Origin of the sequence: Paenibacillus sp. VTT E-133280 (genome assembly GCF_002264385.1) — a bacterium.
GTDB classification, from domain to species: Bacteria; Bacillota; Bacilli; order Paenibacillales; family Paenibacillaceae; genus Paenibacillus_AQ; species Paenibacillus_AQ nitricinens.
In genome coordinates, this window is sequence record NZ_NFUX01000064.1 from 1 (window position 1) to 43,080 (window position 43,080).

The window sequence follows — 43,080 nt, forward strand, 5'->3', positions numbered from 1 at the left end:
GTTCGCCTGAAAGCTTTCCGAAGGAAAGCTAGCATCGTAAGCATACACTGTTGATTGATTTCAACCGCTGATGCGGTTCAAATAATAGAAATTAATCAACAACAGCGACCGAAAGCCCAATATTTCTCGGAAATGACGGTATAATCAACGCACCCTCCCCACAGAAAGGCAGGCGACAAAAGGTTTGATCGTTATAGGCGGAAAAGGCTACGAACTAATGTTAGATCATAAGGATGGTTGGAATCCGGAGGCGTTTCGCGGAAGATATAGCGAAGTGCTGGAAAGATACGACTACATTATTGGTGACTGGGGTTACAGTCAGCTGCGTTTGAAAGGCTTTTATCGGGACAACCACCCAAAGGTGAATCGGGATACAGCGATTTCTGGTATGGTCGATTATATTAATGAATATTGCAATTTTGGCTGCGCATATTTTGTGTTGCATAAGTTAAAAGAGGTACCACAAGAAGGTTTGTTCAAGGATATTCTGATCAAAGAAATACCAGAGCCGAGTGAGGAAGAAGATTCGGAGCTAGAAGCTGAAGATAATGATGGAGCGGCTATAGATAAGGAGCTTTCCTCTAAAGAACCATCATCTAAGCAAGGCTCGAATTCATCTGCTGCATTTAAAGAAATGACTTCTGCTAAGGAACGACCTTTGAGAGAACATCAAAGCCGAAATCACCGGGGGAAAGATTCGCAAGGGAAGAAATCCAAAAAGGAATTTCAAAGCAGACCACCCCAAGGTCAATCCCAAAAGCCCCAACATACACAAAAGCCTCAAAATAATCAGAACACACAGAACACAGAAAACACACAAAACACACAAAACACACAAAACACACAAAACATAGAAAATCCACAATCTTAATGATTAAAGCTGACCATAAGTAGAGTCCTTCTACGAATGAGACAGCTTTTTTCTTTTGAATAGACAGGTACAAAAAAGGCAGCAAACCTCCATCTCCGGAGAATTGTTGCCTTTTCTTATGGATTATTTTATAGATAATTTCAATTGCTTCTGTGTAGCATTGTAACTCCATACGAGTGCCGGAAACTTCTTCTTAAAGGCATTTAATTCAATGTAGGTCTCACCATTCTGAGATAGCGCCTCTTTGGAGGAAAGCGTAAAGCCGGTGGACGCGCCTGTTCCGCTCTTTACGATGACCTTCTTGTTCTTGGCATCCCAGGTGATTTCGCCCTCGACAAGTGCAGCCAGCACAAGCGATGAAGCATAAGTTTTATCACCCTGTTTCACAAGACCAACATTACCAGCAAAAGGAACGCCATTGATATTTAAGATATGATGATCTCCGGTGACTTCTAAAGTCTTCATTCCAGCAATCTGCAGGGCGGTAATCAGCTGTGCAGTTTTTCCCTTTACCTCAATATCCGGTGCGAGACCGATGTGATTAAAGTCTTCTTTTTTAGGTGTTAGATATTTCTGCGTGGTCAATTTCAGCATGTCGCCATTAGACACTGGAAGTAGGCTTTGAATACGCGCTTTGCCGTAAGAACGAGTGCCTACAACAGTAGCCAGCTTGTTGTCGCGCAGGGCCCCCGTAAGAGCTTCCGACGCACTTGCAGTGTATTCGTTGGTTATAATTACGACGGGCACACCAATTTTGCTGCCACTAGTAATCGTAACAGGAGTTAACGCGCCACTTTGATCAGAGGTATACATCATGATGCCTTTATCCATAAAACTAGAGGCAATGTTGTATGCCGAATCCATGTAGCCACCCAAGTTATCACGTAAATCAAGCACCATGGATTTCATGCCCGCTGCACGCATCTTCTTCAGCATAGCGGCGAATTCTTCATCAGAATTCTGTGTGAAACCACTTAGTGAAATATAGGCAATCTTCGGACCAATGAGGGTTCCAAAAACGGAAGTCGAGTTCAATTCATTTCGGGTGACAATATAAGATTTTGTGACCCCATTTCTGAGGATCAGCAGGGTGACCTTAGTGCCCGCGGCTCCACTCAGTTCCGAATCATCCGTTTCGTCAACAGGTATTCCGTTGATTTTGAGAATCGTATCGCCGCGTTTCAAGCCTGCCTTTTCAGCAGGAGAACCTGGAGAGATTTCTTCGATGTAGAGCTCTATCGGCGTATATTGAAGTTTAACACCGATTCCAACGTATTCGAGATCAACCGCATGTTCAAATTGCGCCGCTTCCTCGGAATTGAAGTATTGGCTGTATGGATCATCCAATGTGTTCACCATGCCGTCAATTGCTCCGCGAATCAAAATATCTTTATCTACATCTGAAAGGTTATAGTTCTCCAATAGCTTCATTACTTCATTAATAAGATCACTGTTGTCTGTGGAAGCTTTAGCGGCATCTGCGGCGGAAGCCAGTGGAGCAAATGTAATAGATAAAGCTAGACAGCTGGTTAACAGTGCACTTATTATTTTTTTTGATTTCATGGAATCAAACACCCTTTTTATTAGGATTTCACAAGTTTATTGTAGACGTTATATGTGTCATCGATGGTCCATATACCGGCATCCGACTTGGATAGAATATAGATAAGGCCTTGCTCATAAGTCTCTTCTTCACTAGCTTCCTTGTCTTTGCTTTCTACATATATAGCAGCTTCTTTGGCACTGTAATAATAAATATTTGAAATGCCTGGAGTATAGGTAATATCATACGAAGCAAAGAAATCGTCCAAATCTGCCTTAAGAGAGGAATCATATTCTTCTCCATAGGAAGTCATCGTGGAAAGAACTGCTGTAGGATTCTGTTCGTTCATTGCTTGATAATACTTCTTAACAGTACCTTTGATGGCATCCGCATCGTTTTGAGGGATGTTGGCTGCTGGTTTTATACCTTGTTCATGCGTAAGGAGAATGGTCGAACTTTGGGATTCCACGGATGAGATCTTCCAGCTTCCGTTCTTGCGGACCAGGGTATATACGTATTCATTCTCTGTATCAGGAGTATAAGCCCCACCTATTCTGCGAGAACTTTCAAGTGTATACACAGTGGCTTCGTCAGCCTTTATGTCGAGGATTTCCAAGCTATCAATCGTATTCTTTATGTCGAAAGCTTTAAAAGATTCCTTGAGCTCGGCCACTGATGCTGCGTCAGAGGATTCCTCCATAAGGGAATAGAAGCTAGTCGCATTTTCTTCATTGAAATATTTATTAGCCAAACGAACTAATGCTGTAATGGCTGCTTCGTCCTTATCTTTGGAGACAGGAGTAGTAATCTGTACACTTCTATTGGTGGAATTCCAGACGGCCGTACCCCCGGTTGCCTCAGCAATAAAACGCAAAGGGATGTATGTAGTGCCAGCAGAGGAAACTGGTGCAGTGGTTAGTTTTTTAACGGTTCCATTAACAGTAGCACGGTTACTGCCAATTTTGAGGATAATCGCAAGATTTGAGCCTTTACCTGTTACTGTTCCAGTCTTAGCATCCCAGAGCACTTGAAGTCCAAGCTTCTCAAAGACAACCCGGAAAGGTACAAGTACAGAATTGTTCGCTAAGTATGGGGATCCAGCGGTGAAGGAAACCTTACTTCCGTTAATATAAACATCAATGGGTTTCGAAGCTGCAAAAGCCGGGACTGCAAGTATAAGGGCCAGTAGACTTATGCTAATGAGGGATAAAAATTTTTTCAACAGTACTCTCTCCTTTTATGTAACTCTTTGTAAAATAGCCTCATTATACCATTTGGCTTCTCTCTCAGTCTATCAGTTGGTGTTAGTTTTGTCACACAAAAAAGCCGGAGAAATGGATATCTCCAGCCACTGAAAATCGTTGGATCGAAGGTTAATCTTAAACCAAAAAAGCTTCACGTACACGGTTCCAGAACGGAAAAGGACGGTACCGGGCGAAACTGACCTTCTTGTCCGATACTTGGCAGCGTACTGAAATCAGATCATCTACCGGGATATTATTATGATCTATCGTGAGTAGTAAGCGCTGATCCTTACATGAAAGAATATCGCAATGGTGATGCTTCGGCAGTAGTAATGGCGACCCCATTGTTCGAAATACACGGTTGTTAATGGAGGCGATTTCGGCAATCTGCAGCGCTTCTATAGATGGGTGAACCATGGCTCCCCCAAGGCTTTTGTTATAGGCCGTGCTACCAGAAGGAGTAGAAATACAAAGTCCATCACCCCGGAACATTTCGAAGGTAACATCATTGATGTCAACTTGAATCATTATAGTTCCATCTACCCCTTTAAGGGTGAATTCATTTAGGGCAATGTGGGACGAAGAACCGGATTTCTTGTGAATTTCCAGCTCAAGTAACGGATATTTCACGATACGAGGTTTCTGAGGCTCAGAATCTTCGGTTCCGCACATGTAGTCGATTAACGTGGGAAGCTCTTCGGCTTGCCAGTCCGCATAGAAGCCTAAGTGTCCTGTGTGCACACCTACGAAGGCTAGATTGGGAATTTGATCGATAAAGGTATGAAAAGCGTGCAGCATTGTGCCGTCTCCGCCAATAGAGATGACGATTTCGGGAGACTCGGCATCCAGTTGCAGGTCCCGCTCCGCCGCCAGCTTGTGGAACTGCTCGGCAAGTTTGATTGATAGTTCATCACCGCGGTCCAGAACATAATATCTCAAGATGTACAGGCTCCTTTTGTATAATTCAGTCATACACCGATCATAATCAATCTTGACCCGGAACACAATATGTTAATCAACTTCGCCGTATCCATCGAATCATTGTAATGAATACAGGGATAAGCAGTGAGACTAGAATTGCAGCTGTTAATAATAGGCTCACCAGGGCGAGGCTTGCCGTGATCCCTGAGGCAGAAGGAGTAAAGGCCGTAGAGGCTGGTAATGATATCCATGCGGTAGACAGTCCTGTGTTCATCACAGGCTTCCAGAGCAGCAAGACCAATCCTGATGCGAGTATGGCGTGAATTAGCCGTGCAGTCAAAAATGGCAGATACCGAAGTCCCGTACCGTTCAGAATACTTGCCACCTGGGCATGTACAGATAATCCGCCCCAGGAGAGGATGAAGGCAGCAGCAGCTACCTTAAACTGAAGCGGGATGGAAGCTGCGGCTTCACCTGCTGAACGGGCACCGATCGTCACCTCAAAGAATCCGCTAATGAGAGCCTGAGCTAGTTCTGGAGGACCACCTACAAGGGACACAAGATGTCCTGTCATGTTAAAGAGGGAGGATAGGATACCGGCACGGGCCAGCAGTTCCATTAGCACATTGAAGAATACAACTAAACCGCCTACGACAATAATAAGCTTTAGCGAGGACTGGATTGCTCCCTTTAAGAGCTCCCCAAAGCTCCGTCCATCTTTACGCCGAGCCTCCTCCATGGCAAGAAGTGCTGCATGGATTCTTCCAAAACCTTTTTTGGCTGGAACAGAGGGGGCAGTAGAACTAGTTATGGATGGGTCTTGGGAGGGGGATCTCTGTTCTTTGCGTCCATGGAACGACATTAGCAAGCCAACAATCAAACCGCTCCCATAGTGAGCAAGGGCTAGGATGAGCCCCAACGATGCGTCTCGAAAAAAGCCTACAGACACTGCGCCTAACAGAAAGATTGGATCAGAGGAGGTTGTGAAAGCGACTAATCGTTCTCCCTCTACTCTGCTAATCAGATTCTGTTCCCGCAGCTTAGCGGTTAATTTAGCGCCAACAGGATATCCTGATACATATCCCATCGCAGCGACAAACCCGCCGCTTCCCGGTATACCAAAAAGAGGGCGCATCAATGGATCTAGCAGTGCACCGAAGAGATGAACGATCCCTAGGCCTAGCATGATTTCGGATATGACGAAGAATGGAAATAGGGAGGGGAATAACACATCCCACCAGATGGCCAGGCCTCGTAAGGCTGCGCCAAGGGATGCCTCCGGATGAAGCAACATCAGCAGCATACAGCCCGCCAATATTAATCCCAGCAGTGGGCCGCCAATCTTTTTAAAAGTCATAATTAACGCCTCCTGATCTATGGTTAGATGTATGCGAAAAGAAGGACAAACAGCACAAAAAAAATAAAGGAAGCGGTTACATAAATCGGTGCTTTTTCGCTCGAAATATGATATTATGTAAATAAGAAATGCACCCTCTGTTACAAGAATAAATGGGATGGAGTGATGGCGATGAGCGTTGTAGCCGGAGTTCTCGTTTGTGCTTTTGTATATGTGATCCGGGTCTCTCTCGTCCCTGCAGGTGATGAAGAATTTCGGACCTACTGACAATAACCTCCAGGCGCTAAACTATAGTTTAGCGTCTTTTTTCTGCCGTTTAGGGGCACTTTCGACGGATATCCGAGCCGTGCTTTTTTTTGGTATAATAAAATAAGAAACGTTTCATTAATATGGAAGAGAGCTGGTTACCTCAATGAATCCAAATGAGAGTATATATGAGAACTTAGGAGGAGCTGAAGCGCTACATCGATTGGTGGAAGTGTTCTATGCCAAAGTGCAGCTTCATCCGCAGCTGGGTCCGTTATTTCCTGAAGACATTTCTCCTGTTCTGGAGAAGCAGTATCAATTCCTGACACAGTTTTTTGGCGGTGGCCCATTGTATTCAGAACTGCATGGACATCCCATGATGAGAGCAAGGCATATGCATATTCCCATTACTCCAGAACGTGCTGAAGAATGGTTGCAGTGTATGAAAGAGGCGCTTGTGGAGACCGGCGTAGAAGAGCCGCTACGTTCCTTCGTGCTTAGCCGCCTTGCAGGCCCCGCACATCATTTTGTTAACATGCCCCAGGAATAATAAGGGACAGGTTGATCCTGAAAGGAATGAGAGTACTTGCCAGACTTAATACCCCTATATTCTATTAAGGTCAAATGTTGCAATTGTGAACATGAATTTTCAACCTCTCGCGTACGCCCTAGTCTAAAAAAGGCTATTCGCCGCGATGCTGATTTTTGTGCATATTACAAAAACGAGAATCCGGATTATTATGTTGTACGTGTCTGCCCAAGTTGTGGGTTTGCCTCTACAGAAAATTCAGCGGACAAGCTGACGGATCTGCAGCGAAAAGCATTTAATGAACAGGTAGGAAAACGATGGAAGAGCCGTGACTTTGGGGATAAACGAAGCTGGGAAACTGCACTCGAGACCTATAAACTGGCGCTTTTATGTGCTCAAAGTATTAACGATAAGGATCGAATTATTGCAAGTCTGCTTCATCACATTGCCTGGTTGTACCGGTATCAAGGGAATACGGAACAGGAACAACGCTTTTTGCGCTATTCATTAGCTGAATATGTGAAGGTATACGAAAAAGACGGAATAGCTGGCAATGATGCCCGGCTCATGTATCTTATCGGCGAACTTAACCGGCGCATCGGAGAGTTCTCTGTGGCTGTAATGTGGTTCTCCCGCCTGATTAATGATCAGAAGATTATGGATGCTGCGATGATTCGAGCTGCCAGGGAGCAGTGGGTTGTGCTAAGAGAGCAAATGCGCGGCGAAGCTGTAGATATGGATGCCGATGGATTGCCTTCAGGTTCTTAAAGCTTTACAAACAACAAAAAGCGCAGAAGAGAGTAATGCTCTCGTCTGCGCTTTATAAAAATGGTAAGATTGGGATTTAGATGAACTTCTCTTTATCGAACTGCCCGATCGAATAGGAGGTAATCTCCGTCGTTATCTACAACTGTAGGGCTGGCGCTGCAACATGGGAAGACAAGTAGTTTTTTCTTGCCGTCACGAACGATTTGCAATTCTTTTGGCTTCATAGGGAGAAGAACATTCTCCGAGTTGCAGAAAGGGCAATACTGCACATACATATCGCCTAAAATAATGTCATAAGGCCAGGTATGACTAAAAGGAATCATTGTGAATCCTTTCCAGAAGGAGACTCTTCATTTCCATCCTCAGCTTGCGGTGAATTCTGCTTTTTGGATAGCTCAGCTATTTTTTGCAGTAAAATATGTTGGGGCATATGCATCAAGTGTTCCAGTGGAACGCCTAGTTGCTTGGATAACGTTATGGCTGTTTCCGGTGAAATTTGTAGTGGCTTCATATGGATGCCCTCCTAAAGTTTATCGGCTATGAATGTTCCGGTATCGTTATTCACTTTACCATGGTGTTAAGTCAATTACAAAGAAAACCAAATGAGAGCAAAGGAATGGTGAGAAGACATGAAACAACCATTATCACTGACTTGGGAACTTGATTCCATATTTGCTGGAGGATCGTCCTCTACTGAGTTAGAAAGCTTTTTAAAGAATCTTGAACAAGATATTGCAGCCTTACAGGGTCTGGTGAAGAATGCCGTAGCTCCAACGGATGTTGAGTCTACAAAGGCGCTGGACAAGGTTATAGAACTGCTTCAGAGCTGTTCAGGAAGACTTGTGGAGGTCTCTTCCTTCGCAGACTGTCTGGGCGCTCAGAATCAAATGGACAAAGGTGCGGTAAGACTGGCGGCTCGAGTGACAAGTATGCGTGCCGGATTCGAAGGCATTAACTCACAATTCAGTAACGTGCTTCGTCAGACTACGGACAAGGTATGGGCAGAGTGGATGTCACGTTCTGAGATTGCTCCATTAACGTTCGTGCTGAGCGAGAGCCGTGACTTGGCCCGTGAGAAGATGAGTCCAGAGTTAGAAAGCTTAGCGCTTGAACTAGCCGTTGACGGATATCATGGATGGAGCGGGCACTATGATACGATTGTAAGCTCGATTAAGATCCCATTTGAGGATGAAGAAGGAACAAAGCTGCTCTCCGCAGGTCAAGCTTTTAACAAGCTGGATGATCCAGATCCGAAAGTACGTCAATCCATGTTCCATAAATGGGAAGAAGCATGGACCGAAGCAGCAGATAACTGTGCGGATACCTTGAATCACTTAGCCGGCTTCCGTCTGAAGCTCTATAAAGGAAGAGGTTGGGAAGATATTCTGAAAGATCCGCTGAGCATCAATCGCATGTCACAAGATACTTTGAATGCGATGTGGGACGTGATTACGAATAGCAAGCCTGCACTCGTGACCTATCTTCAACGTAAAGCCAAGCTGCTTGGACTGGATGCTCTTTCCTGGGTAGATGTCGAAGCGCCAGTGGGTAAATCTTCAGGTAAAATCCCATATGATCAGGCTGCTAAAGATATCGTTACCCAGTTCCGCAAATTTAGTCCGAAGATGGCGGAGTTTGCAGAGCGTGCTTTTGATCATAACTGGATTGAGGTGGAGGATCGTCCGGGGAAACGTCCTGGAGGATTCTGTACTTCCTTCCCTGAGAGTAAGGAATCGCGGATTTTCATGACTTATAGCGGTACAACTTCCAATGTTTCAACCTTGGCGCATGAGCTGGGACATGCTTATCATTCTTATTTACTGGATGATCAACCTGTATTTAATCAGAACTACGCTATGAATGTTGCAGAGACTGCTTCAACCTTCGCAGAGGTCATTGTGTCTGACGCTCAGGTTAAAGCCGCTAGCAACGCTGAAGAGAAACTGGCGCTGCTTGAAACGAAAATTCAAAATAGCGTAGCCTTCTTTATGAACATTCACGCCCGATTCTTATTCGAGACTCGTTTTTATGAAAAACGTAAGGAAGGCCTTGTAAATGCTGAGGAGCTGTCTGAATTGATGGTGGAAGCACAGAAGGAAGCCTTCTGTGGGGTGCTTTCGGAATACCATCCCCATTTCTGGGCTTCTAAACTGCATTTTTATATCACCGATGTTCCGTTCTATAACTTCCCTTACACCGTTGGCTACATGTTCAGCACAGGCTTGTATCGACTGGCTCTGCAAGAAGGAGCGTCCTTTGCAGACAAATACGATAGCTTGTTGCAAGATACTGGTGTGATGACTTTAGAGGATTTGGTACTTAAGCATCTGGGTGTGGATCTTACGAAGCCGGACTTCTGGCAAGGTGCTACAGATCTGATTGTAGCTGACATTAATGAGTTCTTGGAGATGACGGAGCAATTAGTTTGAAAAAGTCTAAACTAAGACAAATTTAACGGTAGAAAAAACAATAATTTTTCAGCGTGAACACGCAAAAGCCCCTGAAACAGGGGCTTTTTTTAATGATAAAATGTCGAAAAATCACGATTTATAAAAAGAAATATGCGATTAATCTATGGATTTTGCGCATACATAGGGATAATAACCCAATTTTGCCGAATAATGTTGTTTGCCATTTGTCAGTAACCTATAATGAGTCTTAAGACTTATATAAGGCGCGCTAGAATACCACTTGGCTAAGCTCACAAAACTAAGCAAGCGCTTACGAAGTCAGTTCTGCGAAGTGAATTTGAATGAAGCTATGCTCACAAAACGAAGTAAATGCTTTCGAAGCAAGTTTTGTACGAAGTGAATTCGAATGAAGCTATGCTCACAAAACTTTTAGGAGGAAAAGTAATGCTTAAGACGGAACAACTATCATTAGCGAGACAGATGGACATGGTGTTTAAGGAGCTACAGGAAGAATTATCGGGATTAACTTCTGGTACGGTTTTTGTGCAAATACGAAATAACATGATTGGAAAATTCGGGATACGACATAATCCTCTTTCTGGGCGAAGTGGGGGATTCACTGATGCAAAAGAAGGGATGACAGATGGACAGCAGTCTTCTTTTCGACTAATGGCGCTGGAAAGCCTGAAATACAAGCGGCGTTGGACGCATGGCGAGATTTCTTATGAATTCGCCATTAGACAGGGAATGGTGATTGTAGATGCTACATTGGAGTCCAATTATAATATGGCAAATCTAATGATTCGATCGCCTCGTAATGCCTATGCTGAAAGCTCTGAACAATTTTTCGGTTAAGCGTTGTTTACATAAAATTTCAATATATTGTGAAAATCAAAAACCCTCCCACAGCTTCAGAAAGAAGTGTGAGAGGGCTCAAAAGCTACTCGGCTTTAGGCTTTATACCTAGCCGGATAAAACACTTAAGATAACGTTGTTACTGACGACCAGACAGTTGTTGTTCTGCCAGTTGTACTAGACGTTTAGTGATGTAACCGCCCAGAGAACCAGTTTCGCGAGAAGTGTAGTTCCCGTAATAACCGTCAGCTGGGATCGTTACTCCAAGCTCCTGTGCTGCTTCATATTTCAACTGTTGCAATGCTGCAGTTGCTTGAGGAACGACCAGGTTATTGGAACGGCTGCTACGACCTTGACCTGCTTGACCCATGTGTGTCACCTCCTTCGCCCGTTGTGAAGATAGTATGAGCGCTAAGAGGTTAATTCATGCATCACTTCGAAAGGTTTTAAGGATGGTAATTATTAGTGAAATAAAAGTGAGGATAGGAATCCTTTATTGCTAGGGATTATACAAAAAAATCGGTCTTCCCTTACGTAATCGCAAGGCAAGACCGATATAGTGTATATGTGCTTTAAATCTCAGGATAGATCATTTCCAGCACGGTGGATAGATTCTGACTCTGACCAGGTTCTATCGTTAAAAGACCTGTGAAGGAAGCATCCTCGGATACATTCGGTGCATTCGCGAGCCAAGTATAGGGCTCAATGCACAGAAATTGTTCGGCGGGTCCTTTGGTATATAGCACCCAGTGACGGAATAGATTCTCGTCAGCAGTATAACGAAGGCCATAACCATCATCGCGTAATAATAAGGCTTCTACAGGTTGTTTTTCTCCAATACGTAGAGCAGTATCAAAATTAGTTCCCTGCATGTTCATTCCGGTGTTCAAGGCTTCCAGATCACCAAGTGGAATTAGATTGCCGCTAGGGAGCAATTCATCATTCAGTTCATAAATACTATTTACCGGGAGCTTAAGATTCCAGCGCTCAGGTTCTCCATCAATCATAAACCAGGTGTGATAACCGATTCCAAAAGGAATTCGGTGATCTCCAAGATTTGTAACCTTTAAAGTTTGGGTAAATCGGGCTTCCTGAAGCCTAAACGTCATTTCGAATTTAAGCGGGATAGGGAATTGCTCCATCCAGTGGGGATCATCTTCTGTTAGAAATTCAGTAGTGACCGCGCAACCATCCTCATCTTCTTCAATATCGCTGACACACCAGGCCTGAGTTCGGTGTAGACCATGAATATGATTGTCATTAGCGGTGTTCTGGTCAAATTGATAACTTGTACCCTCGAACTGAAATTGGCCCTTACGAATTCTTCCGGGTGGAATTAATAGCGGCATGCCAAAATGGTAAGGTTTTTGCATAAAGAAAGCTTGATCGCTTTCATCAGGGCGCCGTAGAATTTCCCGTTGTTTCTTTACATCAAACAATGAAATCACGTTATTTCCTAGTCGCGGCAAAAGCGTGACTTCCAGTTCACGGCTGTGCAAAATATAAGTATCATAACCGCCCCACTGCCCTTTGGTCACCTGTTTCATGAGATATGCTCCTTTATCGTAACTGTAATCGAATAGAACATGGATAACCTTATCATAACAGATTTATACGGTAGTGGTTAAGTGATTTGACAACTTCTCTTTATGGTTCTATGATGAAGGCATTAATTCATGATGATAATGTGATGACGGGGACAAGTAGGCAGGCATTGCACCTTCAGAAAGCCGGTGGTTGATGCGAACCGGTAGGACAAACCTGATGAATGGACCCCTGAGCGCCGAGTTTGAACGGGAGCTAGATGCCCTAGTAGACCGGCCGGATCTTCCCCGTTAACGGAAGACTAAGGCTGTTTTTTTCTTGTCCAAACAAGATTAAGCAGCGAATAAGGGTGGCACCACGGTCTCACGTCCCTTGCGGATGAGGCTTTTTTTGCGTTCTCGGAAACTTAGAAACGAAATCAAACGGAGGTCTATATTATGAAAAAAGTAATGTCAGGTATTCAGCCGAGCGGTTCACTTACACTGGGAAACTACATTGGAGCACTGAAAAATTTTGTGAAGCTGCAAGAGGATCATCAATGTTTCTTTATGGTAGTCGATATGCATGCAATCACTGTAGCACAAGATCCTGCGGCACTGCGTGAACAGTCAGAGTCCGTAGCGGCCCTCTTTATTGCAGCAGGAATTGATCCTGCACGTTCTAATGTCTATATGCAGTCTCATGTGCCACAACACGCTGAACTGGGCTGGATCATGACGACACTTACAGCAATGGGCGAGCTGGAGCGTATGACCCAGTTTAAAGATAAATCATCAGGTAAAGATTCTGTTGGCGCTGGTTTATTCGTCTATCCTTCCTTGATGGCAGCAGATATTCTTGTTTATAATGCGGATCTTGTACCAGTTGGAGAAGATCAGAAACAACATTTGGAACTGACTCGTGATTTAGCTGGCCGCTTTAATAATCGTTTTGGCGAATTCTTTACCATTCCGGAGCCGTACATTCCAGAGGTGGGTGCACGTATAATGTCTCTGGATGATGGCACCAAAAAAATGAGCAAGAGCAGTCCTAACGCAGGCAGCTACATTGCTCTGTTAGATTCACCGGACATAATCCGTAAAAAAATCAGCCGTGCAACGACTGATTCAGGACGTGAAGTGATTTTTGATCCGGCTAATAAACCAGAGATCAGTAATTTGATGAGTATTTATTCCGAATGTTCTGGAATGACACTGGGGCAAATCGCTGATCGTTATGAAGGGCAAATGTATGGCGGCTTTAAGAAGGATCTTGCTGAAGTGGTTGTAGCTACGCTTGAGCCTATACAACAACGATATAATGAAATTCGTAGCTCGGGTGCGATCACAGATATTCTTGCAGAAGGTGCTGGTCGTGCGCGCATTGTTGCCACAGAGACGCTGAATGGAGTTAAAGAGCGGATGGGATTTCTGCCAGCCCGTTAATCTAATCAGCGCTTAGGCTTTCCTGCTTGCGTCTGATCTTGGCCTTAAGAATAAATCCCCAGCCGATATTCATGACACAGAGAAATCCGAGCAGAAGTGCCAACCAAAAGCTATAACTGATCGCGATTGAAGCGGCAGTAAGAATAAGAATAGAAGAACAAGCGAACCAAAGTGAAAGTCCTTTACCCATTAAGAGAGCCTTCCTTTCTATGTCTGCTAAAATGAATCCCGGAGTATGATAATAATACTCCGGGATTTTTTGTGATTATAGAATAGATCTCTGCGTAAGTCTACAGTTTCATCGTAAAGATCCAGGGTCAATGGAAAATCGTTTGTCGAGCTTCTCGCTGCTAAGCCAACCTACATAAGTATTTAAAGGTCGATATTGATTGTCCATCACTAATACAGCCACAAATGGGTATTGTTTACGATGTAAATAACGTACGTCCCCCCAGCGCACCATATATCCTGAAGGAAGTTCTTCGACTTCGGCTACTGCATAAGAGGTGAAGTATAGAAAGGACTGAATATCAGGGTGCGACTTGGATATTTCCACAGCGGGATGATTCGAGCATACAGCATGTTTGAACCATTCCAATCGATGATTGACTAACTGCCCAACATCATAGCTACCATCTTTTTTCACTTTTACTACGTTCCAGCGCTTTAGAGAAATTGTAGGGATTACAATATAACGTTCGCCGGCATTATGATGTAAATCCTTGAGTTTGATATTACGCGTAAGGCGTGCGTGAACGACGGTTCTCCAAATATAATAAAGAATTGTACAGGCATACAGCGTAATAAATAAAGGTTGCGGCGGAACGATACCGGTGATCCAGAGAAGGATGGCTGCGATATGGCTACCAAATATAAACGGGTCAAAAATGTGGATGATGTTCCAGGCAATCCATTTCTCTGTGAATGGACGTGCAGCCTGAGTGCCATAGGTATTAAATAGATCAGAAAATACGTGAACACCTACGCCAATGAAGCTCCAGAGTGCGATGTGGCTTAGGGCTTGTAAATCAGTAAAGCCAAATAAAGGCCCCAACACGAAGGAAATCAGGGCGGGCCACAGAATTAGAAAGGGTAGGGAATGTGTGATTCCTCGGTGATTACGAATATACAACGCATTATCCTTCAGTCGTAGCGCAGTATCGGCATCAGGAGCCTGAGAGGCGAGCACTGTTGCCAGCATAACAGCCCCGGCCAGTTTCGGATCAGAAGCAACGATGGGATCAACGAAGGAAAGCCCGGCTAAGCCTAGGCCCATAACTAAATGTGTAGCAGTATCCATTGGTCAGTTCTCCTTTGTTGTTCGGAAGTTCTCTATTAATAATTACCCAAATACAGCTCTGGTTATTAGGGGGATTGAAAGAAAAATTAAATAAATATTGTCACGTAATTGTCAAATTCATGAACTTACTGCCCCATGACTGTCAAAGTCTTCACGGGTTTGTTATGATAAAGTTAACAGCGAAGTAGTGAATACTTCGGTTAGAACGTTAGATTTTCGTTTAGAAGGAGGATCATTAGGTGTGGACAATCATATAACATTTCAAGCTTCTTCCGATTCTGCAGCCATGTCTGCAAAATCTCCACCGGAAGGTGCTAGCTGGCGTGATTTCATTGCTGTAACAAAACCCGGTATTATCCGATCTAACCTTATTGCGGCGTTTGCGGGATATTGGTTGGCCTCGGGTTGGGATGTTCATTACGGCAGATTAGTTCTGACTCTGCTCGGTACAATGCTGGTTATGGCTTCGGCCTGTGTTTTTAATAACTATTTCGACCGGGATCTGGACATGAAGATGGAAAGAACCCGTGAACGGGGGCTTCCTACAGGACGACTGAAACCAAACACTGTATTATTATACGCCATTGGGCTTGGTATTGCAGGTTTGATCGTACTGTTTGCTTTTTCAGGTATGCTTGCTGGTTTGTTTGGAATTGTTGGCATGTTCGTTTACGTAGTAGTCTACACGCTTTGGTTGAAGCGGACATCCACATGGAGCACCTCTGTAGGTGCGATTTCTGGAGCAATGCCCCCGGTAATTGGTTATGTTGCGGTTTCAGGAACGGTTGATCTAGGCGCTTGGCTGATCTTTGCCATGTTGTTTCTATGGCAACCCCCTCACTTCTGGGCGTTGGGCATTAGACGTAAAGAAGAATATAGAGCGGCAGGATTTCCATTACTACCTGTAGTAAAAGGAACACGACGTACGAAATTTCAGATGATTCCTTATGTAGCCCTTTTGCTGCCTATTCCAGTGTTAATGTACGCCTACGATTACGCAGGCATATTTTTTCTAATCATTTCATCAGCGTTGTCCTTGGCTTGGTTAATATTGACCTTGATGGGTTTTAAGGCAAAGGATGATGAAGTTTGGGCGAAGAAGAACTTCCTCTTCTCCATTAACTACCTGACGGTTAGTTTGATCGTACTTGTATTAAATACGATTCACGGTTAAGAAGAGGGAGGGTATACGTGTCCGTGCAGACCTTTAAGCGTTATAAATGGACTTGGCTTCTGCTAATACTTGCTTTGATTATGGCTGGTTATCTGGCAATTAACGCTTTAAATTTAGGAAAAGAAAAATTCCCAGTAATCGGAGAAGTACAGGACTTTTCTCTTGAAAATGTGAATGGAGACCAGGTTACTCTGGCTGATACACAAGGTAAAGCACGGCTGGTATACTTCTTTTTTACACAGTGTCCGGATGTATGTCCCATAACTACGTTTTTGTTATCTCAGACACAGAAGATTCTGGTCGAGGATGGCAGTTTTGGTAAAGATACGGAGTTTGTTTCTATCTCTTTTGATCCGAAGAATGATACTCGGGAAGCTATTAAGACTTTTGCAGACCGTTTTCAGGCGAATTATGATGGATGGTATTTCTTGCGGGGGGATCAGGAAGAAGTTCGTAAGTTAGCAACGGATTCTTTTAAAGTATTAATCGCAGGGAATTCCAAAGAAAATTTCGTACATGCCAACCGTATAGCGCTAGTTGACCGAGATAATCGACTTCGTGCATTGTATGACGCAGGAGATACGGAGAATGTAACGCCTGAATTTCTTGCCGACCAGCTGAAGGAATTGGCTCGGGAATAGAACATCAAATCTTAAAAACGCCTTTTTCGAATCCCTTTTTATTGGGGGATAACGAAAAAGGCGTTTTTTTTATATACGATAGTATAAGTTTCCTGCTATACATTATCCTTATACTTGCTTCAGCTAAAATGGAAGTGGTTCAGGGTATATGATAAAATCTTCCAATCCAGCTTTTTCGAGCTGAGTGATGTTGTATTCATCAGGCGTACCTTCCACACCTGCATATCCGCGGCGAGTATAAATATGATCGGCATCTGGGAAGGCATCCCGGAGCACACTGCGTATTTTTTTGCCAGAGCTGTCGTTATCCAAATAAAGGTATACTTCTCCATCTCCTACTTGTTGCCGGAGGGATTCTAATTTTAGTGTATTTAATGTACCAAAGGTACATAGGATTTCTACTTCCGGTACCAGCACGCGTCGTAATCTGCTGCGGTCGTTCTTACCTTCGACAATAATCGTTATGGACATTAGCTGACAATCACCTCCGGGAATGGGTCCAAGCATCAGGCTCATTATAGTTTACCGAAGGATCGTCATTTTTAACAACTGTTTCGGCAGGAAAGTCTTCATTCCCCGGGAAATGTCGTAAAAGCCAAGAATCATGCGGCTCGCCCTTTCCATTTGGAAGTAAGGTTCGATAGTTTCCCTGTGTTTTTAGGTGGAAGAAGAAGCAATGCTACCATTAGAACTAGAAAGGCTATGAAGTAAGGAGAAACAAAGGACCTTAGCTGTCCGGCAGCCACGGGACCAGCGAATGCACCAAGTGACATGGCTATCGATTGCATGGAGAAAGTCCGACCCATTCGCCCAGGTCCACCTAGACTAATGAAGAGTGAGGCCATTGCAGGAAATAGCACTCCTTTGGCTGCACCGAGCACAAAAAGAATCGCAGCAGTCGGGATACTGTGGAATGAGGCGAGTCCAAAGAAGCAGATAGCCATTCCCAGTAATGCCGCTGCTATTCTTCCTCCTGGTGATAGACGGTTCAGAAAGAGCATGCTAAGCGTTACCAAAGCACCTAAACTGAGGAGTGACAGGAGTATACCTGTGGAAAGGATACTATTACTCCCTGTTTGAGATAGTGGGAGCTCGAAAAAGAGAACGCCTTGTGAACAGGAAACGAAAAAAGGTAAAAGGTAATACCGTTTGGATACCTGATCGTCATCTTTCGCTGGAATAGAAGGTTTATCTGGAACTTTTAATGAGGATTGCGCTGAGCTTAGCGGCTTTAAGATATGTCTCGAAGGTGCAGGTACACTAAAAAAAGCCATGATTCCTGTTGCGATAAGGAGCCATCCAAGTGTGGTGAAGGTACCAGAGTAGCCGGCTTTTGCTACGATAAAAGCTCCCGCAGCAGGCGATACAACGGAAGCTAACGTATGAACGATACCATGTCCTGACATATATTTACCCTGCTCTGTGGCATCCGATGATAAAGAAGCTAGTAACGTCATACAGGCTGGAGAGAGAAAAGCGAGCACGAATCCACTTGCTGCTCTTAGCATTAGCAGATGCCATGGAAGCTGTACATGAGCTTGCAGCAGTAGGATAGCTCCCGCTGCGACAAGGCTGAAGACGATGTAGCGGCGGGAGCCATTACGATCGACGAGTACGCCTGCAAGCAGATTGCCGGGAAGGTGGGTCAACGAGTACATGCCCATCATCCAGCCAATAAAGGTGGGTCCCGCGCCAAGAGAGATGGCAAAGGGCGTAAGGACGGGATACTGAGCATGTAAATCGAAGAACGCCAAAAAGAGAAATAAGTATAGCCACAGCGCAGTTTTCACAGGGGGAACACCTCCGAGAGCCACCTACAGCACAAGTGAATGCAGGACGGCGTAATAATGAAGAACCAATTCTTAAGCACTACTTGTACTTTACGTGGGACAGAGAAGGCTTATACCGCTTTTTTAATTCCACTCGTAGGTATACCTTTTACGGAGGGTGGAACCATGAATTATGATGGGTATTCATGTATAATAATTAATATTGGCGTTATGTCTATGGGAAGAGAGAATCCTTGGGACGAAACTAGGCGATAGGGGTGTTGTGAGATTGATGGATCCAGAGGTATGGTCACAGTTTATAAGGGAAAATTGGCTAGTTATTGTAATTGCGCTTGTCCTGCTGTTTGCGGTTGTTAATTTGGTTAAAACCGTTCTGAAATGGGCGATTGTCATTGTGATCGTTGTAGGTTTGTTCATCTATAGTGGTGTTACAATGGACCAAATTGGTAACGCTGTGAATAAGGTGGCAGATGGAACGGTAAGCACGCTAAAGAAGGAAGCGCAAGAGGTTATGCTTAAAGAAGCGCAGGATGCGAAGTACACTTCAAATGGAGACGGGACCTTTACGATTACAACGCCGAATATTGAAGTGAAGGGCGCAGCGGGTGAAGATAAAGTAGAGGTTACTTTCCGTGGTGTTAGTCTTGGGAAGTGGAGTGTTACTGATACGACAAAAACATTTATCGAGGAAGCCCGCAAACATCAATAACAGGCTTGGGCTCAAAAATATAACAAGCGAGCAAGCGCGCGACTGAAAGGAGAGAGCGAATATGATAAACGGATGGATGACTAGTGTGAGTGATGCTAATATCATCTCGATCGCCCTCCTGCTGGTTGTAGTCTTCTCTCTATTGCAAGGCTGGAGCAGAGGTTTCTCAAGTGCTACCGGAAGATTATTTGGGCTGCTGGGAACAGGATTATTTACTATAGCATCTTTGGTATTAGCTATCCCAGCTGCAGCCTACCTCAATCCCTATGTAGAGACTTGGGCGTCGGGGATTAGTCTTCCTGACACGAAGCTTACACAGTGGCAGCAAATTTATTATACGGCGGTGTCTGTGTTATCAGAATCACCGCTAGTTAGATTTCTGTTATTACTCCTGATTTCTTATCTGTTAATTCGTATGCTCTTAGGGTTGTTATCCATGTTGCTTCCTTTTCCACAATTGCGGCGTGCTAAGAAGTTTAAAGACAGAAAGATTACGCAGGTTAGCCGTATGGGAGGAGCAATCGTTGGATTAATTATCGGTTTAATGCGTAGTCTGGTAATTGTTCTCGCTCTTTTCATCTGTGTTGGATTAAATCCGGAGAGTGGATTTAGCCGTTATGTGGAGTCCTCTCCAATCTATAGTCAGAGCGCTGCAGCTGTATTTGAACCTATTGTTGGTGAGACTGTGCAGAAGAAACTCCCTATTCTGACGAAGACCGTTGCAGCAGAGATGAATGATATCCTTCGCAGGAAATATGAGGTTATCGATCATGAAATTCCTCAGGATATTATAGGAGCAGCAGAAGACATTGTTGGACAAGCGCAAGATGAAGAGAAAAAAGCGAGACTTCTCTATGATTGGGTAGGTACACGCGTGACTTATGATTATGCTAAAGCTGATAATTATTTGCAAAACAGGGTCTGGCATGAACAAACACCACAGGATACATTCGACACTAGGCAAGGGGTATGTATAGACTATGCCCGACTGTACGCTGTGATGGCTCGTTCACAGGGCTTGCAGGTTCGGGTTGTAACAGGTCAGGGTTATGATGGGCGTGGCGGGTATGGTGCACATGCTTGGAATGAAGTATATATAAGTGATCGGCAAGCTTGGATCCCGCTGGATCCGACTTGGGCTAGCAGCGGAGATTGGTTCAATCCGAAGGATTTTGATGAAACGCATATTAGGGAGAACGCCCTCTGAGTGAGGGCGCTGAACTCCTGGGGTGTGGTACAATAAACTCAAGTAACGTCAGTTCTAACTTAAATGCGAGGGCATGCTCACAATAAGCAGCTAAGAACTCACCTTCATCATAAGAGTAATGTCACAGGCAAAGGGATGTCAGACATTTTCAAATATAAGAAAGTATAAGCACTATACTTTATGTCTTATATTTCTCGCATAAACACTTACCGTCCTTATAAGGACAGTCAAGGCGTTTATGCTTGTAGAAGGGGAGAAAGCTGGTGAGTTTGTTTGGTAAGCAGCCCCCGCCTAAGGACGGGATATCTTCAAGAAATTCTGTAGGTCTGAGACTGAATGTTTTTTTCTTTGGCACTTTTTTTATTTTTTGTATTATTATCGTACGTCTTGCAGGTTTACAGTTTACTGAGGGAGCTCTGTTGAGTGAAGAAGAAACGAGCCGGGAAACGAAAATTGTTCCGCTCGCAGCGATGCGTGGGATTATTTTTGCTGCCGAAGGAGAGCAGATTGCCTATTCAACACCTACGGAGTCGCTTTACCTTACATTAACTAAAGATTACACAGCTAGAACGACAGATAAAGTAACAGGTGAGACCTCACTTACGGAGAAGGCGAAGTACAACTCCGATATGCTTGCAGTAAGGCTTGCAGCTGATTTTGCTAAATATGGAGATCCGAATGCACCGAAGCTGACGCAGCAAGATATCTTGGATTCATTAGATTTAGATTTCAAAAAGTATTTAGGTTATGTGCCGCGACGGATCAAGACTGGATTAATTCCAAAGGAAATAGCCTATTTCATGGAGCATAAAGACAATTATCCGGGGCTAACGATCGTGGAGGAGAGCGTTCGTCACTACGATAAAGATACGGTAGCGGTGCAGACAGTCGGCTTTGGAAAGCCATTTAAATCGACTGAAGATATAGCGATGTATAAGAATGTCCGTAGTGAAATGAAAAAAGATTCTCCCCCTGGACTTATGTATAATGCAGAAGAATATGTGGGGTTTGATGGTCTGGAAATGCAGTATCAACGAGAGCTACGAGGAGAAAATGGTTATCAGGTCATTTCGGTGACTCCTCAGAATATGGCTGAGAAGGTTGAACAGAACGTTGCTCCTGTAAAGGGGAATAATATTTGGATGACCCTTAATAAGAAGATTCAGATGAAGACAGAACAGGCCATATTGGATCAGATTAAATGGCTGCATACCAATGCTGTTCAAGGTGAGACGCATCCAGATGCTTTAACAGGATATGCCGTAGCCATGGAAGTGGAGACTGGAAATATTGTCGCCATGGCAAGCATGCCGGATTACGATTCAAATGTATGGACCAAAGACTCCTTACCGACACCTGTCTGGAATAAAATTATGAATAATCATCTAAATGGTACGATTACTTCGAATTCATCTGGTAGATCAGGTCATGATTTTAGTTCACTTGTGTTTATGGGATCTACGATCAAACCATTAAGTGTGTTAATTGGTTTAAATGAAGGTTTTTTTAATACCTCAACAACCTATTCAGATGTGGGCATTACTTATTTCGGTAAGGATAATAAATCATCCGTACGAAATTCATCGGGTCACGTATATGGTCCACTAGATCCAGCTAAAGCTATTAGAGACTCTTCTAACGTATTTATGATTGATATGGTGGGTAAGCAGCTTTACAAGAAATATCCGGGGGATAAAGGCATAGAGGTCTGGGACAGATATATGAAAGAATTCGGGCTGGGAGTATCAACGAAAAGTGGTCTCCCAGGCGAATCACCGGGCCAGATTAACTATACTGATCTTAAGGCCGCAGGCAGCTCGCAGGCCGCACTTATCTATGCTTCTTTTGGCCAACAGGGCAGTTATACTACATTGCAGCTTGCCCAGTATGCTTCTACGCTTGCTAATGAAGGGGTGCGTATTAAGCCTCAACTTGTTAGTAAGATCACGGATGCACAAGGGAAGTTGGTTAAGGAATTTAAACGAGAAGTGCTTAATACAGTAACATTTGACAAATCCTACTGGAAAGAGATCAAACAGGGGATGAGCAGTAAAGTTAGTGCTTTTGATGATTTTCCTTATGATTTTGCACGTAAGACAGGTACCTCTGAAAAAACAGATAGAAAAAATATTAACCGCGATAATGGGGTATTTATTGCTTTTGCTCCGCGAGATAATCCGAAGCTGGCCGTAGCGGTTGTTATACCAGAAGGGGGCTTTGGCTCCAACAGCGCTGCTCCGGTGGCTCGTAAAATTTTTGACGCCTATGATTGGGAGTACGGGCTCGATGGTGTGCCGAAAAAGAATGTTGCTCCTGCGTCAGGCCCCGTTCAAGAATAATTAGAGAAAAAGGAGAGAAATAAACTGTGAGTTTTTTCCGTAAGCAGGCCTCGCCTCCAGATGAGACCAACAGTAAAAGTTCCATAGGCCTGCGACTCAACGTGTTTTTCTTTAGCACGTTTGTTATATTTTGCGTAATTATTATACGCCTGGCTGTGTTGCAATTCGTGGAAGGACCCACTTTAACTGAAGTGGAGACAAGCAGAGATACCAAAAATGTACCGCTAGCTTCCATGAGAGGTGTAATTTATGCTGCTGAAGGTGAGAAGTTAGCGTACTCTACGCCGGTTCAATCGCTGTATATTACGCTTAATAAGGAGTTTACCGCCAAGCAAACAGATAAAATTTCCGGTAAAACTACTCTGACCCCTGAAGCGAAAGCTAAGTCAGATGCATTGGCGGCTAAGCTGGTAGCTGATTTCAATAAATACGGTGATCCAAAAGCTGAGAAAATGACAGAAAAAGATGTTATTGAGGCACTGGATTTATATTTCAGGAAATCACTAGGCTTTATGGCACGGCGAATTAAGGCTGATCTAACGACTCAGGAAGTAGCCTATTTCATGGAACATAAGGATGAATACCCAGGCCTTGAGATTGTCGAGGAAAGCATTCGTCATTACGACAAAGATACGGTTGCCGTACAGACGGTAGGTTATATCAAGCCTTTTAAATCAGCAAACAGCCTTAATATTTATAAGAATATCTTAAATGCAATGAAGAACAATCCGGAGCCAGGACTAACTTATAAAGACGACGAATTTGTCGGATTTGATGGCCTGGAGCTGCAGTATCAGAGAGAGCTTCGGGGACAAAACGGCTATCAGGAAATCTCCGTCAATCCACAGAACATGGCAGAAAAAGTCGAACGTGTAGTTCCTCCTGTAAAAGGCAATGACGTCTGGACAACCATTAATAAGAGCATTCAGATGAAGACAGAGCAGGCGATTATGGATCAGATTAAGTGGCTGCATTCCAATCCTGTACAGGGAAAAACGCATCCTAATGCTTTAACTGGTTATGCTGTAGCGATGGAAGTTGATACGGGGAATATCGTCAGTATGGCAAGTATGCCGGACTACGATACGAATATTTGGACATCAGGCTCCTTATCAACAGATGTCTGGAACAGTATTATGAATAACTACCAGAACGGAACCATTAATCCGATTTCTTCAGGAACTTCAGGGAATGGGCTTAGGTCTGTATTGCTATTAGGTTCAACGATTAAACCTTTAAGCGTTCTCGTCGGTCTGAATGAAGGCCTCTTTACACCTTCAACTTACTATTCAGATAGAGGTTTCGCGACTTTTGGTAAAGCTGGTCATGAAACCAAGGTAAGAAACTCTGGAGGACATGTGTACGGTTCTATGGACCCTGCAAGAGCGATTGAGAAATCGTCGAATGCGTTCATGGTTGATATGATCGGTAAACGATTGTATGACAAATACAAAAGCAAAGGCGTAGATATCTGGGATAGGTATATGAAAGAGTTTGGTCTTGGTGTATCCACGGGAAGTGGTCTGCCCAATGAATTCTTAGGACAGATTAACTATACCAATATAGAGGCGGCAGGTAGTGCCCAAGCGGCACTTGTATATGCTTCTTTCGGGCAACAAGGTAGTTATACAGTGTTGCAGCTTGCGCAATACGTAGCTACACTTGCTAATGAAGGACAGCGGATCAAACCTCAGCTAGTTAGCAAGATTACAGATGCTGACGGAAAAGTAATTAAGGAGTTCGGTCGTGAAGTGCTAGATGAGGTAACCGCCTTCGATAAATCCTATTGGAAAGAAATCCAACAGGGTATGCGAAGTGAAGTGAGTGCTTTTTCTAATTTCCCTTATGATTTTGCTCGTAAGACCGGAACATCCCAACAAGTGGCAAAGGGTCAAATTCGCGATAACGGTGTATTTATTGCCTATGCCCCACGAAATAATCCTAAGCTGGCCGTAGCCGTAGTTATTCCAGAAGGGGGCTTTGGTTCCCAGAGTGCTGCGCCGGTCGCACGCAAAATTTTTGATGCTTATGATTGGGAATATGGACTTGATGGCGTTCCGAAGAAGAGTCTACAGTCAGGTAATAATACGAATGATCCCGCGAATGAAGGAACGACTACAGGTACTCAGTAACTTCGACTCTAAGGTGAATAATGATTAAAAAATAAACAGCTGCTCTATTGAGAGCATAAAAGAATGGAGGGGTGGCAATGACTGCCAAATACCGCCTGCTTGCTTTGGATATGGATGGAACCCTACTGAATGATGAACAGATTATTACACCTACAACGGTGAAATGGCTTCAAAAGGCGGTCGACGCAGGCGTTCATGTCTGTCTATCGACAGGCCGGGCTTTTACAAGTGCATTTCCATATGCTGAGCAGCTTGGACTAGAAACACCTATGATTACTGTGAACGGTAGTGAGGTATGGCGAGCACCGCACGAAATTTATCGGCGATCCTTGATGGACCCTATGCTGGTACAACAAATGTATGAACTTGCTAAAGAAGATGACATCTGGTTCTGGGCCTATTCTACGGAAAAGGTCCACAAACAGGATAACTGGGATGGGGATGTAACGGGCAGAGAATGGCTTAAATTCGGTTATCACACCGAAGATGATGAGCTTCGTCATAAGCTGCTGCTTCGTCTTCAAGATATGGGTGGGCTGGAGATTACGAACTCCTCTCCGCATAACCTGGAGATTAACCCTCTTGGAGTGAATAAAGCAGCCGGAATCATGGAAGTCTGTAAGCTCCTAGGACTAGACATGTCCCAAGTTATAGCGGTTGGTGATAGTCTCAACGACCTTGCAGCGATTCAGCAGTCAGGGCTTGGGGTTGCCATGGGCAACGCTCAGGAGACGGTTAAAGAAGAGGCTGACGCTGTGGTGGCTTCTAATAATAATGATGGAATTGCAGAAGTCATTCAAAAATATATTTTTAATGAAGCTATTGCGAAGTGAATCCATAGAGCATATTTGCTATTAGGAGGTTAAGTATTGACGATCCTGGGTTGGATTCTTATTATTGCTTTATTTGCCGTAGGGCTAGCCGGGGCAGTGTATCCTATACTGCCGGGTGCACTTGCGATTTATCTTGCTTTTTTCGTATATGGCTGGTTCTTTTCTTTCGAGCCTTTTGGTGTTTGGTTCTGGATCATTCAAACGCTGATCGTTGTAGTTCTATTTATTGCTGATTACGTTGTAGGGGCGTGGGGCGTTAAGAAATTTGGCGGCTCACGTTCATCGATTATCGGGAGTACGATTGGGCTAATCATTGGTCCTTTTGTAATCCCAGCCTTTGGACTTATTATTGGTCCGTTTCTGGGTGCCTTTATAGGAGAATTGATCGTGGGTTCTTCACCAGCTAAAGCTGCCAAAGTAAGTGTAGGATCCATACTTGGGTTGTTTAGTAGTACTGTTGTCAAAATTGTGCTACAAATTATTATGGTCGTCCTCTTTTTTATATGGGTCGTCCGGTTTTAATTTTAACAGTGAAGAAGGGGAAATGGTTTGTCCAAGAAAGAGTCTTTCGTAAAAGGCACGCTTATCCTTGCTGCTGCAGCTTTGGTGGCAAGGGTACTCGGGCTTGTTCAGCGGGTGCCGCTGGATCATATTTTTGATGATGTGGGGAGAGCATCATTTGGGGTATCGAACAATATCTATTTAATGCTGCTCACCGTGGCTACAGCAGGTATTCCAAGTACGCTCAGTAAAATGGTCTCCGAGCGGTACGCTCTGAATCGTCCTGAAGAAGCGAGACAAGTATATCATGCAGCATTGATATTTTCAGTAGCAGCAGGGGTAATCATGACTGCCTTGCTGTACTTCGGCGCTCCGTTCTATGCGACACATATTGCTGACGTACCTGAGTCAGCGATGGCAGTTAGGGCTATTGCACCTGCACTTTTACTTTTTCCGGCAATTGCCATGATGCGCGGTTATTTTCAAGGGCGCAACAATATGATGGCCGGTGGTATTTCACAGATTGTAGAGCAGTTTGCTCGCGTACTAGTCGCTATTTTATTAGCTTATATTCTATTACAGCAGGGATATAACAATACAACTATAGCAGCAGGAGCATCCTTCGGTAGCGTAATTGGTAGTATTGCAGCATTTGGTGTCATGATTTATTTTGCAATCAAGCTGCGCCGAGAGGATAAACAGCAAGGATTAAATTACAATACCACTCAAAAATTGCCGATTTGGGGAATTTACAAGGATATTTTCACACTATCAATTCCGATCGTGCTCTCTTCACTTACGATTCCCGTAGTGAATGTGATTGATACTTCTTTGGCTGTTCCACTGCTTATCGATCAGATGGGGAGAGAGAGTGCAACAGCAGCTTTGGGTATACTAACCACGCGTGCACAAAGTGTGGCCGGAATTCCACCGGTACTAGCCATTGCGCTAGGTACCTCGCTGATTCCGATCATATCAGCTGCCTATGCCCGTCGTGATGAGGGACACTTGAAGAAGCAAATTACACTTGCTTTGCGGATTTCTATCCTGACAGGGATGCCAATTGTATTGGCGCTTGTGGCAGCGGCTTATTCTGTGAATGGGTTACTGTTCAGCAGCTTGGACGGAAGCGGAATTGTGGCGATGCTTACGATTGGAACGATCTTTCAGATCACCATGATGACAACGAACTCCATCTTGCTCGGTATGGGCAAATCACGTATTTCAATGTATTATGTGCTAGTGGGTATTATTGTTAAATTAGCCGCGAGCTTCTTACTAAGTAAGGTATTTGGGATCTACGGGATTATCGGCGCAACAGCACTTTGTTTCGTAGTCATTACTATTCTTAACTTACGGATGCTGAAATCCATTGTACCTTTCGAAATTATGGGTAAACGGTGGGGCGGCTTCGCAATTGCAGTTCTGGTGTCCGGTGGTATTGGTTTTGGTTTGAACCAAGCTGGAATTCTGTTAACAGATCTAATGCCTGCACGTCTGGCGTTTCTGATCACTTGTCTTGTTGTAGGGGCAGCAGTTGTTATTATTTATCTGGTCATGCTAATTGTACTGGGTGTGCTTACTAAACAGGAAATCTCCAGTTATCCGCGTGCATTGCAAAAATTGTTGAATCCGCTGATGAAATTACAGCCTGCGCGTGTTCGTATGCGAGAATAAGTTTGACTTCTGCATGACATTTTGCTTCACTTAAAGAATAGAAATTTGACAGATATGGAAGAAAGGACTGAATTAACAATGGACAAAATTAGTTCTCCTGGTGAATTTCAAGTAGCCATTCAATCTCCTCGATTAACTGTAGCCATCTTCAAGGCGGACTGGTGCTCGGATTGTAAATTTATCGATCCCTTTATTCCTGAGGTAGAGCAAGCCTATGCAGATCGTCTAACGCTGGTTGAGGTTGACGTTGATGCTGTAGGTGACGTTAGTCAGGAACAAAATATTATGGGTATTCCAAGCTTTGTAGCGTATTCCGATGGACGTGAATTGGTTAGATTCGTTAATAAATTACGTAAATCCCGCGAGGAAATTGAGAATTTCCTGGATAAAGCGGTTCAAGTGCATCAAAGCCTTCAACAGTAATTCCGGAAAACCACCGCTTTCGCCTGTTTGAGCAAAAGCGGTGGTTTTTTAAGATGCTTCTTCATTCCTAAAAACTGCGGGTGATATTTTTTGACGACAAATCAGTTGAAATGGCTTAGTTATCTTACTTGCCTTATCATGTTCCTCGCTGTACTAGGGGGAGCGGTAGTAACGAAGACTGGATCGGGATTGGAATGCGGAAATGAATGGCCGCTCTGTCATGGGAAATTAATTCCGGCTTATACTGTAGGTTCGATGATTGAATACACCCATCGCTTGTTTAGCGGCTTGGCTGGGTTATTGTCACTTGCCTCGATGTTTGCTTTTTGGCGTTATGCCCGAAATCGGAAGGATTTGTTAGCATATGCATTCATGACTTTACTGTTTGTAATTGTTCAAGGTGGTATGGGAGCGCTTGCAGTAATTAAATCCCAATCAGCTGCTGTGATGGCACTGCATATGGGCTTCTCCTTAATCGCTTTTTCAAGTTCTCTGATGCTGGCTCTCGGAGCTAAAAGGAGACATGAAGCAGGTGAGTACGATCCTAAGGTGGAGCTACAGAAGAAACCCGTCAGCAAGGCTTTCCGCAATTTAACCTGCTTAACGGCCTTATATTCCTATGTTGTTGTTTATATTGGAGCCTTTGTTAGTCATACGGATTCGCGCGGTGGATGTTCTGGCTGGCCGCTCTGTAACGGTGAATGGGTTCCCGAGCTTTCCGGGGGAGTAGGTATTGTTTTTACACACCGGATTGCGGCTTTGATCTTATTTATACTTACTGCGGTGCTCGGTCATTTAGCCTTTTGGAAGCATAAGGATTACCCAGAGCTAAGAGCTCTTGGCGTAGCTGCTGTTCTGCTATGCTTGATGCAGGTGTTTAGTGGAGCTGCTGTTGTTTACACGCTTGATAATGAAAGATTGTACATATTTGCCGCCTTGGCTCATATTTTGTTGATTGCCTGTTTGTTTGGTGTTCTATGTTATATGAGTGTAAGAGCCTGGCAGCTGAATCGCGCGAGAAATGTTGTTGTTGAAAAAAATAGAGCAAATCCAATGACACCGTTGTAACGCCCTTAGTAGAAAGTTCCCACCGTGGATAGAGTCGCTTTACCTGCGGAATAATAAGGTGGAAATCGGTATATCGTGGTGCTGGATAAAACTTTAGGAGGACTGGGATATGCTGCGGGTTATACTTGGAGAGCCGCCTCGAAAGAACAGTGGTGTATTGGCTGACGCGATGGAGAACATGGCCACATTTGCAGCCTTACTGCGCAAGGAAATGAACGCTCATGAGGATAATGACCATGAATACCGCAAGCTGGAGATTTGGACACGTGGACTGATCTCGTCACTGGATGAATTGGAGCAAAGCTGGTTCGCGGCCGCCTTTTACCGGAAATCGGTAATCGCTGGTTATATGGACGATATGTCACCAGTGGAACAAGGCGATTATGCGCGTTATGTTTATTTTTATAAAGATGGATTTATTCGTGTATTCTCTCTTCTGGACAAGCTTGGAACGGTGCTGAATCATTTTTATGACCTCAAAACCTCCAAATTAAAAACGCATTTTTCTTATTTTACAGTGCTGCGTCAACTTCAGTTATTGAATGTGCATCCTGCGTTAGCGGATCAACTGGAACAGATCAAGAACTCTTATCGTGATCCACTGGAGAATCTACGCAAGCGCAGAAATGCTGAAATTCATTATATGAATTCCGAAATGCAGGATGATTTATGGCAGCGACATCAAGGCTTGCATGACAAAATTCAGCTTGAGGATTTAGATAGCCATCTTGAGGATTTAAAGCAGTCCCTTGAAATGAACTGTAAAACATTAATCGCGGCATTCAGCTACAGCAATGAACAACTGCGTAAGGAAATCAGCAAGGCAAAGAGCATACAATCCTAAGCGTTCAAGATATTTCCTTTTGACAAAAAACAAGAAACTTACTATACTTATGCTTGCATTAAAGTCTGTACGAATTCAAACATAAAAATTTCATACTCTATATCTTATCGAGAGTGGCGGAGGGATAGGCCCGATGAAGCCCGGCAACCGATTTGTATACAGCGCGATTAGCGTTATATACAAATGTCATGGTGCTAATTCCTACAATGACGCAAGGTTTGTGGTCGTTGGCAGATGAGAAGGCATTGTCTAAATAAACACACAGAGCCTCTTGCGATCTGCATCGATCGTCGGAGGTTTTTTTGTATGGAATAAGTGAAATATAAAGGGGGCGACGAGCGTTGATTAATCTAAAAGGAATAACAAAGGTATTTGGAAAAGGCAGCCATGCGGCTACAGCACTTTCCGGATTGAATCTGTCTATCGAAAAAGGTGAAATATTCGGAGTCATTGGCCATTCTGGCGCGGGGAAAAGTACATTGATCCGATGCATTAATCTGTTGGAACGTCCGACAGAAGGAGAGGTTTGGGTTGATGGTGTAGAGCTAACCAGTCTTAGCCAAGCTCAGCTGCAGGAACAGCGGCGCAAAATTGGGATGATTTTTCAACATTTCAATCTGCTATCTTCAGCGACGGTGTACGATAATATTGCTTTTCCTCTGCGACTCACAGGCGTTTCGAGAACAGGTATTGATGCAAAAGTAAAAGACTTGCTTGCCCTAGTGGGGCTTGAAGATCACAAGGATAAGTATCCCTCTCAATTATCAGGAGGGCAAAAGCAACGGGTCGGCATCGCACGGGCACTTGCCAGCGACCCTGATGTGCTGCTGTGTGACGAGGCAACCTCTGCGCTTGACCCACAAACGACAGACTCTATTCTTAAGCTATTGCTCGATATTAATAAACGATTCCATCTGACCATTGTGCTGATCACTCACGAAATGCACGTGATTCAGAGCATCTGTGACCGTGTTGCGGTCATTCATGGTGGTGGTATCGTTGAGCAGGGTAAAGTGACGGAGGTATTCCTGAAGCCGCAGCATGAGGTCACCCGCGATTTCATTCGCAGTGAATCACAGAATGAGGGCCCCCTTCGTACGGCGCTTGACGCTGCTGCTGGGGAAAACTCTCAGGCCGTCAAAATTACCTTTTTCGGAGAGAAGACCTACGGCTCTGCCCTTTCCAATGTAGTACGTGAGACAGGTGTTAGCTTTGCCATTCTGCATGGTACCATCTCAACGATTAAAGACGTACCTTATGGGCAAATGATTGTTCGGTTCGAAGGACCCGCTGAAGCGATTGCTGTGACGATAGCTGAACTAACCGCTCAAGGGCTTGAAGTGGAGGTGATTTCGTAATGAATTTCGCAGATTTAAACTGGCAAGAAATGATGGATGCTACCGTTGCTACTTTGGAAATGTTACTATTTTCCGGAATATTCACAATTATTCTTGGTTTACCACTCGGAATTCTATTGTATTTATGGGGAAGATCGAATAGTATAGTAATCAGAGTAACTTACTCGGTCTTATCGTTCATTGTAAACATTCTACGATCCGTACCATTTATCATTTTGATGGTGGCATTGATTCCTTTTAGTAAAGCCGTTGTTGGTACCGCCATTGGTGTACTGGGCACGATTCCACCGCTTGTGATTGGTGCTGCTCCGTTTTTTGCCCGTCTGGTAGAGACGGCACTAAGAGAGGTAGACCGCGGAGTGATCGAAGCGGCACAAGGTATGGGGGCATCGACGAATCAAATCGTTATGCGTGTTCTTTTGCCAGAGGCTCGTCCAGGTCTGCTCGCCGGGGTTACGATCACACTGGTTACACTGGTCTCTTATACGGCCATGTCCGGGATGGTAGGCGGCGGCGGTCTAGGTGATCTAGCGATCCGTTATGGATATTACCGTTATGAGAAGGAAGTTATGATTATCGCTGTAGTCTTGATGGTCATACTGGTGCAACTGCTACAGATGGCCGGTGATCGACTAGTAAGACATTTTACACGGAAATAAGGTACGTCTATATATAGCCTTATTCATACAAATACCAAGGATAAGAGGGGGATTTAAAATGAAAAAATTACTACTTACTTTTTTTAGTCTGACATTGGTTGTGGTGCTAGCTGCTTGCGGCAATAACAATAATGCTTCTAACTCGGCTGCCACTAATGCACCTGAAAACGGTGCTGCAACTACAGAACCAGTGAAATTGGTGGTTGGTGCTTCACCTGTTCCACACGCTGAGATTTTAAAAGCTATTAAGCCATTGCTTGAAGCGCAAGGAATTACATTGGAAATCAAAGAATTCACTGACTATGTTCAACCAAACGTTCAGCTTTCAGAGAAGAATCTGGATGCTAACTTCTTCCAACATCAGCCTTACCTGGATGACCAGAATCAAAAGAACGGTTCGGATCTAGTTTCGGTTACAGCTGTTCATGTTGAACCTTTTGGTGCATATTCCAAGAAAATCAAATCCATCGACGAGCTGGCTGATGGTGCGAAAGTAGCCATCCCTAATGATGCTACAAACGGTGGTCGTGCACTGATCCTGCTTGCCAAAAATGGACTGATTAAATTAAAAGATGATACCAACATCACAGCTACTCAAGCGGATATTACTGAAAATAAGAAAAACCTTAAAATTATCGAGCTAGATGCAGCAATGTTAGGCCGTCAATTAGATGAAGTGGATCTTGCCTTGATTAACACTAACTATGCGCTGGAAGCTGACCTAGTGCCAACTAAAGATGCTTTGTTCATCGAAGGTACGGATTCCCCCTATGCTAACATCCTGGTAGCTCGTCCTGACAATAAAGATTCTGATGCAATCAAAAAGCTGGTCGCTGCTCTGAATTCTCCAGAAGCGAAGGCATTCATTGAAGAGCAGTATAAAGGCTCGATCATTCCAGCATTTTAAGACAGAAAGATAACTTATTCTCTATACAGCATAAAACCCGCTGCCTAATGGCATGCGGGTTTTATGCTGTATGTTGTAGGGAAAGTGTAAATCCTCTATAATAAGAAAATCCCGATCTCCTGAAGAGGAGGATCGGGAATGATATTGAATGGGATTAGAATACTTGCATAACTTCTTGTACGCCTTCTACTTCTTCAAGAAGGGCGCGTTCAATCCCGGCTTTCAAGGTGATCGTGGAGCTTGGGCAGCTGCCGCAGGCACCCATAAGTTTCAACTTCACAATGCCGTCTTCTACATCGACTAGTTCAACGTCACCGCCATCGCGCTGTAGGAACGGACGAAGTTTATCAAGCACTTCCAATACTTCATCATACATTTCGGTGCTTTGTACATTCTCACTCATTTCTCAATCACTCCTTTCGTAAGTTCATTATAGTACAAAAAGTTAAAAAATAAAATGGTTAGGCGGAATAGGGAGATCATCATGAGACCAATTATTGAATTTTGTGCCAGTAACATGGGTCACGGAACAGACAAGCTAATGCAAAAGCTGGAAGGAAATCCAGATTACGATGTGATCGAATACGGATGCCTGAACAATTGTGGGGAATGTTATTTAACTCCATTTGCAATGGTTGAAGGAGACATCGTTGCAGCAGATACGGTTGCTGAGCTCGAAGAGAAAATTGATGCTAAAATCAAAGAGCTAGAGGCTTGGTTCAATATGGACCTTGATTAAATGTTTTTTGTGGAAAATAAAGGGCTGCTCTTTTTCGTATTTATAACGGAAAAGAGCAGCCCTTAGGTTTATCCTAAAGTGCGTTTTGACATCCAGAGCACCCCGCTCTTAAGGATACGGGGAACCCGTCCTTTGACGGAGCGTTGGCCCATCAGACCAAATCCAGCTTTCTTGCCTAGTGAACCTAAGGTACCCTTTAGACGAATAGGATGAAGCTTAGGGGTCTCGCCGCGCCACATGGCTTGAATAACCTGAGCAACCTGCTCACCCTGCGCTCCTGCGGCTTGTGCGCTTGGAGCGAATGGCAGGCTGGCACAGTCGCCAATTACATACACTTCTGGATAATCAGGTACACGATAATATTCATCCAAAATGATCCGTCCTCCGCGATCCTTCGGGACTGTTAATTCCTGAACAACCTTCACCGGTTGAATCCCTGCGGTCCATACCGTAACATCTGAAAGAATTTCCTCTGTACCGTTAAAAAGCGCATCTTTCTCTACATGGGATACTGAGACACGTCCAAGTGTCTGTACTTGGTGGTGGTGAAACCATTCCTCCACGTACTGTGACAGCTTCGCAGGGAAGGCAGATAAGACACGTTCACCACGATCCAGAATAGCAATATTAAGATCTGGCCGGCTCTCCCGAAGCTCTGCCGCCAATTCCACTCCACTTAGTCCACCGCCTACAATGTTAATTGTTCCATAAGGCTTCACATCGTTTAAACGTTGGTAAGTTTCGCGTGTTCCTGCAAAGGTCTGGATACTGCAAGTATATTGATCAGCTCCAGGGATGTTATGGTAATTGTCGGTACAACCTAGTGCAATGGCAAGTATGTCATAAGACACAGTCTCATCAGGCTCCATTGTAATGATTCTACTCTCCAAATCAATGGAACTCACCTCACCGTAACGGATAGTGAGACGGGGATGAACCGGAAACTGGATCCGCAAGTGATAGTCAGTTACTGTACCCGCGGCAAGCGCATAATATTCCGTTTTGATTCCTTGATAAGGCATTCGGTCAATTAAGATAATTTCAATATCCTGAGGAAGGTGATTATTGAGCAATTCTTGAATTAGGGCCAAGCCGCCATAGCCGCCGCCCAGAACGAGTAGTGTTCTCATGCTGACCGAACTTCCTTTCCAATATAGGGTAACGGATCTAGGTAGTCTTTTATTCGTATACCTTTATCGCATTGTAGAACGTGTCACGTTCTACTGGAATTCGTCCAGCACCTTTTACTAACCAGATCAATTCATCGCGAGTGAGGCCTTCAGGTGTTAAGGCACCAGCCGCATGGCTAATGCGTTCTTTAAGAATAGTACCATGTACGTCAGAAGCACCGAAGTTCAGTGCAACTTGAGTAAGCTGAGGACCGATATTAATAAAGTACGCTTTGATGTGATCGAAATTATCCAGCATCAATCTGCTGATCGCAATCGTCTTCAGATCCTCATAAGCGGAGTTGCGGCGCATAATCCCTGCATTCTTGTTCTTAGGCTGCATAGATAATGGAATGAATACCATAAAGCCATTGGTTTCATCCTGTAGATCGCGGATCTGCATCATGTGCCGGATACGATCTTCATGAGATTCAATCGAGCCGTAGAGCATAGTTGTATGTGTCTTCATGCCAAGCTGATGTGCTGTCCGGTGAACTTCCAGATATTCTTCCACATTAGCCTTATCTACACGCATTTTTTTACGGTATTGATCAGATAATATTTCTGCGCCACCACCAGTAAGCGTCTTAAGTCCTGCTGCACGCAGCTGCTCCAGTACTTCACGAATACTCAATCCGCTAATTCGGGTGAAAAAATCGATTTCGGCTGCAGTGTATGCTTTTAAGGTTACCTCAGGGAAACGTTCATTCAGGGCTTTTAAAGAATCCACGTAATACTGGAAAGGAACCTTGTCATTATGACCGCCTACAATATGGAATTCGCGCACACCTGGATGAATATGCTGTTCGACATATTGCACCATTTCCTGACCAGAAAGGGTATATGCACCCTCTTCTCCATCATCTTTGCGGAAATTGCAGAATGCACAGTGAGATTCGCAAACATTGGTGAAATATAGACTCATGTTTTCGATAAAATATACCCTGTTGTTGTTCTTTGCGACATTGACTTCATTTGCTAACTGGCCAATCGTTAGCAGGTCGTTACTTTGATATAAATAAACGCCATCTTCTAAATTCAATCTTTCGCCGCCGCGAACTTTTTCAATAATGTTCATCATTCGGGCGTCTGTTTGGGGGGTGAAGAGAGTAGACATATAATAAATTCCTCCTGAAAGTTTTACGGGGTCCATTGCCCGCAGATAATTCCCAGACTTACCCAGACGGTAGCTGTTCATTCATGAAAATAAATCAGAGGTTTAGCCTCCGTGACAAATTTCCGAATTTTTACTTATGTTTGCCTTCCTTATTATAAACCTCTCTTATAAGGGGATCAACAGCTGGATATGGATGGCTTAATTTGGTGTGATAGGTCAAGCATAAGGCAGTTGTGACTTGAGGGGAATGGAATAGTCGGTTATACTGAGTTTATTAAGTATATATTTTTAAGAAAGTAACTTTTGGCCGGATGGCCTCTTAAACATAAGTTTTTTTCTTGTGAAGTCAGTCTAATCTATAGGAGGATATGATCATGATTAATATTAGCGAAAAGGCAGCAGAACAATTAAAGGCGATGCTTGCTGAACAAGAAGTGCCGAACATGTTCCTCCGTATTGGAGTAACGCCCGGCGGTTGCAGTGGATTCTCTTACGCTATGGGCTTTGATGATAATGAAACCGATCAGGACGTATATATGGACATCCAAGAGATGAAGGTTGTCGTGGAGAAAGAGAATCTTCGTTACCTGGATGGTCTCGAAATCGATTTTGAAGAATCCGGCATGACGGGCGGCTTCACCATCAATAACCCGAACGCTACGGCAACCTGCGGCTGCGGCTCAAGCTTCCGTACAGCTACGGATGCGGGGAAACCGAACGAAGAGCCTTGCTAATCGCGACGTTACGCCTTCAAGCCCCATGTTGATTTCTACAACACGGGCGTGGAGGCTTTTTTTTATTCTCAATGACAAAAGTCATCACAAGGAGCTCAAAGCATGCTAATTAGGAAATTAAACGCAGAAGAACAACCTCCCTTACATTTGTTGTTATTAGCCGATCCTTCCCTAAGTCTTGTTGAAGCGTATTTAAAAAGAGGGCAATGTTTTGTAGCTGAAGTGGAGAATTGCATTATAGGTGTCTATGTTTTGCTACAAACGAGGCCTGAGACAGTGGAGCTAGTGAATATAGCCGTTGATGAGAATCAGCAAAGTAAAGGGATAGGTAAGCAGTTGGTCTATCATGCGATTCAGAATGCGAGATTAGATGGTGCGAAGACAATAGAAGTGGGTACGGGAAATTCTAGCGTAGGACAACTGGCTCTTTATCAGAAATGTGGATTTAGAATTACCGGAATCGATAGAGACTTTTTTATCAGACACTACAGTGAAGAGATTGTTGAAAATGGGATCAAGGTAGTGGATATGATTCGTCTTTCGTTAGATATATGAGTGACATACAAGCAAAAGCCCTCCGATGGAATTCCTCGAGAGGGCTTTTGCTTGTTCCTGCGTACAATTAGGCTGGAATAATAAACTTGTAATTAATCATAAACACGATGAGCGCTGCGGCTCCAAGGGAAAAGGCAATACAGCCAGCACCCAGTGCTCTGCGTCTGTCTTTAATGAATTTTAAGCCGATAGCGCAGATCAGTATAGTCGTTCCAGCCAATACGATGGACATCCCAAGCATGGCCACCCAATATAATACCTCAAAAAACTGAGCCATTCCGAGCCCTCCCCGCGCTGTTTTTTAGCAAGCCTTTAATTCATTATTATAATAGTAGAATTTGAAAATGTAACCGCTATTAATAATACAACGATTTTGAAGATTATTCTAGTTATAGTGAACTCATCCATTGTGATTTAGATGTCGAATGTTCAGAGATAAGGTTCTACAAAATCTGCAATGATACCCTGCGGGGTTGAGAATGTTGTCGATACAAGCTCTATGCCCTTTTTGCTAAGAGCTTCTTCCTACACGGACAATCATACAAGAGGGCGGGGCCTTTTCTGAGTAATGTATAGGGTAGGCTGGAATGTGAAAGGAGGGAAAGGACGATGTCGGGAAGACAACTGGCTAGCAAATGGTTGAAGACAGAAGCATTGCTCAGTGACGCGAGGGTTTCTCATTATATACCAATGACGAGGGTGTATTCGGCTGACTCACTGTTAGCCATGCTCCGGAGATACGGAAATGTTGTTATTAAACCAATAGTTGGCGGTGGAGGCTACGGTGTAATTAAAGTGTTTCGGGATAGCCGGGGTTATGGATTTACTTATATGGACAGAACCCGAATTTACAAGGACTTTAGATCCATGAGACGAGCGCTTCATTTCGTCAAGGTTAGACGTAAATATTTGATTCAACAGGGGATTTCTCTCGCCAGAATTGGTGGGCGTCCTATTGATTATCGGGTCAAAGTAGTGAGAAATGGTGGTGTTTGGGAGTTTCGCTCTATGGTGGGAAGATTGGCCCGGCCTGGCCTTTTCGTAACTAATTTATGTAAAGGAGGCACGATGCTTTCTTGTCGAGAAGGGCTTCGCAGATCGTTGCCTCGAATTAAAGCCTCAGCGAAGAAAGCAGAAATGCGCAGGCTTACGCTAGTATGTATCGAACTGATGGAGCGGCATTTCCCGGGAATAGGCGAACTGGGTTTTGATTACGCCGTGGATTATTCAGGTAAAATATGGATTCTGGAGGTTAATACAAGACCTCAGTAAATTAACAAAAATTTTAGAATTGACGATAATAGAGTAGTAAGATAAAATTGCGTTTAGTTGCGTTCTTTTGGGGTAAATTATATTGTAATTTATTTACAATAAAAATATATTTTTAGCTGTATGCAAGTGGTTCAGTCCTGTGTATAACTATTATCCCCATATTCCACTGTGCAGTTATCACCTTTATAACGCTTACGCACATATTATACACAGGATTTCCACATGTACTTGTGGATAACGCGAACGCTTGTTCGAAAAATGATAGTTTGATATGATAGATTCAGATCCAAATACAGGAAAGGTAGATGAACGTTATGGTTGAATTGTCCGATGAGATGCTTCTAGACTCTTACCATAGAGCGATAGAACTGCAACTAGAGCATGATTTCATCGCTCTTCTACTCGTTGAGATTCGCAAACGAAACTTACACTCTCCAGTTCATGCGGTTCTTCATTAAAACAGCGCAAAGTATACCTTTGTAGCAGGCTACATATAAATAAACCGCGAGTCACAAACATAAAAGGGTATCCTGATAGGCTGGTATTGATAGGCCTGTCAGAATACCCTTTTTTATTGTAGTAGATAGAATTAGAGTTTCATATTACTACTGTGTCCTGGTGAAAGCTTGGCTTCCGGATCGATGTAGACTTTTGCGTTATTCACAGCCGTTGGGGCTTCGCCGAATCCAACAGCAATTAGCTTCAGCTTACCTGGATATGTGGTGATATCGCCGGCTGCAAAGATTCCCGGAATACTCGTTTCCATACGTGAGTCAACGACAATGGAGTTTCCTTCAATATCGATACCCCACTCTGCAATGGGTCCCAGAGAGGAAACAAATCCGAAATTGACGATTACACTGTCGACTTCGATTTCTTGTGTTTCCTTGGTCTTGATATGGGATAAGGTAACCTTAGTAATAAACTCGTCACCATGCAGTTCTGTAATTTCAGTAGGTGTAATTACGTTAACTTTGGAAGCCATCAGATTCTCTACACTGTGCTCATGCGCACGGAATTTATCCCGGCGGTGAATCAGGGTTACTTGCTCCGCGATCGGTTCCAGCATTAGTGCCCAGTCTACTGCGGAATCCCCGCCACCGCTAATCAGAACTTTTTTATCTTTAAAGGCATTTAAATCATTTACAAAATAATGAAGGTTGGCTTTTTCAAACCGTCCTGCGTCTGGCAGTTCTAAACGACGAGGTTCAAAAGCGCCTACGCCAGCTGTAATGATAATAGCTTTACTGTGATATTCTGCGACATCGGTTGTAACTACAAAATGGCGTTCGTCCCGTTTCTGAACAGAAATTACTTTCTCCTCCAGCCGGATATTCGATTGAAACATATCCATTTGCCGTGTCAGGTTGTCAACCAGTTCTTGTGCAGTTACTTTTGGGAAACCTGCTACATCATAAATGTATTTTTCAGGATAAAGTGCAGCAAGTTGTCCTCCCAATTGGGGCATACTTTCAATAAGTGTTACGGATGCCTGACGCATCCCGCCGTAAAATGCGGCAAACATGCCAGATGGACCGCCACCTATGATTAAAAGGTCGCTCATAGGAACGCCGGATTGCTCTTGTGTCACGGGATATTACACCTCCGAGTTGATATATTCATTTTGCCATACTTGTATTCTTTCTTATTATAAACATTGTGACACATACCTGCAAAGAAAGACTTTAGAACACAATAAGAATGTGACGTTTTTTAGTATTTTAATGTTTGATTAATAGTACACTAAGGTTTACAATGGATATGGTCAATTTAGAAATCCTTTAAGTTTGATTGGAATTTCTTCTAAATATAAGTGTATAAATTCACAAAAAGGACCGTACATTGTTTCAATAAAAAATACAAAGACAGATTTACCTCTTGGAAGGAGCCGGAACATGAGTAGTATTCCCAAAATCGTAATCTTAGGCGCGGGCTATGGGGGTATTTTGACCGCACAGCGCTTACAGAAGGCTTTGAACTATAATGAAGCGGATGTCACGCTCGTAAACCGTCACGAGTACCACTATTTTACTACCCATCTACATATGCCTGCCGCGGGTACAGATAGTATTGAACACACTCGGGTGTCTATTTCTAAACTAATCGATGAATTTAAGATCGATCTGGTTAAGTCATCTGTTCAGGAAATTCGTACCCAGCAGAAAAAGATTATTTTGGAGGATGGTACTCTTTCGTACGACTATCTCGTCATTGCTTTGGGCGGAGAGCCTGAAACCTTCGGTATTCCAGGACTTGATAAATACGCACTGACGATCCGGAGCATCAACTCCGTTCGTTTGATTCGTGAACATATTGAGTACCAATTTGCCAAATATAAGAACGAGAACAATGCTCAGGAGCATATTAATTTCGTAGTCGGTGGTGCCGGCTTTAGCGGTATTGAGTTTGTGGCCGAATTAGCTGACCGCATCCCTGGGTTATGCAAAGAATTTGACGTTGATCCAAGCATGGTAAATATATATAACATAGAAGCTGCTCCAACAGCTCTGCCAGGATTTGCTCCTGAACTTGTTGAGTATGCGATGAACTTGCTCACTAAGAAGGGTGTTACCTTCAAGATGGGTGTTGCGATCAAGGAATGTCTACCAAACGGCGTAATTCTGGCATCAGGCGAAGAGATTAAAGCTTCTACAATTGTCTGGACCGGCGGAATTCGCGGGAATCGTCTGATTGAAGCTGCAGGATTTGAAGCTATGCGCGGACGTGTGAAAGTAGATGAATATTTACGTGCACCAGGCCAAGACAATATCTTTATTATTGGAGACGGCTCCTTAATGATTAACCCGGAAGGCCGTCCTTACCCGCCAACGGCACAAATTGCTATGCAACAGGGAGAATGCTGTGCTCATAATTTGGTGGCTGCGATCCGTAATCAACAACCAAAGAAATTCGCATTCAGCAATAAAGGAACAGTCGCCTCACTAGGTAAAGGGCAAGGGATTGCTGTAGTTGGCAGCAAAACTTACAAGGGCTGGACCGCAGCTCAATTGAAAAAAGTTGTGGATATGCGCTATTTGTTCATTATTGGTGGGATTCCGCTGGTTCTGAAAAAAGGAAGATTCTTATAAGATGCGTCACTGCAGCGTGCAGGTGCGTGGACTGCTGACCCGAGAAGAATTGGATCGTTATAACGGACTGATTGAGGTTGGATCTTATCTGGAGGATCAGAATCAGTACGATCTAGCGTATGTTGTTCAAAAAGAAATTGATCTGCTCATTCTCCCTGGCATTGAACGCTTAAAGGAAAAAGGGCGAGCACGTGACCGGGCTACGGCTGAATATTTGGAAAGTCTGCGTGATGATGAAGATGGCAGCGAAGAGGATGAGGAAGCAGGAACTTCGTTATAGCATTTTAAAAAGGTGAGTCTCCATAAAGATCTGGAGACTCACCTTTTTTTGTTACAATTTAAGCATTTCCTCAAAAGAATCCTCAGTCAGCAGGTTGCCGACATAGAAAGGTCCGAATTCGCCGTAGCGGGCACTGACTTCGTCAAAGCGCATTTCGTAGACTAATTTCTTGAATTGCAGCGGATCTTCAGCGAATAGGGTTACGCCCCATTCCCAATCATCCAAACCTACGGAGCCGCTGATAATCTGTTTCACTTTACCAGCATAACCTCGTCCGATTAATCCGTGAGAAGCCATCAGCTCCCGACGTTTATCCATATCAAGCATATACCAGTTATCGGCGAGCTCGCGTTTCTTGTTCATTGGATAGAAGCAAATATGCTTCGCTTGCGGCAAAACAGGTTTTAGACGTGCGATAACATGCGGATTCTGCATAGGATCACTACCATCGCTGCCCCCCGCAAGGTAATTGCTTAATTCAACAATACTTACGTAGGAATAGGCTTTAGTTGTATATTGAGCAAAAGCGATTTTGTTAAAGGCCGTCTCAAGCTTGTTCAGATCTTCCAAGCTTTCGCGCAAGAACATCATTACGAAATCGGCCTTCTGGCCAACGATGGAATATACCGCGGAGCTGCCTTGTTTAGCTTCTTCGACAGGACTCCATTCTTGCATAAAAGCATGTAATTCTTCCAGAGCAACAGCACGTTCTTCGTCATCTGCTGCCGTCCATGCGGTCCAGTTCAGTGAGCGGAAGTCATGCAATGCATACCAGCCTTCCAGTGTCATAGCGGCTTCGTTCATGATCTCACTCCTTAAAAGTTTTACGAAGCATAAGCTTCGCTTGAT

At 43.9% G+C, this 43,080-nt stretch carries 46 protein-coding genes, 1 riboswitch and 1 other annotated feature; of the genes, 28 read left to right on the forward strand and 18 right to left on the reverse strand.

The features are described 5' to 3' along the window. The first annotated feature begins 184 nt into the window (after positions 1-184). Positions 185-871 carry a YutD family protein gene (locus tag CA600_RS23495; RefSeq protein WP_094873289.1) on the forward strand — a complete coding sequence of 229 codons (687 nt, stop codon included), beginning with the start codon at positions 185-187 and terminating at the stop codon, positions 869-871. A 123-nt stretch (positions 872-994) separates the two neighbouring features. Here CA600_RS23495 and CA600_RS23500 read toward each other — a convergent pair whose 3' ends face one another. The 4 genes from CA600_RS23500 to ylbJ form a co-directional block, all read right to left on the reverse strand. After that, positions 995-2,434 (reverse strand): S41 family peptidase, encoded by a 1,440-nt coding sequence (locus CA600_RS23500; protein WP_094873290.1) that lies wholly within the window; start codon positions 2,432-2,434, stop codon positions 995-997. A 20-nt stretch (positions 2,435-2,454) separates the two neighbouring features. Then, positions 2,455-3,636, reverse strand: a complete 1,182-nt coding sequence (locus CA600_RS23505) for a copper amine oxidase N-terminal domain-containing protein (RefSeq protein ID WP_179281714.1) — start codon at positions 3,634-3,636, stop codon at positions 2,455-2,457. Positions 3,637-3,793: 157 nt separating this feature from the next. After that, entirely contained in the window at positions 3,794-4,597 is an 804-nt protein-coding gene (locus tag CA600_RS23510) for an NAD kinase (protein ID WP_042191633.1), read from the reverse strand. Positions 4,598-4,673: 76 nt separating this feature from the next. Then, complete coding sequence (gene ylbJ, locus CA600_RS23515) at positions 4,674-5,936, reverse strand: sporulation integral membrane protein YlbJ (protein WP_094873293.1); 1,263 nt, start codon at positions 5,934-5,936, stop codon at positions 4,674-4,676. Between the two features lie 412 nt (positions 5,937-6,348). Here ylbJ and CA600_RS23520 point away from each other — a divergent pair, with 412 nt between their 5' ends. After that, positions 6,349-6,732, forward strand: coding sequence for a globin domain-containing protein (locus tag CA600_RS23520; protein ID WP_042130923.1), 384 nt, complete (start codon positions 6,349-6,351; stop codon positions 6,730-6,732). A gap of 36 nt (positions 6,733-6,768) precedes the next feature. Next, on the forward strand, positions 6,769-7,479 hold the full coding sequence (locus CA600_RS23525; protein WP_094873295.1) for a DUF2225 domain-containing protein: 711 nt from the start codon (positions 6,769-6,771) through the stop codon (positions 7,477-7,479). A 92-nt stretch (positions 7,480-7,571) separates the two neighbouring features. On the opposite strand, the gene CA600_RS23530 is transcribed toward CA600_RS23525, so the two are convergent. Both CA600_RS23530 and CA600_RS23535 read right to left on the reverse strand, forming a co-directional pair. Then, positions 7,572-7,802 carry a hypothetical protein gene (locus tag CA600_RS23530; RefSeq protein ID WP_042130921.1) on the reverse strand — a complete coding sequence of 77 codons (231 nt, stop codon included), beginning with the start codon at positions 7,800-7,802 and terminating at the stop codon, positions 7,572-7,574. Beyond that, positions 7,799-7,990, reverse strand: a complete 192-nt coding sequence (locus CA600_RS23535; RefSeq protein WP_042130920.1) for a YycC family protein — start codon at positions 7,988-7,990, stop codon at positions 7,799-7,801. The genes CA600_RS23530 and CA600_RS23535 overlap by 4 nt, the downstream gene beginning before the upstream one ends. Positions 7,991-8,108: 118 nt before the next feature. Here CA600_RS23535 and CA600_RS23540 point away from each other — a divergent pair, with 118 nt between their 5' ends. Both CA600_RS23540 and CA600_RS23545 read left to right on the forward strand, forming a co-directional pair. Beyond that, the gene (locus CA600_RS23540) at positions 8,109-9,908 is read left to right on the forward strand and encodes a M3 family oligoendopeptidase (protein ID WP_094873296.1); all 1,800 of its coding nucleotides are present in this window, start codon (positions 8,109-8,111) and stop codon (positions 9,906-9,908) included. A gap of 426 nt (positions 9,909-10,334) precedes the next feature. Beyond that, positions 10,335-10,745: an O-methyltransferase gene (locus CA600_RS23545; RefSeq protein WP_094873297.1), complete on the forward strand. Its 411-nt coding sequence runs from the start codon at positions 10,335-10,337 to the stop codon at positions 10,743-10,745. A gap of 139 nt (positions 10,746-10,884) precedes the next feature. Here the strand turns inward: CA600_RS23545 and CA600_RS23550 are convergent, their stop codons facing one another. Both CA600_RS23550 and CA600_RS23555 read right to left on the reverse strand, forming a co-directional pair. Next, positions 10,885-11,115, reverse strand: a complete 231-nt coding sequence (locus CA600_RS23550; RefSeq protein ID WP_042130917.1) for an alpha/beta-type small acid-soluble spore protein — start codon at positions 11,113-11,115, stop codon at positions 10,885-10,887. 202 nt (positions 11,116-11,317) lie between these two features. After that, positions 11,318-12,292 (reverse strand): aldose 1-epimerase, encoded by a 975-nt coding sequence (locus CA600_RS23555; protein WP_094873299.1) that lies wholly within the window; start codon positions 12,290-12,292, stop codon positions 11,318-11,320. Between the two features lie 134 nt (positions 12,293-12,426). Continuing rightward, positions 12,427-12,666: a binding site (T-box leader), on the forward strand. A 61-nt stretch (positions 12,667-12,727) separates the two neighbouring features. On the opposite strand from CA600_RS23555, the gene trpS reads away from it, so the two are divergent. After that, positions 12,728-13,714: a tryptophan--tRNA ligase gene (gene trpS / locus CA600_RS23560; protein WP_094873300.1), complete on the forward strand. Its 987-nt coding sequence runs from the start codon at positions 12,728-12,730 to the stop codon at positions 13,712-13,714. 1 nt (position 13,715) lies between these two features. Here the strand turns inward: trpS and CA600_RS23565 are convergent, their stop codons facing one another. Both CA600_RS23565 and CA600_RS23570 read right to left on the reverse strand, forming a co-directional pair. Further along, on the reverse strand, positions 13,716-13,904 hold the full coding sequence (locus CA600_RS23565) for a hypothetical protein (protein WP_042130914.1): 189 nt from the start codon (positions 13,902-13,904) through the stop codon (positions 13,716-13,718). 108 nt (positions 13,905-14,012) lie between these two features. Beyond that, a complete protein-coding gene (locus tag CA600_RS23570; RefSeq protein ID WP_094873301.1) occupies positions 14,013-15,014 on the reverse strand; it encodes a metal-dependent hydrolase in 1,002 nt (333 codons plus the stop codon). 241 nt (positions 15,015-15,255) lie between these two features. Here CA600_RS23570 and cyoE point away from each other — a divergent pair, with 241 nt between their 5' ends. Together cyoE and CA600_RS23580 are read left to right on the forward strand one after the other, a co-directional pair. Then, positions 15,256-16,188, forward strand: coding sequence for a heme o synthase (gene cyoE / locus CA600_RS23575; protein WP_094873303.1), 933 nt, complete (start codon positions 15,256-15,258; stop codon positions 16,186-16,188). 17 nt (positions 16,189-16,205) lie between these two features. Further along, a complete protein-coding gene (locus CA600_RS23580; protein WP_306440409.1) occupies positions 16,206-16,829 on the forward strand; it encodes an SCO family protein in 624 nt (207 codons plus the stop codon). 123 nt (positions 16,830-16,952) lie between these two features. Here the strand turns inward: CA600_RS23580 and CA600_RS23585 are convergent, their stop codons facing one another. Continuing rightward, a complete protein-coding gene (locus tag CA600_RS23585) occupies positions 16,953-17,300 on the reverse strand; it encodes a DNA primase (protein WP_076285257.1) in 348 nt (115 codons plus the stop codon). Positions 17,301-17,431: 131 nt separating this feature from the next. After that, the gene (locus tag CA600_RS23590; protein ID WP_094873305.1) at positions 17,432-18,619 is read right to left on the reverse strand and encodes an MFS transporter; all 1,188 of its coding nucleotides are present in this window, start codon (positions 18,617-18,619) and stop codon (positions 17,432-17,434) included. 271 nt (positions 18,620-18,890) lie between these two features. Between CA600_RS23590 and CA600_RS23600 the strand changes: the two genes are divergently transcribed. The 13 genes from CA600_RS23600 (at position 18,891) to CA600_RS23660 (ending at position 33,276) form a co-directional block, all read left to right on the forward strand. Beyond that, positions 18,891-19,328 carry a hypothetical protein gene (locus CA600_RS23600; RefSeq protein ID WP_042191604.1) on the forward strand — a complete coding sequence of 146 codons (438 nt, stop codon included), beginning with the start codon at positions 18,891-18,893 and terminating at the stop codon, positions 19,326-19,328. Between the two features lie 61 nt (positions 19,329-19,389). After that, entirely contained in the window at positions 19,390-20,535 is a 1,146-nt protein-coding gene (locus tag CA600_RS23605; protein WP_094873308.1) for a transglutaminase domain-containing protein, read from the forward strand. A 263-nt stretch (positions 20,536-20,798) separates the two neighbouring features. Continuing rightward, positions 20,799-22,874, forward strand: a complete 2,076-nt coding sequence (locus CA600_RS23610; protein WP_094873310.1) for a peptidoglycan D,D-transpeptidase FtsI family protein — start codon at positions 20,799-20,801, stop codon at positions 22,872-22,874. A gap of 26 nt (positions 22,875-22,900) precedes the next feature. Then, positions 22,901-25,006: a peptidoglycan D,D-transpeptidase FtsI family protein gene (locus CA600_RS23615; RefSeq protein WP_094873312.1), complete on the forward strand. Its 2,106-nt coding sequence runs from the start codon at positions 22,901-22,903 to the stop codon at positions 25,004-25,006. 77 nt (positions 25,007-25,083) lie between these two features. Continuing rightward, positions 25,084-25,839: a Cof-type HAD-IIB family hydrolase gene (locus CA600_RS23620; protein WP_094873314.1), complete on the forward strand. Its 756-nt coding sequence runs from the start codon at positions 25,084-25,086 to the stop codon at positions 25,837-25,839. A gap of 36 nt (positions 25,840-25,875) precedes the next feature. Next, the gene (locus tag CA600_RS23625; RefSeq protein WP_076285251.1) at positions 25,876-26,361 is read left to right on the forward strand and encodes a DUF456 domain-containing protein; all 486 of its coding nucleotides are present in this window, start codon (positions 25,876-25,878) and stop codon (positions 26,359-26,361) included. Positions 26,362-26,388: 27 nt separating this feature from the next. Continuing rightward, positions 26,389-28,017, forward strand: coding sequence for a putative polysaccharide biosynthesis protein (locus CA600_RS23630; protein WP_094873316.1), 1,629 nt, complete (start codon positions 26,389-26,391; stop codon positions 28,015-28,017). A gap of 78 nt (positions 28,018-28,095) precedes the next feature. Beyond that, a complete protein-coding gene (locus tag CA600_RS23635; RefSeq protein WP_042130904.1) occupies positions 28,096-28,440 on the forward strand; it encodes a thioredoxin family protein in 345 nt (114 codons plus the stop codon). A 90-nt stretch (positions 28,441-28,530) separates the two neighbouring features. After that, positions 28,531-29,508 (forward strand): COX15/CtaA family protein, encoded by a 978-nt coding sequence (locus tag CA600_RS23640; RefSeq protein ID WP_094873318.1) that lies wholly within the window; start codon positions 28,531-28,533, stop codon positions 29,506-29,508. Positions 29,509-29,617: 109 nt separating this feature from the next. Continuing rightward, positions 29,618-30,352 carry a Cthe_2314 family HEPN domain-containing protein gene (locus CA600_RS23645; RefSeq protein WP_094873320.1) on the forward strand — a complete coding sequence of 245 codons (735 nt, stop codon included), beginning with the start codon at positions 29,618-29,620 and terminating at the stop codon, positions 30,350-30,352. 101 nt (positions 30,353-30,453) lie between these two features. Further along, a riboswitch (SAM riboswitch) is annotated at positions 30,454-30,593 on the forward strand. A gap of 100 nt (positions 30,594-30,693) precedes the next feature. Continuing rightward, on the forward strand, positions 30,694-31,710 hold the full coding sequence (locus tag CA600_RS23650) for a methionine ABC transporter ATP-binding protein (RefSeq protein ID WP_094873322.1): 1,017 nt from the start codon (positions 30,694-30,696) through the stop codon (positions 31,708-31,710). Next, positions 31,710-32,369 carry a methionine ABC transporter permease gene (locus CA600_RS23655; RefSeq protein ID WP_094873324.1) on the forward strand — a complete coding sequence of 220 codons (660 nt, stop codon included), beginning with the start codon at positions 31,710-31,712 and terminating at the stop codon, positions 32,367-32,369. The genes CA600_RS23650 and CA600_RS23655 overlap by 1 nt, the downstream gene beginning before the upstream one ends. Before the next feature lie 58 nt (positions 32,370-32,427). Continuing rightward, entirely contained in the window at positions 32,428-33,276 is an 849-nt protein-coding gene (locus CA600_RS23660; RefSeq protein WP_094873326.1) for a MetQ/NlpA family ABC transporter substrate-binding protein, read from the forward strand. A 154-nt stretch (positions 33,277-33,430) separates the two neighbouring features. Here CA600_RS23660 and CA600_RS23665 read toward each other — a convergent pair whose 3' ends face one another. Continuing rightward, complete coding sequence (locus CA600_RS23665; protein WP_094873328.1) at positions 33,431-33,679, reverse strand: NifU family protein; 249 nt, start codon at positions 33,677-33,679, stop codon at positions 33,431-33,433. An 81-nt stretch (positions 33,680-33,760) separates the two neighbouring features. On the opposite strand from CA600_RS23665, the gene CA600_RS23670 reads away from it, so the two are divergent. After that, on the forward strand, positions 33,761-34,015 hold the full coding sequence (locus CA600_RS23670; protein ID WP_094873330.1) for a YuzB family protein: 255 nt from the start codon (positions 33,761-33,763) through the stop codon (positions 34,013-34,015). Positions 34,016-34,083: 68 nt separating this feature from the next. Here CA600_RS23670 and CA600_RS23675 read toward each other — a convergent pair whose 3' ends face one another. Both CA600_RS23675 and mqnE read right to left on the reverse strand, forming a co-directional pair. After that, positions 34,084-35,145 carry an NAD(P)/FAD-dependent oxidoreductase gene (locus CA600_RS23675; protein ID WP_094873332.1) on the reverse strand — a complete coding sequence of 354 codons (1,062 nt, stop codon included), beginning with the start codon at positions 35,143-35,145 and terminating at the stop codon, positions 34,084-34,086. A gap of 49 nt (positions 35,146-35,194) precedes the next feature. Beyond that, positions 35,195-36,301, reverse strand: a complete 1,107-nt coding sequence (mqnE, locus tag CA600_RS23680; RefSeq protein WP_094873334.1) for an aminofutalosine synthase MqnE — start codon at positions 36,299-36,301, stop codon at positions 35,195-35,197. A 374-nt stretch (positions 36,302-36,675) separates the two neighbouring features. On the opposite strand from mqnE, the gene CA600_RS23685 reads away from it, so the two are divergent. Together CA600_RS23685 and CA600_RS23690 are read left to right on the forward strand one after the other, a co-directional pair. Then, positions 36,676-37,035 (forward strand): HesB/IscA family protein, encoded by a 360-nt coding sequence (locus CA600_RS23685; protein ID WP_042191575.1) that lies wholly within the window; start codon positions 36,676-36,678, stop codon positions 37,033-37,035. A 102-nt stretch (positions 37,036-37,137) separates the two neighbouring features. Beyond that, complete coding sequence (locus CA600_RS23690; RefSeq protein ID WP_094873336.1) at positions 37,138-37,590, forward strand: GNAT family N-acetyltransferase; 453 nt, start codon at positions 37,138-37,140, stop codon at positions 37,588-37,590. A 67-nt stretch (positions 37,591-37,657) separates the two neighbouring features. On the opposite strand, the gene CA600_RS23695 is transcribed toward CA600_RS23690, so the two are convergent. Beyond that, entirely contained in the window at positions 37,658-37,867 is a 210-nt protein-coding gene (locus tag CA600_RS23695) for a hypothetical protein (protein ID WP_094873338.1), read from the reverse strand. 332 nt (positions 37,868-38,199) lie between these two features. On the opposite strand from CA600_RS23695, the gene CA600_RS23700 reads away from it, so the two are divergent. Next, positions 38,200-38,862, forward strand: a complete 663-nt coding sequence (locus CA600_RS23700) for a YheC/YheD family protein (protein WP_042191569.1) — start codon at positions 38,200-38,202, stop codon at positions 38,860-38,862. 314 nt (positions 38,863-39,176) lie between these two features. After that, a complete protein-coding gene (locus CA600_RS23705) occupies positions 39,177-39,320 on the forward strand; it encodes a sporulation histidine kinase inhibitor Sda (RefSeq protein ID WP_036685584.1) in 144 nt (47 codons plus the stop codon). Between the two features lie 131 nt (positions 39,321-39,451). Here CA600_RS23705 and CA600_RS23710 read toward each other — a convergent pair whose 3' ends face one another. Then, on the reverse strand, positions 39,452-40,426 hold the full coding sequence (locus tag CA600_RS23710; protein ID WP_094873346.1) for an NAD(P)/FAD-dependent oxidoreductase: 975 nt from the start codon (positions 40,424-40,426) through the stop codon (positions 39,452-39,454). Positions 40,427-40,757: 331 nt separating this feature from the next. Between CA600_RS23710 and CA600_RS23715 the strand changes: the two genes are divergently transcribed. Both CA600_RS23715 and CA600_RS23720 read left to right on the forward strand, forming a co-directional pair. Next, positions 40,758-41,951 carry an NAD(P)/FAD-dependent oxidoreductase gene (locus CA600_RS23715; protein WP_042130890.1) on the forward strand — a complete coding sequence of 398 codons (1,194 nt, stop codon included), beginning with the start codon at positions 40,758-40,760 and terminating at the stop codon, positions 41,949-41,951. Position 41,952: 1 nt separating this feature from the next. Next, a complete protein-coding gene (locus CA600_RS23720; protein WP_094873340.1) occupies positions 41,953-42,231 on the forward strand; it encodes a hypothetical protein in 279 nt (92 codons plus the stop codon). A 51-nt stretch (positions 42,232-42,282) separates the two neighbouring features. On the opposite strand, the gene hemQ is transcribed toward CA600_RS23720, so the two are convergent. Continuing rightward, positions 42,283-43,035, reverse strand: a complete 753-nt coding sequence (gene hemQ / locus CA600_RS23725; RefSeq protein WP_094873342.1) for a hydrogen peroxide-dependent heme synthase — start codon at positions 43,033-43,035, stop codon at positions 42,283-42,285. Positions 43,036-43,080: the final 45 nt, after the last annotated feature.

What these genes read in the sequence shown, in the direction of transcription:
- trpS (WP_094873300.1), top strand. Translation starts at nt 12,728, where the DNA reads ATGAAAAAAGTAATGTCAGGTATTCAGCCGAGCGGTTCACTTACACTG.
- CA600_RS23645 (WP_094873320.1), top strand. Translation starts at nt 29,618, where the DNA reads ATGCTGCGGGTTATACTTGGAGAGCCGCCTCGAAAGAACAGTGGTGTA.
- CA600_RS23565 (WP_042130914.1), bottom strand. Translation starts at nt 13,904, where the DNA reads ATGGGTAAAGGACTTTCACTTTGGTTCGCTTGTTCTTCTATTCTTATT.
- CA600_RS23635 (WP_042130904.1), top strand. Translation starts at nt 28,096, where the DNA reads ATGGACAAAATTAGTTCTCCTGGTGAATTTCAAGTAGCCATTCAATCT.
- ylbJ (WP_094873293.1), bottom strand. Translation starts at nt 5,936, where the DNA reads ATGACTTTTAAAAAGATTGGCGGCCCACTGCTGGGATTAATATTGGCG.
- CA600_RS23695 (WP_094873338.1), bottom strand. Translation starts at nt 37,867, where the DNA reads ATGGCTCAGTTTTTTGAGGTATTATATTGGGTGGCCATGCTTGGGATG.
- CA600_RS23600 (WP_042191604.1), top strand. Translation starts at nt 18,891, where the DNA reads ATGGATCCAGAGGTATGGTCACAGTTTATAAGGGAAAATTGGCTAGTT.
- CA600_RS23530 (WP_042130921.1), bottom strand. Translation starts at nt 7,802, where the DNA reads ATGATTCCTTTTAGTCATACCTGGCCTTATGACATTATTTTAGGCGAT.
- CA600_RS23700 (WP_042191569.1), top strand. Translation starts at nt 38,200, where the DNA reads ATGTCGGGAAGACAACTGGCTAGCAAATGGTTGAAGACAGAAGCATTG.
- CA600_RS23690 (WP_094873336.1), top strand. Translation starts at nt 37,138, where the DNA reads ATGCTAATTAGGAAATTAAACGCAGAAGAACAACCTCCCTTACATTTG.
- CA600_RS23675 (WP_094873332.1), bottom strand. Translation starts at nt 35,145, where the DNA reads ATGAGAACACTACTCGTTCTGGGCGGCGGCTATGGCGGCTTGGCCCTA.
- CA600_RS23720 (WP_094873340.1), top strand. Translation starts at nt 41,953, where the DNA reads ATGCGTCACTGCAGCGTGCAGGTGCGTGGACTGCTGACCCGAGAAGAA.
- CA600_RS23715 (WP_042130890.1), top strand. Translation starts at nt 40,758, where the DNA reads ATGAGTAGTATTCCCAAAATCGTAATCTTAGGCGCGGGCTATGGGGGT.
- CA600_RS23570 (WP_094873301.1), bottom strand. Translation starts at nt 15,014, where the DNA reads ATGGATACTGCTACACATTTAGTTATGGGCCTAGGCTTAGCCGGGCTT.
- CA600_RS23655 (WP_094873324.1), top strand. Translation starts at nt 31,710, where the DNA reads ATGAATTTCGCAGATTTAAACTGGCAAGAAATGATGGATGCTACCGTT.
- CA600_RS23520 (WP_042130923.1), top strand. Translation starts at nt 6,349, where the DNA reads ATGAATCCAAATGAGAGTATATATGAGAACTTAGGAGGAGCTGAAGCG.
- CA600_RS23685 (WP_042191575.1), top strand. Translation starts at nt 36,676, where the DNA reads ATGATTAATATTAGCGAAAAGGCAGCAGAACAATTAAAGGCGATGCTT.
- hemQ (WP_094873342.1), bottom strand. Translation starts at nt 43,035, where the DNA reads ATGAACGAAGCCGCTATGACACTGGAAGGCTGGTATGCATTGCATGAC.
- CA600_RS23605 (WP_094873308.1), top strand. Translation starts at nt 19,390, where the DNA reads ATGATAAACGGATGGATGACTAGTGTGAGTGATGCTAATATCATCTCG.
- CA600_RS23585 (WP_076285257.1), bottom strand. Translation starts at nt 17,300, where the DNA reads ATGTCCATAACGATTATTGTCGAAGGTAAGAACGACCGCAGCAGATTA.
- CA600_RS23550 (WP_042130917.1), bottom strand. Translation starts at nt 11,115, where the DNA reads ATGGGTCAAGCAGGTCAAGGTCGTAGCAGCCGTTCCAATAACCTGGTC.
- CA600_RS23710 (WP_094873346.1), bottom strand. Translation starts at nt 40,426, where the DNA reads ATGAGCGACCTTTTAATCATAGGTGGCGGTCCATCTGGCATGTTTGCC.
- CA600_RS23670 (WP_094873330.1), top strand. Translation starts at nt 33,761, where the DNA reads ATGAGACCAATTATTGAATTTTGTGCCAGTAACATGGGTCACGGAACA.
- CA600_RS23620 (WP_094873314.1), top strand. Translation starts at nt 25,084, where the DNA reads ATGACTGCCAAATACCGCCTGCTTGCTTTGGATATGGATGGAACCCTA.
- CA600_RS23660 (WP_094873326.1), top strand. Translation starts at nt 32,428, where the DNA reads ATGAAAAAATTACTACTTACTTTTTTTAGTCTGACATTGGTTGTGGTG.
- CA600_RS23540 (WP_094873296.1), top strand. Translation starts at nt 8,109, where the DNA reads ATGAAACAACCATTATCACTGACTTGGGAACTTGATTCCATATTTGCT.
- CA600_RS23705 (WP_036685584.1), top strand. Translation starts at nt 39,177, where the DNA reads ATGGTTGAATTGTCCGATGAGATGCTTCTAGACTCTTACCATAGAGCG.
- CA600_RS23545 (WP_094873297.1), top strand. Translation starts at nt 10,335, where the DNA reads ATGCTTAAGACGGAACAACTATCATTAGCGAGACAGATGGACATGGTG.
- CA600_RS23535 (WP_042130920.1), bottom strand. Translation starts at nt 7,990, where the DNA reads ATGAAGCCACTACAAATTTCACCGGAAACAGCCATAACGTTATCCAAG.
- CA600_RS23555 (WP_094873299.1), bottom strand. Translation starts at nt 12,292, where the DNA reads ATGAAACAGGTGACCAAAGGGCAGTGGGGCGGTTATGATACTTATATT.
- mqnE (WP_094873334.1), bottom strand. Translation starts at nt 36,301, where the DNA reads ATGTCTACTCTCTTCACCCCCCAAACAGACGCCCGAATGATGAACATT.
- CA600_RS23500 (WP_094873290.1), bottom strand. Translation starts at nt 2,434, where the DNA reads ATGAAATCAAAAAAAATAATAAGTGCACTGTTAACCAGCTGTCTAGCT.
- CA600_RS23665 (WP_094873328.1), bottom strand. Translation starts at nt 33,679, where the DNA reads ATGAGTGAGAATGTACAAAGCACCGAAATGTATGATGAAGTATTGGAA.